Below are 56,756 nucleotides of genomic sequence, written 5' to 3' on the forward strand. Positions count from 1 at the left end.
CGGAGCGGCGACGGGCCGTCACCTGTTCTGCCTGTAGCTGTGGTTTGCGTTCGCGGACATAGGCACTGACTCGCTGATACGACACGTCTCTCATGCCGTGCTCCTCGAGCAAACGGTGATAGATCCGGGTCGCCGTGTGACGTTGCCTACGAGGCACATCCAGATCGGCGCGCAGAACATCGTCGATGAACGGCTTGTAGGGATCCAGCTTCTGTGGACGCGGCGGATACCCCTTACGGGGCTCGGGCCACACCGACTCCGTCGCGTTGGCCACCGTCCGCCACCCCACCTTGTGCTTGCGCTCGATGGCACGCATGGACAGGCCGGCACGAAGATCCTGGCGGATAGCCGCGTACAGCTCAACTTTCGACATGTCGGACATCGGCAGACTCCCCTCCCGCAACCCGATAATTACACTATAACCGCTGGTGCCGCCTAAATCCGTGACTCCGCAACGCGCCCGTTAAGATTCGTGAGCAACCGCCGTCACGGTTGATGAACAGGGTACGGGCCCGAGGTAGACCTCGATACCGTCCCGAGTAGTGGCAGATCGTGTTCGACCGGGCAGGTCGATGCGTTGCTGCTGCGGCAGCGACGTGGTGAGTCACCACGTGCCGGCTATGCGCAACAGTGGGAACGCCCGGGGCACGCGCGGGCGTGGATGCTCGGCTCGACCCATGCGCCGCCGGTGGCAGCCTCGATGCGTTTGCTCGGTGGATCGGCGTTAGGGGCATGAAGTCGAACCCTCTTCCAGTAGTGGGTCTTCCCGTTCTGACGACTACGGCCGCAAATGCGTGGCACGTAGTACGGTGCCGTGTACGTCCTGGCAAAGCAACGCGGAGACCAATCAAATTGCGAGCGGCGTCAAGCCTGTGACGGTTCGTTCCACCTTGACGACCTTCGGCATGGTCGTACAGTCCTACGTCGACCAGGGCGCTTTGCCGCGCAACGTAATCGTGCTGGTGAAGCGCCCCCACCGATGACATCAGCGAAGACGACGACGAGCAAGCCAAGTCGTGGAAGTCGAGCAGTTCCGGGAAGCGGTGCGCACGGAATGTGCTCTATGTCTGCTGGCTGTTGCGTTACTACGGGGCACGGCGGTCGGAGGTGCTCGGCGTGCGGTAGACGCAGTTCGTCGCATCCGCGCTGAAGGTACGCGGGGGCGTGTCGCGCGCTCCCCGAGTATCGGCCCGTCTTGGCAAGCTCTAGGCACGCTCAGAATCGCCAGCACAAGGCAGCAGATTACCGGAACCTCGACAGCGGCTCTCGACCTTCTCGTTGGCTGCGACAAGCCCGCACGCATATCGGCGGTACTGACGGTTGATCGGCGCATAGGCTGCGCCGACTCTGATCGCCGCGCGCGACGCGATCACTGACCGAACGACCCATCGGCACCGAACTGTCAGGATGACCTCCGCCGGTCCGGGACATGTGACCATCCCATCCGGATCGGTTAGCACGCGGCGGCGACGGCGAGTTCGGAGCGGGCCGCGGTGACCAGCGCGGCGACCATAATGTTGCCCCGGCGCGGGTTGCCTTCGTAGGTGCGCAGTTGCTCGACCGCGATGGTCTCGAAGCGGATCGCGGTGACCGGACGGCTCACGCCCGGACCTGGCCAGTGGCTGGGAGTTTCGCGCACCTCGCGCGATGGGGGTATGCCCGCGGGTGGGTGTCGGTCCCGGATCATCCCCGCATGCGCGGGGAGCACACGTTCGGTTGCCAGATGAGGGGTTGATTCGAGCGTGCCTAGAACGTGCCAAGACGGGCCGATACAGCACGGATAGGGCAGCACCAGCCGGACGTTGAAAAGCCTCTGACCTGGACGGGAGGGTGCCAGCCGGACCCCCGGGACGAAATCCAGTTCCCTGGGGGTCAAGTGGTCGCAGGTTCTAATCCTGTCGGCAAAGAAACCCCTTCCGACCTCTTGGGTTCTAGCAGTCGTCGCAACACCCAGTTCAGCGGAGGGTCGCGATGGACTTCAGGGTTCGGGAAGATCGGAAACCGCAGAGGCCCAGGAAGTTGCGGGCCGAGCGGGTGTGTCAACGTCGGTCTTCGGGTGGGTAGCGATGGACCAACCGGTATCTCCCACAGGTAGGCATGCGGTAGGTTGCGCCGATTGCGAGACCCAATGACCCAGTGGTTAAGCCGGGACCGCGGGGCTATGCGTGAGTAAGATCGACTCCGGGAGAATCAACAGGCGGGCTTCGGCTTGAGGAGTCAGCCCCGGAACTTCTCGAGCGGTTGGAGCGCTCGCGTGTACGTGCACATGAACGCCGCGTAGCGGCGCGTAAGCGGGAACGCGCGATCGCCGATGCAGTGAAGCGTTACGTCGATGATTGGCAGGCGATCACCGCGTGCGAAACCAAACGTGACAGCGAGATCGAGGGACTGCGAGAGCAAATCCGCGCGATCGAATCACGTACAGCTGAGGAAGTCGCGTGGCACCGCGGCGGCCAGGCCGCAGCCGCTGCGGCAATCCGTGACCAATGGCGAGACCGGCGGCGGCGCCGCCGAGCTATTGGTAATCAGTACCCGGGAAGCTCGGCAACTCATCAACGCCGGCCGCGCACAACGCAGCGCATCTCAGGCGGTGCCCACGGTCGCGTCTACTTCGCGGCACGAGGATGCTCGTCGGGTCTCGGTGAATATTGATCGGGCGAGGCGTTTTGGCTCGGAGAGCGCGCCAGACGACTCAGTCGGACGTTATGTACCTGTCAGTGTCGAGGACACAGGGCAGGACGGGAGCTCCTGACGCGATACCAGCATCGAGGTGTCGCTTGCCACGGGCGAGCAACACCTCCGCCGTTGACGATGCTGGTCCCGAATGCCGTTCGGGCGCATGGAGATCGAGAAACCTTCGACATCGTGCCAACCACGCCGTGGAGCAGTTCGTTCATCAAGGTCGGTGACACCGGTTGCCAGCGGGGGGTGCCCCGCTTTTCGCGTAGGTGGATCAGGCATTGGGCGGGATCGAGGTCCTCGGGTCGCAACGACAGCGCGCCTTTCACCCGGCACGCGGTTTCGATGTGGAGGCGGATGATCAGACTGTCGAGCTCGGGATCGTTGCCGGTCGTGTCCGCGGCCTCGATGATCCACCGCAGCAACTGATCCGGCAGCGCTCGGTGCGAGGAGGGCACCGCACCGGGCTTGGTCAGTTTCGTGGCCGGGTCGTCGTCGCGACGGATGTAGCCATCATCGACCGCCCGTCGATACAGAAACCGCAGAACTGCGACTGCATGCAACACCACCCCGCGCCCGCCCTTGTCGTTGCTGCGGATCTGCCGGTTGGTCCGGAAATGTTCGATCATCGTTTTGAACTCGGTGACCGTTGGCTCATCCAGACGCCGCTCGGCCCACCTGGTCCGGTCTGTGGATGATCGCGGCCATCGAGTTCAGAGGCTGTTTTACTCACAGCGACCACCTCGCTACTAGAAATCCGCAGGTCAGGGCCCTGGTTGGGAAATTACGTGTCAGAGGTGGTGATCTGGCACAGGACAGAGGGGGAGCTCGCGCCATGAGTGAGATCGAATTCGTCTATAACGTCGTAGTCGTCACACACCTGCTCGGCCTGGCTGCAGTGGTCGGGGGCTATGCGGCCGGACAGCCGAACGTGTCCACGGTAATGGTGTGGGGCGAACGTCTGCAGATCATCACCGGTCTCGTGCTCGTCGGTATGGCCGAGTCGATCGACTCGCTCGGCAAGGACCTCGATATGGCGAAGGTCGGTACCAAGCTGATCATCGCGGTGCTGGTCGCGGCATTCGCCGAGATGGGGCATGCGGATGCCAAACGAGGGAAGAACGTGCCATGGCTGACGCACGCTGCGGGCGGACTGGCGATCGTGAACGTGTTCGTCGCTGTGCTGTGGACCTGAGGCACAAATCGAAACCGAGTCGCGAGAGTCCGATGCCGGCGTTGCCGAACGCGGGCATCGGACCAGTCGTCACGACTCGAACAGCGATTGCCCGAGGTATCCGCCTGGTGACCGCACCCCGGGTGGGATGACGAACACCGCCGACCCGATCGGTGTCGTCCATACATTGAGGGCGTCGAATTCGGCGAGACGCTGCTGCACCGGCAGATATTGGGTATCCACATCACGCTGGAACGCCGCGAACAGCAGCCCGGAGTTGGAGGTTTGACCGGGCGGCGGCGCGTCGTCGTAGTTGTAGCCGCGGCGCAGGAACCGCTCGCCGTCGTGGGCGTGATGGGCGCGGGCGATATGTGCGGACGGTGGGATGACCGGAATACCGTGTGCGTCGACGGCCGCGAAGTTCGGCTCGTCGAATTCCCTGCTCCCGGTCAGTGGCGCGCCATCGGCCAGCTTGCGGCCGACGCTGAGTTCCCTGCCCTCCGGATCGATTTCGTCCCAGGTGTCGAGCTTCATCGCGATGCGGCGCAGCACCAGCGACGTACCGCCGGCCAGCCAGGGCTGCGCGCTGCCGTCGTCCCAGACCAGCTGGGCGAAATCAGGTGTGCCCGGCGCGATATTGACGGTGCCGTCGACCTGCCCCATCAGATTGCGCGGGGTCTGCCCTGGCGCGGCGTTGCGGAAACCACGTTGCACCCAGCGCACCGAGACGAGTGATGCCACGTTCTTGCACAACACCCGTACCGCGTGCGACACAGCCGTCGCTTCGTCGGCGCAGACCTGCAGCAGGAGATCACCGTCGTTCCAGGCCGGTTCGAGACGATCGATGTCGAACGGCGGCAACGGATGCAGCCACGACGGCCTGCGCTGTTCCAGGCCGGCCACCGTGAACATCCCTGGACCCAGTCCCACGGTGACTGTGAGCCGGGCGGGCCGGTGTGCCAGTTCGGGTTCGGTGTCGGCCAGTGCGGGGCGGCCCTGGGTGAGCCGCGCGGCATCGTCGGTCCAGATCCGCAGGAGCCCGATGATGTCGTCGCGGTCGGTGCCGGGGCGCAGATCGAACCCCACGAAGGTCGCCTGCGCCGGTGGTGCGGTCTCGATGCCTGCCTGGTGTTCGCCGTAGAAGGGCTCTATCGCGGTCGGCGTCTGATCGGTGTCGCCGGTCTGCCGATCGCCGAGCGCGACCGCGCCCCAACCCAGTCCGGCAGCGCCTGCCGCGGCGGCGGCCCCGCCGAACAGGTGTCGGCGAGAGACGCGTCCTGGGCGGGCGGACTCAGCCACCGTGCGCGGGGGTCTGCGGGGTGCCGCCACTCATGTGGTCGCCTTCTGGTGCGTAATTCTCCTGGTTGCCGGGGAAGTCGCGCACCCGGGCGGTGAAGGTGGTGGTCGTCCCGTCGTCGAAGGTGAGCGTGACCGGGGTTTCCGAGCCGGTGCGCAGCGCCGCCTTCAGCCCCATGAACATGATGTGGTCGCCGCCGGGGCGCAGCGCGACACTGCCGTGCGCCGGAATCACGAAGCCACCCCTTTTCGGCTGCATCTTCTTGGTTCCGTCCGCGGCCGCGACGACCTCGTGCAGCTCGACTCGTTCGGAGGCGGGGGTGGTGGCGGAGACGACTGTCACCGACGTGGTGCCGGAGTTGTTCAGATCGCCGAACGCGGCCGACATACCACTCTCGGCGGCCTTGATCCACTGATCCTCGACAGTGATCGAATCCGCTGCCTTGGTGGGTGCGGCGTCCTTGTCGTTGGATGAGCAGCCGACGAGCAGGAGTGGGACCGACGCGAGGGCGGCAGCCGTGCGCAATAGACGGGAGGCGCGGAGTGCGGATGGTCGGGTTGTTGTCAGCATGGGAGGCTCCGATCGGGAAGGGATGGGTTTTCCGCTGCAGGCAGGGCGCGATTGACGACACCGAAACGTTCGATCGACGCTGCGTGGGTCGGTTCGAGGCAGTCGTGCTCGACTCGATGCGACGCGAGACACGAGCCGGGCGAGGGTCGCCGACCGACTCCGGTCGATTAAATGAGTGCCTGCATAGAGTGGGAACGTGCTGAAGCCCGTCGAGTGCGCTGTTGCACAGCGCGCTGGCGCGGTGCGGGCACATCCGCCATTGCTCGATGCGGGTGCGGTCCTGCACTCGGCCGCATGCGCGTATTCACTGTGGTTGGCAACCCATTACCGAGGTCGAGCGAATGTGCCGATGGCGCTGAATGCATGACCGCATCGACTGCCGGCGGGACGGGCCAGCGGGGCGCCGGAGGTCCCCGGGTGCCGATTCCCGAACTGAACAGCAACCGCTTCGGAGTCTGCGCAGCGCTGAACGACACAGCGAGGGCAGGGGTCCTGGGTGCGAGCGGTCCAGTGCCGAGCACGCCGACGGCGCGCACCGCACTCGACGCCGCACCGGTGATGGCGCGTTGTGCGCTGTGGATGAGGAGGCCGCCCACCGGGATGGTGATCAGGTGTGCCATCAGCATGGCCCCACCGGTATGCGTGCTGTGGTGATGGCCCGCCGACATCGATAAGGCGAGATGGCCGACAGTCTGGCCGATCGCGAGCATCGCCATGACTTCGACAACGCCGTGCCGGGTGCGCATCGAGGCAACCACAGCGCCGGTCAGCGTGCAGGCGGCGAGCAGGAGGGCAAGCGCGGATCGGCCGGGGGAGACCGTGCCGCCGGCGAGAGCGTGGGCGGCGATACTCACCGCACCGGATGCTGATCCGACGAAAGCACCGCGCAGCCGCGCCGCTGCCTCCGTCGGTGTTCGCACCCGGGTCATACTACTGCCGGTCGTAGGACGCATACGCGCCGGGATTGAGCGGTTGATCCGGTCTTGGCTCGATGTGCACCGACTGTCGCGGTGCGGCGACTGCCATCGACGCGCCCGTATAGACCGACGGCCGATCTCGAGCCGACACCGTCAGCTCGGTACCGGTAGCAAGGTAGGCCGTTTGGGCTCGATGTCCGTGCCCGACGAGCGTCCACGCAGGCGTCGCACCATCCACGGCAACACATGATCGGCGACCCATCGCACCCCCCGACGACGGTTCGACGGTTCGACGGCAAGGGCTCGCGCCAGGTCTCGTCCGCGCCGGGAACGCCGAGCGTGGCGGCGACGGCACGCGCGACGAGGTCGTGGCCGAGCGGACTCAGATGCAATCGGTCCTCCGCCCATACCTTCGGGTGGGTGGTGGCCGCGACCGGCTCGAAGTCGATCAGCGTGACTCCGTGCTGTCGGGTCAGTCGGCGCATGTCGGCATTGAGTGCACGCACGCGCGCTGAGAGCGGCCGGGCGAACGGCGCAACGGCACCGATATCAGGGAAAGTGAAGGTGACAACGCGAATGTCGAGTGCGGTCAGTGCGGCGAACATCGCGTCGAGGTGGCCCAACAGGGCGTCACGGTCGAAGCGCGGCCGGATGATGTCGTTCATTCCAGCGAGCACGGTCACGAGATCGGGTCGCAGCGCGATGGCGGCGGCGAGCTGCTCGGTGCGGATCTGTGCGGCGCGACGGCCGCGGATGGCCAGATTGGCGTAGTGCAGGCCGGGGTCGGCCGCGCCGAGGCGTTCGGCGAACCGGTCGGCCCAGCCGCGGTGTCCGCCGTCGTCGTCGGGGTCGCCGATGCCTTCGGTCTGGCTGTCTCCGATGGCCACGTAGCGGGTGTAGTGCGATCCGGGTGTCGGGTTCGGCTCCACGTTCTGCTCCTGCGGGTTCGGCCATCGGCGCAGGAATATCGTACGGCCACACAGGAATACGGGCCATCGGTGCTGCGGTCAGAGTGGACGGAAGCCGGTTCCGATGCCGCCGGACTGATCGATGTCGTCGAGCACCATGCCGATTTGACTGGCCACCGCCGGATCGTGGACCGGCACCCCCGTGCCCTGACACATGACGTCGAAGACGGTCACGCCGAGCGCCTTGACCCCGATGTGTCCGACGTTCATCCCGACCAGCTGGTCGCCGATGGTGACGGGACCGCCCGAGTCTCCCGGTTGCGAGCACACGTGATTCTGGAACCACCAGCGGTGGGTGTCCCACACGACGCCGCAGTTGAATCCGGATGTGCGCCCGTTCTTGCAGACGATGTCGCCTTCGCGCGGCGGGGTGCCGATTCGGGCAATGAGCGTCGAGGTCACTTGCCGGATCGGGTGGACTTTGCCGCGATCGAACTTGATCACGGCATAGTCGTCGTGGTGATCGACCGCGGCCACGGTGCCGATGATCCCGGCCTGCGGCATGTGCTCGGATTTGACCGACATGCCGAGTTCCGCGCAATGTCCCGCGGTCAGTCCGACCATCCGATCGGCGCGGTCGAAACCGATCGTGGTGAGGGTGCAGGCCGATTGTCCGCCGAGCACGATGCCCGATCCACCGCCGAGAGCCGCCCGCCGGTCCGCCGCTGTCGCCGACCCTGGGTACCCGTGGGTGGCCAGGAGTGCGACCGCCGCGGCCACGAGCACGCGAATCCCGATCCGTCCCGTAGCAAACATGCTGATAACTGTGCACCGCGGCTCGCCTGCCGGCTGGATCATGTGCCATCCCTTCCGTTGCAGGTCGGACACGGTTTGGTGTAGCCGTGCCCGCTCTGCGGTACCGACGACCGCCCGGCCTGCGGATGGGCAACCGTCCAGCGCGGACGTCGATCACACGTCGACGGAGGCGGTGCTCGGATCGCGCTCGATGATCGACTCCAGGGCGCAGGATCTGTTGTGGCGCTCGGGATTTCCGTTGTGCGTCACAACACGACAGAATGGCGTATCGGGCCACGTGACACCGGCCCTTCATGGTTAGGTTGCTCCGAACGATCCAGACATGCGGATCCTGCATGGGAGGGTGACGATGATGGGTTCCGAGTCGGTACCGGTGGGCATCGACCCCACCAAGCCGAGCATTTCGCGAGTCTACGACGCACTACTCGGCGGGAAAGACTATTACGAGGTCGACCAGCACGTGGTCGACCACCTCGTCGAGACGATGCCGCAGGTCGATGTGCTTGCGAAATTGAATCGCGCGATCCTGGGCCGCGGTGTGCGGTACCTGGCCGATGAAGCCGGGCTGAAGCAGTACCTCGACCTCGGTGCGGGGCTGCCGACCATGGAGAACACCCACCAGGTCGCCCAGTCGTTCCAGCCGGATGCACGGGTGGTGTATGTCGACAACGATCCAATTGTGTTGGCGCACGGGCGCGCTCTGCTGGAACAGGACAAGAGCACTCGGGTGGTGACCGCCGACCTGCGTGAGCCGGACAAGGTCCTGGCACACCCCGACGTGCAGAAGATGATCGATTTCTCCGAGCCGGTCGCGGTCCTGCTCGTCGGCATGTTGCATCACCTGCACGACGGCGAAGACCCCGAAGGTGTGGTGGACGGCTACCTGGACGCGGTACCGCCGGGCAGTCATGTGTTCATCACGCACTTCATCAACGAGGGTCCGGAGGCAGGCCCGGTGGAGCAGTCGTTCCTGGAATATCTGGGGACGGGGCGGTTCCGGACGCGCGCGGAGATTCTGCGGCTGTTCCGTGGTCTCGAACTGGTGGAGCCCGGTTTGGCGTATCTGCCCGAATGGCGGCCGGACCGCATCGTGCGCGACAAGCTCACCCTTGCCGAGCGACTGATGGTCGGCGGGATAGCGCGCAAATAATCGCGGTGCACACGAGCTTCTGATCGGCGCGGATCGCGCGCGGCTCGAGACCGCGAACGTCGCACTGCATGGTCGACGATATTGGCCACCTTTGCCGGCGCCCTCAGCCGTCGCACCGCGGGTATCGGTCGACGAACCCGGCCCGCTCCCTGCTCGTCGTCGCCGCCCTGGTCCCGGCCACCCACATCGGTCTACCTATCGGCAGTCTCTACCCTCCTGGTCGTAGCAAATACCTTGTGCCTGTTGCGCTTCGGCCGCGGGGCCGAACACGAAGGCATCGACAACGAGCCCTGCCCGGTGTCCGCCTGAGAACCTCAGGCGTCGGGCAGCGGCCGGCCGCAGTCCTCGGAGCATCAGCCGATCACGATCTGGCCGGTCGAGCGACTCGGGTCGATCCAGAGTGACTTTCCGAATTCCATCGATCGGCGAACACACGGAATCTCCACATTTGACACCGCTTCTCTCCACAGGCGGTGGCTAGGGTTTCGGAGCATGGAGCAGAGCGCACTGGTCGCGGGGCCGCCGGTATCGCGTCGGATCCTCGTCGTCGACGACGAGGTGACCATCGCCGAGTCCGTCGCGGCACGGCTGCGGGCAGAGGGTTTCACCGTCGAGACAGCGCACGACGGCCCCGCGGCGGTCGCCGCTGTGGAGGCGGGGGAGCCCGATCTTGTAGTCCTCGATGTGATGCTGCCGGGGTTCGATGGGCTCGAGGTGTGTCGGCGCATTCAGGCCGGGCGCGGTGTGCCGGTGCTGATGCTCACTGCTCGCACCGATGAAACCGATCAGTTGATCGGGCTCGGCGTCGGCGCGGACGACTATCTCACCAAACCGTTCTCCATGCGTGTGCTCGCGGCCCGGGTGCATGCACTGCTGCGGCGTATGGACCGCGCGGCCGACCGTGACGATGCCACCATCGTCGTCGGCGACCTGCGCATAGACCTCGATCAGCGTCGTGTCTGGCGCGGTGACGTCGAAGCTCAGCTGACCCCACTCGAATTCGAGCTGCTTGCTCGACTTGCCCGCAGGCCCCGCGTCGTGCTGGCCCGCGAACGTCTACTCGAGGAAGTCTGGGACTGGGCCGACGCCGCAGGCACCCGCGCCGTCGACAGCCACATCAAGGCCTTGCGCCGCAAGCTCGGCGCCGACCTCATCCGCACCGTGCACGGTGTCGGCTACGCGCTGGAGGCACGATGAGCGCCGTGGAGAGGGTCGGTGACTTCGTGGCCGAGGTGTTGCCGCGCCCGCTCGATCCGGTCCGGTCGATCAAGCTCAAGTTGGCGATCCTGATGCTGGTTTCGGGTGGGGTGGCCTTCGGGTTCTTTCGCTTCAAGATCGGCTGGCTGCCGCCGCGGACCACGCTCACCGCCGTCGTCATCGCATTGGTGACCTCGCAGTTCCTGGCGCACGGCATCACCAGGCCGCTGCGTGAGATGACTGCCGCAGCCAAACGGATGGCGCACGGCGACTACACACGGCGAGTTCGTGCGAGTTCGCGCGATGAGGTCGGGCAGTTGGCGGCAGCGTTCAATCAGATGGCCGCCGACCTGGCGGCCGCCGACCAGCAGCGCCGCGATCTCATCGCCAATGTCTCCCATGAGCTCCGCACGCCGATCACCGCGCTCAACGCTGTGCTGGAGAATCTTGTGGACGGAGTGTCCGAGCCCGACCCCACGACGCTGCGTACAGCCCTCGCGCAAACCGAGCGGTTGGGCTTGCTCGTGTCCGAGCTCCTCGATCTGTCCAGCATCGAGGCGGGTGCGCTCCCGCTCGATCGTGAACGCCTCGCCGTCGTCCCGCTGCTTGCCCAGGTCGTCGCCGAGGCCGAGGTGATGGCGGCGGCGCTCGGGCGTGGCGTGCGATTCAGCACCGATGTGCAACCGAGCACGGCCAGCGTGTCGGCAGACCGTGCACGCCTGCATCAAGTGCTGTTGAATCTGCTCGACAACGCCGCCCGCCACGGCCCCGCAGGCGGCCGAGTGCGGATCACCGCCCATGCCCAGAACGGCCAATTGGTCATCGAGGTCCAAGACGAAGGACCCGGCATCCCGCCGGCCGAACGTGCCCGCGTCTTCGACCGCTTCACCCGCGGCGGCCGCACCGACGGCGGCGGCACCGGCCTGGGCCTCGCCATCTCTCGCTGGGTCGTCGACCTACACGGCGGCACCATTGCGGTGGCCGACCCCGGCTCCCGCATCCGCGTAGTCCTGCCCGACCGCTGACGCCCCCGAACCACCTCTGGCCCAACCCAACTCGCCACACCCCGAGCCACTCGACAGGTCCCGGGGCGCTCCCGCACACCCACAGGAGGGAACCTCATGCCCGAACAACCCGTGACGCCAGACGAACCACCGACATCGAATCGACCATCCGGCGACGAGCATCCGCAGCATGGCGAGGCTGTGGCCGAGGGCTCCGCATCACCGAACGACCCGACCCCCAACTCCCGCTCGGCGGTGCCGGATGAACCGGCCACATCGGCAGCGTCGCTGACCCGCGTGACACGGCCGTACCGATGGAGCAGAACAACGCCGCCGACCTCGGCCGGACAAAGTACTGAGGGGCAAAGCGTTGCCGGACAAAGCGCTGAGGGGCAAAACGCTGCCGGACAACTTGCTGCCGGAGATGGCATTGCCCGGCTGGGAACTGCCGGACAGGGCGATCGCGGGCAAGGAGCAGCTGGGCAAGACGCTGCCGGAGAAGGTGCTGCCGGAGACGGTACTCCCCGGCAGGGTGCTGCGGGAGACGGTGCTGCTGGCGATGGCTTCGCCGGACAAAGTGCTGGTGGCCAAAGCGTCGCCGGGGAAGACGCCGTGGGAGACGGTGCCGATGGGCGGGGTTCTGCTGGGGCAGGTTCCGCCGAACAATGCCCCGCCGAACAATGCCCCGCCGGGCAAGGATCCGTCGGACAAGGACCCGTCGGTTCGACGGCATCGGACATCGAACAGTCCTCGGGCTGTGGCGTTTCGACCAGCGCTGCACTTTCCATCGAGGGGGTGATGTCGCGCAAGGGCAAGGCAACCGATGCCGCAGTGGGCGGGCCGAATAGTGCGACAGCCGCAGCGATTGTCGCTGACTCCGCAGCCGCGGGAGTTTCATCTGCATCGACGTCCGTAGAGCCGCACTCCGACGAAACACCGGAGTCGGCAAGTGACGCTATGGCGGGTGAGCCGACGCTGACGGCTCCACACAGTGACGCGGATTCGGACCATGCGGCACCGCCGTGGAGCGCAGGTTGGCGAACGACCTCGTCGGCTCCGACGCAACCTACGCGACTTGTTTCTCCTGTCTGGCAGGAGCCACCCTCGACTGCGCTGGGCAACCGGATGCCGCCTTCTCCGACCGGAGTTCAAGCGCTCCGCGCGCCGGAATTATGGGTACCGCAACCGCCGAGGTGGCGGCGCGTCACCTGTCCATCGGGTGTCCTGCCTGCCGCTGGCATTGCGGGGGTAGGAGCAGCGGTTCTGATCCCGCTGGATCGTCCAGGGGTCGGCTGGGTGCTGGCCGGAGCGGTGGCCTCGGCCGCGGTGTTCTTGGTAGATCGGCGTGCGCGGCGCACCGCGGGAGCTGGTGCCGCGTCCACATCGGACGGTGGGTCTCTAGGTCTGCCCGCGGACGGGAACGCGGTGGTCGGTGTTGCCGAGGTCGCCACGGCGGGGGCCGGGCATTTCCACACATCGCAGTCTGCGGCGAAAGATTCCTCGACGGAACCACCGACCGAGGTGGCATCGTCGGCCGTGCAGGAAACGGTTGCTGCGCAGGCCGAGTCGGCAACGGTCGGAGTCGTGGAGAAGGGATCCGCAGCAGCTGGAACCATGCGAGCCGGGTCGGCCGCGGCTGTAGCAGTGCGGGCCGAGTCGGCAACGATCGGAGCCATGCAGGCGGGGTCTGTGACAGCTGGAGCGTTGCCGACGGTGTTGGCCGCCGCCGGGGCAGTACAGCCCGGGACAGCAAAGGTCGGAGGTGTGCGGGAGGGGTCGACAACGACTGGGGCTGTGCAGTCGGGGTCCGCCACCGCCGGAGCGGCGCACCCCGCCGGAACAGAAATTGGATCGGAGCACACTGCGGGACCGGCGGCGGTGGCTGCGTCGGTCGCGGCCGAGGCGACGACGCCACGGTCGGATCTCGTGGACCGCAACGGCGGCGTCCTGGGGAACCGGGGCCGGATCTGGTGGTCGGCCTCGGCATTGGCCTTGCTTGCGGTGGGTGCGTTCCGCGCCGCCGGATGGCTGTTCGTGTTGTGCGTACTCGCCGCGTGTGTGGCCGGATCGCTGGCTGCCGTCGGGCGGCGATCGGCCAATGGCGTTTGGTACGACGTGATCGCGGTGCCGATCGAGTCGTTCGCGGCGTTGCCGTGGGTGTACGCGGCGATCGGCCGGATGCGCGCGAATGGTCAGGACAGGTCGTGGCGGGTCGCGGCGTCGATGGCGGTGACGGTTGTGCTGTTGGCGGTGTTCGTACCACTCCTCGGTGGGGCGGACGCGACGTTCGCCAACCTGCTTGCGAGCGTGACACCGGAGATCGACGCCGGGGCGATCGTGCAGTGGACTGTCCTGTTCGCTGTCGTCGGGCTGGGCTCACTCGGTGCGATGTATCTGCTGGCCGGACCGCCTGCCACGCCGTTCGACGAGGAAGAAGCCGAGACCGGTCGATCGCTGCGACGACTGGAGTGGGTGTTGCCCGTCGGCGCACTGACCGCGCTGTTCGCGCTCTTCGTCGGTGCACAGTTCGTTGCGCTGTTCGGTGGTGACGACTACGTGCAGCGGACCGCTGGGCTCATCTACGCCGAGTACGCACGCAGCGGTTTCTGGCAGCTGTCGATCGTGACGATGCTGACCCTTGCCGTCATTCTCATCGTCTTGCGTTGGGCGGCAAAGGATTCAGCGGCCGATCGGCTGTGGTTGCGAACGCTGCTGTGTGTGGTGAGTGTGCTCACGTTGGTCATTGTCGCGTCCGCGCTCGGCCGTATGTGGACCTATCAGCAGGCGTATGGATTCACGGTGCTACGACTGTTGGTCGAGGTGTGCGAACTGTGGCTCGGCTTGGTCTACCTGCTGGTGATCGCCGCTGTGCTCCGGCTGGACCGCGCCTGGCTGCCTCGTGCCGCGATCGGCACGGCCACCGCAACGCTGGTCGCCCTTGCCGTACTGAACCCTGAAGGTCTTATCGCCGACAAGAACATCGACCGTTGGCAGCACGGGAGGAACTTCGACGCCGAGTACCTGAGCACCCTCTCGCCGGATATCGTCCCGGCACTGGAGCGTCTGCCGGAACCGCTGCGCGCCGAGGTGTTCGATCAGATTCGCGCGGACATCGACGATGACAGCTGGCAGAGCTGGAATTTGTCACGATCACGCGCACGATGAGTCCGGCCGGTGCGCGCGCTCTCGACGAGCCGCCGCAAAAGCTGGTGCGGAAGGGTGCGCATCGGCCGGGCCGGTGACGAGGCGGTCTGGCAGCCCACCTGCCCTCCCAGAGGCAATACACTTGTATTATCCCTGTTTGTGGGTTATAACTGGCCTGAGTGGGCATTGCTATCACTGAGCGGGATCGATCCCCGCGAGGTGCTACAAGTGCTCACCGGTGTTCGCCGATGGCCTCGGCGGGCGCGCGGTCCCGGCGGGCTGGCGGTCCTGACAGTGTGGGGCCGGACCGACGCAGGCAGGCCGCTCATCGTCGCCGTCCGCCGGACCGAGGACTGGCAGTGGGACATCCTGGGTGCCGTCGAGATGGCAGACACGCAGGTCGCGGAGTTCGAGCGTTGGGAGCACGCCGATGACTGACTATCCGACGAACCCGGAGGACGTCCAGGATTTCCTGGCCGGCCTCGAATTCGGTGACGAGCCCGTGGATCCGGCCGAAGCGCCGCCGGTGCTGCGTGCGGACGCGGTCACCGTTACCACGTCGCTGCGCATCCCGTTCGAGCTGCATCAGCGGGTGAAGAGGGCCGCCGAAGATCGCAACGTCACCATGTCGGCACTGATCCGCGACTGGATCGAACTCGAGCTCGCCGCCCTGGAGAACGACCAGCCGATCTCTCGCGCCGACGCACTCCGCGCTCTCGCCGCCCTGCATCCACTGCGCCAATCGGCCTAGCAGACGGCACCGGTCGGTAGCACACCCGGACGCGCCGATTGTGGTGGCTGCCTGCCGGGGTCGGAATTGCCCGGACACGCAACTGTGGCTGGACGCGCCGATTATCGTGGTTTCGGCCCCCAACCGGTGGGCGGTCGACCCGTTCAAGAGCGAGCACCTCCCGATCACCGCGTTCAACCAGGATCTGGATGCGGCCTGGATCGTGCACCTGGAACAGGACAAGGGCAACGGCGCGAAAACCATTCACAACAAACACGGTTTCCTGTCTGCCGGTCTGAATGCTGCTGTGGCCGAACGGCCTTGTGCGCCACGAGGCGCTGTGATATTGAGCGGAGGTGAGAGACCTTCGCCTTTGAGTTGAGCTGTCGCAGCAGCTTGATGAAGCTGAGGGCAGCCTGATCCGGGTCGATGACGGGGAGGGTGGGAGCAGCCCTGACAAAGCCGGGACGTGTCGGTATTACCAGACGGTGCGGGTTCGGCGAGCAAGGCAGAAAGGTGTACGTGCAGAAACCGGCGAGAAAGTCTCTTCAATTCGCCAACTAGATCCGGAACGGACAGCGAGCGTGAGTAGGCGAGGATGACAGTGGCAATGAGGGGAGGTGCGCTAGCTGGGGCGGTGGGGCGCCTTTGGTGACTGTTAGTGGATCAGGAGGGGCGGGGTGGTGCTCGTCCGCGCGTGGCTCTCGCCTGCGGAGCGGCCTGACCGAGCAGGCATCGAGGTCGCGTTGGTGCACCGGTCCGGCGAATGGGAATGGACATCGCGGCGGACCGGGTATCAGGGACGAGTCCGAAGTTCTGGTCGTCGTCGTGGCCGTCCTCGCCGGGGCAGCGTGGACGTGGATCTCGCTGTGAGTCAGTCCTGCGAGCGATTCTTGTGTCGGATGAGCAGGGCGAGACCGACGAATATTCCGATGAGGGTGAGTGCGGCGACCTCGGCCATGGCTGGTACTCCTCTACGGCGCGGCAGGGCATCCGTCAGGGTGTAGGAATACTCGATTCCGGTCGTGCCTGACGGCAGAGTACCCAATCGCATCGGTTCTCAGCGGAATTTCGTCATCCGGGCCGCCGAGGTGGGTGCCCGGCACTGCGGGGTCGCTGCCTTGTCGTCGATCGGGGACGCTATCTCGGCGCCTGGCTGGCCAAGCTCACGGTGCCCGAGTTGGGCGGGTGCTGCTTTATGGGTTCCGTGACCAGGATTTGGTGCCGCTATGCCACGTCGATGGGTGTTGGCTCGTTCGTTGTCATGGGCCGGAGGTGCGACGGACTACAGCAGGCGTTTGAGCTATACGACCTCGGCTTTTACGGTGGCGTGGGCGATGCCACGGCGTCTTCCGGCTCGGGGGTCCAGCACCAATAGAGCAGCGCGGCGAGGACCAGGGCGGCGGCGGGCGAGGCCAGTGGCTCGCCACGGGGATACGATGGACATTGTGTTGGTGTGTGCGTTCCACCGGCCACTTCGCATCGCGACCGCCGCCCTCGCAGTGACCGGGGTATGTCTGGCCATCACTGGGTTGGCGTTGTCGCTTGCCCATGAGGACCGCGGCCGGGCCGGTGTCTTCGCTGTCGTCGCTGTTGTGCTGATGGTCGCCGCCGCGATGGTGTTGCGCGGCGGTAGATGGGTGAGTTCGGCCGCGGTAATCCTGTTGGGGGGCCAGTGGATTGCCATGGCGGCGACGATCTTCGAACTCGTCCACGGCATCGACTGGGTGAAAACCCAACAGCTGCAACGCCTTGGCGTTGATCCCACTGTCGGGGTCACCATCAATCTGGTCTTCTCCAGCATCGCCGCGTTACTGTTTGCGTGGTTCGCCCTCCGGTATGCCGCAATACGGCGGAATCGGTCATAGCTCACCCCGGCCGGGGCCGAAGTCCAGCGGCTTGTTTACGGGAACCTCTGGAAGTATCGACATCAGCGGAGATACTCCCCTTTCAGTTGCGGGACAGGTGGCTACGTGGGCGCGTGTCGGCCGTAGGAGGTCAGGAGCTGGGTTTGTCGCCGACCGGTTCGAGAAAGGCCGCTGTTGGCCGCTGCGAAGCTGCGGCAATCTTCGATCCACTCGCGAATCGGCTAGAGGGCGATGCGGCTATGTCAGGAAGACTCTCAGCTGCGGAATCGCCTCGACGGGATGTCTTGCCCGGATGCCCTCGCCGATCGACTCGAACTGCCGAACTCCGTTGGAGCGAACCACTTTGCCCATCACCAGGCCGGTATACGACCCGCCGCCGCTGAGATCGTAGCGGGCGATTTCGATACCTGACCCGCCATCGACCACCCGGCAGAACGCATTCTCGATCTGCTCGAAGGTTTGACCCGAGTACGAGGTGACGATGAAGATCACGGTCGTGACCTCGGGCGCCAACCTTGTCAGGTCGACAGCAATTATTTCGTTGTCGCCCTTACCTTCCCCGTTTGTGCTGTCGCCGAGGTGTCGCACCGAGCCGTCGCGTGAGATGAGCTGCTCGTGGTAGACGACCTCCACGATCTGGTCACCGGCGAACAACAGGGCCGCCGCATTAAGATCGATGTCCTCGCTGCGGGGGCCGAACCAGCGGCGCCGACGGACCGGATCCCAGCCCAGAGCCACGGTGAGGTGATCTAGACCCGCCCCACTCGCGTCGCGAAGCGTAACGAACATGGGTTACCCCCTCTGTCAGAGCGACCGCGGTGCCACAAGCCGCCGCTGCGCCAAACTGTCCTAGTTGAATACGAAGTAGCGCAACCACAGATACGGTGCGGCGACAACGATCGTGATTGCAGTGACCACCGCGCCCTTGCGGGTGAACTCCCAGAATGAGATCGGTGACCCGGACCTGGCCGCGATGCCGAGCATGACGACGTTGGCGCTGGCGCCGACTGCGGTCAGGTTGCCACCGAAATCCGAGCCCAAGGTCAGCGACCACCACAGCGCATCCGCGTGTACCCGGTTGTCGATACCGCCGGCGAGATCGGCGACCAGCGGGCTCATTGTGGCCACGTACGGAATGTTGTCGATGATGCCTGACAACAGTGCGGACACCACCAGGATCAGCATCACCGCGAGGAGAGCGTTGCCGCCGGTGGCGTCGGCGGCCCATCGCGCCATCGCCTCTACGACCCCGGTCTTGACCAATGCCCCGACCATGACGAACAGTCCGGCGAAGAACAGCAACGTCTCCCACTCGACACCGGAGAGATAGTCCTCGGGTTCGGTGCCCGAGATGAGCACCAGTACCCCGGCGCCGAGCAGTGCCATGACAGCCGGATCGACATGTAGCACCGAGTGACCGACGAACCCGGTGAACACCGCCAGCAGCACGACACCGCATTTGACAAGTAGCGGCCGGTCGCGGATGGCTTCGCGTTCGTCGACTGCCATTACGTCGGCGATCCGATCGGGGTCGGCGTCGAAGGAGCCGCGGAACAGCCTGGGCAGGATCAGGGTGAACACCGCGAACTCGATCGCGACGATCGGTGTCATGTGGATGAGAAAGTCGTTGAAGGACAACCCACTTCGGCTGGCGACAATGATGTTGGGTGGATCGCCGATCATGGTTGCCGCGCCGCCGATGTTGGATGCCAGCACTTCGGCGATCAGGAACGGTGTGGGCTTGATCCCGAGGCGGTCACATACCAGGAGCGTCACAGGTGCGACCAACAGCACGGTGGTGACGTTGTCCAGGAACGCTGATGCCACCGCGGTGATGAGTACCAGCAGTATCATCACCCGCACCGGGGATCCCTTGGCGCGCTTGGCTGCCCAGATCGCGGTGAATTCGAATACGCCGGTTTGGCGGAGCACCCCGACGATGATCATCATCCCGAACAGCAGCAGGATGACATCCCAGTCGATCCCGGTGTCGTGGGAGAAGAACGCCTCCCCCGAGTCGAGTACACCTGCGGCGAGGACGATCGCGGCGCCACCGAGGGCGGCTTTGGTTTTGTGGATGCGTTCGGTGGCGATCAACAGATACGCCACTACGAACGCGGTGACCGCGATCGCGGTCACCGCCGGTCACCCGCGCGACCGTCCCCGCTCACGTGGCGGCGAGGGCTACCTGCAGCAACCGCGATGCGGTGATGACACCGACCATCTGTGTCCCGTCGACCACCGCGACCAGCGGGCATCGGCACCGCGCCATCAACGCGGCGACTTCGATCACGGTGTCGTCGGCGCGGACCACCGGCATGACCGGTTTCGATGTCGACTTCGGGAGCAGTTCGCCGACGGTCTTGCCGCGCAATGCATCCGCGACCCGATCGGCCACCGACTCCGATAACACCCCCGCCAGCGATGGGTCGTCCTGCACGTATCCCGGCACCAGGAAGCGCACCACCTGCGAGGCAGGCAGTACTGCTCGCGGCACGCGATCGCCGTCGGTTACCACGATGCCAGGTAGTCGATGCTCGGCCAGCAGCTTCGCTGCGGCCAGCGCATCGGAGTCCTTGGTCACCGACGGATAGTCCTCGGCTATCTGACTTGCGTGCACATGTGCACGATACGGCTCGGCCGACCCCTGTCGAGGTACATCTGCCCTTGTCGGCACCAGCCGCTGGATCGGATACTGCCCCGCCGTCGGTAAAGGTAAGCACCAGCAGTCTCCCCATGACCGGACTGCCCGACCCGTGGTCACGGACCGGGTTGCCGACCAGACTTCCCGGCGCACCACCCGTAAAGATGCCGTAAAAGCATGTTTGAGGCAAACCGACAACCGTCTACGATCCACCACCACAACAGATCTGCCCTGTCGGCCTCCGCAGCAATGGCAGTCAGCGCGCACCACAGTCCACCCACCGGTACCGGGTGACGGTGGTAGAGCTGCGACGGACACCTCGCCGAGTCCGTCCTGCTGCTCGACACCACTACGAACTGAGCCGGTTCATCTCCGGTCGTAGGGCTAGAGGGGCGACGGTTCGAGGGCGCCGCCCGCCGTGGCGTCGGCACCCTCGAGCTGTTCAGGAGTTGAGGTCGCGCTGGTTGAACCAGGCCAGGCCCGCGGTTGACAGGACCGCTGAGATAGCCAAAAGGGTTGCGGCGTCGGCCCATTGCATTCCATTCCGCAACGGCTCGCCGCCGATGTAGTAGTGGAACGGTGACAGGTATTTCAGCCAGTCGGCGCCGAGGACACTGGCGAGGCTGTAGGCGGCGTAGGTGAGTACCCCGATTCCTGCGGCACCGGCGAGGACGGGTCCGCGACGTCCGATGGCGGCGCCGAGGCCGATTGCCAGTGCACCGAAGGTGATTGCCAGCAGGGCCAGGTTGAGGCATTGGGCCGCAAACTCGCCGACGCTGATCGAGTCGAGATCAGCAGCGGATCGGATCGTCAGCATGCCGAGAAAGACCAGCATCCCGATCGCGACAGCGCCGGTGACCAGAGCGGTGAAGCGTTGCAGCGCGAGCCGGGTTCGGCTGACCGGGTACGCGAGCAACAGGTCCAGGTATCCGGATTCCTCGTCGCCCGCGATGGCGCGGGCACCGAAGGTGACACCAAAGATCATCGCCAGCAGCGGCAGCAGGAGCCCGAACACGCTGGAGCCGAGATAGCCTGCGGCCGAGGACATGTCGTCCAGGCGCAGCGCTTCACGCATCGCATCGGGGTAGTTCTGCACCGCGTCGGCCATTCCGCCGCTCGCCACTTGTGGGTAGAACCCGGCGTACATCAGACCGACTGCGGCGATGCCGGCCGACCACGCGACCAGCGAGCGGCGATTGTCGGTAATTGTCTGGGTGTAGATGTCAGGCAGCATCGGATTCTCCGGTGTAGTAGCCGTGGAACAGGTCTTCGAGCGCGGGTTCGGTCACCGACAAAGCGACGACCTGGTGTGCCACGAGAGTCCGCAGCAAAGCGTCCGGGCTGCCGCTTACCTGACAACGCAGGGTGGTGCCCTCCACTTCGATGCTGGTCACATTCGGGATTGTCGTGAACTCGGCGAGGGTGACCGGTTCGGTGAAGGTGACCTCAATATTGCGAACGGCGTTGGCGCGCAGCCCTGTCACCGTGTTCAGCGCCACCAGGCTCCCTTCACGGATGATGGCGACCCGGTCGGCGACCGCCTCGACTTCACTCATGATGTGGCTCGACATGAACACCGTCTGACCGTTGGCCGCCGCTTCGGCGGTCATCTCCAGGAAGGTTTGCTGACCGAGAGGGTCTAGACCCGAGGTCGGCTCGTCCAGGATCAGCAGCTCCGGGGAATGCATGAACGCCTGCACCAGCCCGAGCTTCTGCCGGTTGCCCTTGGAGAGGGTTTTGACCAGTGCGCCCTGATCCAATTCGAGCCGTTTACACAGCGAGTCGATCCGTTGCGCATCGACGCCGCCGCGTAGAGCGGCCAGGAATCGCAGCGTCGCACCAACGCGCTGGCGGCCCGGTACGACGAAGTCTCCAGCGAGGTACCCGATCCTCGCGTGTAACGCCACTGCGTCCGCCCGTGGGTCAAGGCCCAGAACCCGGGCGGAGCCGCCGGTTGGGCGGATCAAGTCGAGTAGCAGCCGGATGGTTGTCGATTTGCCTGCTCCGTTCGGGCCCAGGTAACCGAACACCTCGCCGCTGCGGACTTCCAGGGATAACTCGACCAGACCTCGGACCGAACCGTAGGTCTTGCTGAGCCCTTGAAGCTCAATCACGTTCACCATCATTCAATCGTACTGAAGTTTCAGAGATCTGTAAATATTCGGAACAGTTGGAGGTTTGCTACGTTTGAACACGTGGGAACCAACGAGCGATTGCGGGCAGCCGCGGAGAAGCTGGCCTTGATATTGTCCGACGGCGGCGGCATGCAGCGATCCACCGCTCGGGTGATGACAGCCCTGCTCTACACCGAGCAGGACACGATGACCGCCGCCGATCTGTGCGAGGAACTCTCGATCAGCTCCGGCGCGGTCTCGACCGCGATCAAACATCTCATCCCGGTCGGGTTGATCGAACGCGTGCCGGCCCCGGGCAGCCGCCGCGACCACTATCGCTTCCGCAGAGGCGCGTGGGCGGCATTGATGTCGCAGCAGAACACGATGCTGGCCACCATGCGCACCGCGGCCCAGGAAGGCATCGACGCGACCAGTGAGGACACCGTCACCGCACACCGCCTATATGAAATGCAGGACTTCTACGCCTACATGACCAACGAGCTGGTCCCGCTGATCGACCGCTGGCGCGAGCAGTACGCGGCTGAACACGACTGACAGCGTCGTGCCCGCCCTCCTGGACGGGTTCAGCGAGAACCGGGTCCCTCACCGGCTGCGGTCGGAGATGCTGTTGGACTGCCGACCCCGCGATGGCACCAAAGCCGCGTCGAAGTGTGATGCTGCGGCGTTGCGGATCGTGCCGATGTTCACCGGATTGCGTGGGGTGGGCGGTCTGTGGTGTCAAAGTGTCTCTGGTGGGCGTCCGGTGGGGTTGGGTTTGGGGTCGGTGAAGATGGCGGTGATGTGTGGGCTTGTTTCGGAGTCGGGGAGTATGACGAGGACTTCGTCGTCGGCGTGCAGGGTGGTGTCGGCTGCTCCGGCGACGAGTCGGCCGTCGCGGATGATGAGGCTGATCCAGATGTCGTCGGAGGGGAGGTCGGCGAGGGTGCTGCCGTCGGCGAGTGAGCCGGGGGTGATGGTGTAGCGGTGTAGTGCGTGTGGTTCGTGCCGGAAGCGCACTCCGATGCCCCATGGTTCGGGGTCGACGGTGCGCAGGGGCACGCCGAGTCGCCGGGCGAGGGTTGGGACGAGGCCTCCTTGGACGATGACGGAGAACGCGACGACGATGAAGATGATTTCGTAGGCGCGATGGCTGTCGGTGATGCCCGCGTGCACGATGAAGGTGCCGAGCAGGATTGGTACTGCGCCTTTGAGTCCGGTCCACAGCACGAATACCCGCTCGCCGCGGGCGAGGTCCACCTTCCATAGCAGCGCGCCGACGAGCAGTGGTCGTATCACCAGGGTCAGTAGAACGGCGAGCACGAGGCCGATCAGCCAGGCGCCGCCTTGGCTGATTCCGTCGGGGCCGGTGAGTTGGATTGTGAGCCCGAGCATGACGAATACGACGATCTCGGCGAGGTTTGCCAGTGCGGAGTGGAACCGTGCGATTTCGGCTTTGTAGGGTGCGCGTTGATCTCCGATGACGATGCCTGCGACGAGGACGGCGAGGAATCCGGATCCGTGGGCGAGGGTGGCCGCGCCGTAGATCGCCAAGGCACACATCAGAACTCGCAGGGAGTAGAGCCCGGCGGCGGGCAGGGGTATGCGACGCATGAACAACAGCAGGCCCAACCCTCCCGTGACACCGACGGTGGCACCGACGACCATTTGCAGCCCGAACTCGCCGGTGGCGTGCGCGATGGCTTGGGTGTCGAATGTTGTGGCACCCAGTAGCGCGATCAGTAGGGCGATGCCGACCGGGTCGTTGGCGCCGGACTCGCCTTGCAGCAGCACGCCGCTGCGGCCGGAGATTTCGCGGTTGCCCAGTACCGAGAACACCACTGCCGGATCGGTCGGTGCGAGTGCGGTGCCGAGCAGTAGCGCTATCCGCCAGTCGAAGCCGAAGAGCAGGTGTGCGGCGGCGGCGAGGGCCGCTGCTGTCACGAAGGTTCCGGCCACGCCGATCCAGACGATCGCGCCCGCGGCGGATCGGAAGCGTTTCCATCCGATTTGCATGCCGCCGTCGAACAGGATGATCGCCAGGGCGACCGTCGCCACATGCTCGACGGCGCTGATCGGTATTCGCCCCAGTTGTGGCCAGACGTCGGAGGCCACGGCGGCACCGACCAGAAACAGAGCCGGTGTCGGCACAGGTAGCCACGCGCCGAGTCGGTTCGACAGCACCGCGGCGATGCCTACCAGGGCGGTGATCAGCACTACGAGGGCGAAGGGTTCGACGGTGCTCACCGGCGTCGCCTACCAACGATCGTCGCCTGTGAGCGATGTCGGGGTCGGCCGTGTCGGCACTGCCGAGTAGACACGGGATGTCCTTTCGCGAGGTCACACGACGAAGCACCGCCGACCAGACTTCCCGGCACACCCGCTTCTTACCTTAACGTTGTTTTTACCGCTGCCACTACGCCTTTTCCGACGGGTATGTGGGTGAACAAGCACCGCGATCTGCCGTTATTCGCGTTGACCGAGGCTCGGCGCGGTCTGTGATTTCTCCACCACTGCGGCGGCAATCGCCGACTTCACCGTGCTTGGGAGCGCTCGCCACGCAGACAGTCCGGTCACGTTGGTTGAGTTCACCACAGCGGCGCCGCAGTCACTGGTGACTATCGCGGACCATGTCGTGGTCAGGTACGGAAGGTCGCTGGTACCGCAACATCCAGGCCGATCCGCACTGCCGTCGTAGCCGAGCGGCAAACCCGGTCGCCAACACCACGACCACCCTCCTCGTCCACTCATTGTCGACGGCGGAGGCGGGCCGAAGCCGGTCGGTTACCCTGCAACGGAAACCCCGGCCGGCGTTTACACGCCCATCTCCCTGTCCTCCGCACGCCCCACCCGGGGCCGAACCCGAGGTCGACTGTTCGCTGCCGATCTTGTGTGCACTGCAGCGCAAGCTCGAGGTCGATGTGTTCTCCCTATACACCGACAGCGAAACCTGGGCTGGGCATGCATTCGCATCAGGCATTGCAGCAGTATCGATGCGAGATCAACCCGGATACGAAGTTGGTGGTGGTCGGCATGACAGCCACCAACTTCACCATTGCGGACCCGTCTGACGCCGGAATGGTCGATGTCGCCGGGTTCGACTCCGCTGTGCCTTCACTATTGGCGGACTTCGCTCGCGGTGTCTGATATCCGGGCTGAGCCAACGAGGGAAAGCCGCACAGTCAGGAATCCGAACGCCGAGTGGAGGCGGCCTCGATCGCTCCGCTGTGAGCCCTGTCCTGAATTGGTTCCGTGGTGTGTCTGTCTGTCGGTCGCTCGATCAGCCGGCCGGGTCGAGCGCCCGGCGGACTGCGTCGGCCGGGTCGGTAGCGACTTGTCCTGCGTCGATGGGGTTTCCACCCGCGTCGCGGAGTTGCCAGCCGCCGAGACAGACCACGGGGATGTCTCCGCGGTGGTGGGCGAGGGCGAGTTCGGAGAGTGTGCCCCATGATCCGCCGATGACGATCACCGCGTCGGCGGAGCGCACAAGAATCGCATTCCTCGCCTCACCCATGTTCGTATAGAGCACGGCTGACAGTCCCGCGCAGACCGCGCTGCGGTCGGTGTCGGGGCGGACACCGATGACGAGTCCGCCTGTGCGAGAGGCGCCTTCGGCGACAGCGGCCATCACCCCGACGCCGCCACCGCACAGCACCGTCACCCCCGCTTCGGCAAGAAGCAGACCGACTTCGGCGGCATGTATCGCGTCCGCGTGGGTGCAGTCACGTGGTCCGCAGACAGCGACTTGTCGTGGTGCACCGCACGGTGCGGTCATGCGGTGGCCCCGGCCCGGCTGGTCAGCAAGTCCGCCAGTTGCGCGGCGAACTCGTCGGCGGCGAAAATGTAGCCGACGTGATTGCCCGCGAACTCCGCCACGTCCAGCCCGAGCTGTTCGGCGAGAACGGCATTCGGCTCGGCGGTGAATGTGTCCGCCGAATCGTGACCGGTGGCGAGCACCAGTTTGCCGGCCGCGGCCTGCAAACTCGTGAAGTCCGGTGTGTAGCGGGGGTATTGGCGAAGTTCGTGTTCCATCCAGAATTTCAGATTCTGCTGGATCCGTGCGGACATCGCCGCTGCCTCGGGTGACCGATCCTCGGCCGGCGGGCGCCCGCCCATCTGTAGGCCGATACCCGCGCCGAAGGCCGCCATTGCCGCGGGAGTGCCTTCGCTGTGGCTCTTTTCGTGGATGCCGTCCAGGAATGCCAGCCACTTGTCGGCATCCGGCAACAGACCGGCCAGCGGCGGTTCGTGTGCGACCACCGTGTCGATCAGCTCGGGGTGTTTGCTGAGCAGTTCCAGCGCGACGACCGCACCGGAGCTGCTGCCGAGCACATAGGCGGGCTGATCGGTCAAGTGGTCGAGCAATGCTGCGGCATCGGCGCCGTCGGCCGTCACCCGGTCTTCCGGAGGTCCGGCGAGCGGGCTGCGCGAGAATCCGCGCCGATCGTAGGAGACCACCGTGTAACGGTCGGCCATCCGCTCGGCGAGCGCGTTGAAGGTGCCCGCCTCACCGTTGCCGCCGGGGATCAGCAGCAGAAGTGGACCTGCGCCGCGGATTTCGTAGTGCAAACTCGCGCCGGGAACAGTGAGGGTGTGGTTGGTCGGAATGTCCATCGGAAAGGCTCCTGGAAGTAACGAAAGTTGCTGCAACGCTTCCCGGATGATGGGCAGCGCCGCAACGGGTGGGTCGGAGTCGACCCACCGGTTGATAGCCACATGCAGTGCGGCGGAGATGGCGCCCGCCATGATCCGCGGGAACATGTCGGCGTCGGGATCCCGATCGGTCCGCTCGGCGATGGCTTCGGCGAGCGCTTCCTGGATCACGGCCTGTGCCTTGAGGTATTCGCCTTGCAGCGCGGGCGCGCGAGTGATCAGCCGCACGCCCTTCGTCCAGGCCGGATCGGGGATTTCGGCGTCACGGAACTCGGTCAGCACCGCGTGGATGACGGCGGGCCACAGTGCCTCCGTGCCCGGCCGCTCACGTAGCCCGTCCGCGATCCGCCGCGACCGATCCACCGCGAGCGCGCAGATGGCCTCGTACTTGCTGGTGAAATAGTTGTTGAACGTACGCGTCGAAACGCCTGCCGCAGCAGCTATGTCCTCGACGAGAACATCATCGAGCCCTCGTTCCACTGCCAGCCGTAGTGCGGCGAATCCCAGCGCTTCACGGGTCGCCAGCTTCTTACGTTCCCGCAATCCGAGCACGAATGCCATGCTTCCGACAATATCCAATCTTGCGTGATACGCAAGATTGCGTGATCAGAATGTTTCATCCGACAGTCGGATCCTCGGATCGGCAATCGGCACTACCTGGGGTCACTCCCGCTCGAATACCTTCTGCACAGCCCGCGACCGATGCCGTGCGCAACGGGGCATAGTCGATGGCGACGATCAGCCGAGCAGCGGGGCGGAGACGGCAATGCCTATGGCGGCCAAGGTTGCCGACGCGAGCGGCCCGATAATGACCAGTGCGACAACAACTCCCAGGGCGAGGTGGGCGCGAACTCCCGGCCGCGGTTCGATCGGTGGGATCAGCCGCTCGACGCGCGCGGGGAGGTCGACCCCGTTCATGCCGAGCACCGCAGAGGCGGCTTCGGGGATGCCGGAAAGGGTGAGCAGGGCGCGCAATACGGCCGTTCGGCCGTGCACGCGCGCGGCCGCGTCATCTGCGCACATCTCCAGGAGTCGGGCGACTTCGCCCGCGCCGAGGGTGAACAGCTCGATCCGGGAGAGATTGGCCGCGAGCCCTCGCGTCAGTGCGAGCCACAAATGGTGCCGACCGGCGAGGTGGGCACGCTCGTGCTCCAATACGGCACGCAACTGGTGCTGGTCGAGAGCGGCGATCGCGCCGCGCGTGACGACGACGGTGTGTGGCTTGCCCGCCACGCTGTAGGCGGCCGGTTGGGCGACCTCGAGCACTATGGCATCCAATCCGGCATCGTGCCGCCCGGCTATTCGAACCATACGCGCGTGCTCGTGGGTGGTGCTGCGGGCCAGGAGAAACCACCGTCCGACGCGGACGAGCAGCACCACTCCTGCGCACATGGCGAACCCCGTCAGTGCGATGAACCCGCCTTGCACCAGGACTCCGTAGTGACCGGTGGCGGCGTCGTGCAGTTGGGTGTAGCAGCTGTCGAGGACCGGGCGGCCCGGCTCGGCCAAATCAACGATCACGTAGGCGATGACGATCACCGGGACCACGGTCCATGAGACGATTACCGACCCGATCGCGCTCAGCCACGCGACCAGCTCGAACTGTGGCGCAATGCCGCGGTGGGTGAGTCGCGCGAGGGGGCGTGGAGCCAGCACGGCGACGGCGAAGCTGGAGAGGATCAGGCAGACCGCCTCGCTCATCCGGCGGCCCGCTGTGCGACAGGTCGTCGGATCCGGGCGCATAGCTCGGTGCTGCGCTGTTTCGAAGTCTTGAATGCGTGAAAACGCATCAAGGCGTTCCTCCTGTCGATCGGCGTCGAGCCGTGCGGCGCACCGCGAATGCACTTAACCTAGCGGACACCTACTATCTACATACGTAATATCTGCTTGTCCAGGAAGTGGGGTGCGTCCAGGAATCCCGGTCGGGTCGGCTGTGAAAGGTGTTGTGTCGGAAAGCTGTTGAACCGGACCTGTCATTGCGTGCGGCGGCGGCTGTCCGGTGTGTACGGCAGCGGGCGTAGTGTGAGTCGCATTGCCATGTGTGGCAAGCCCCCCGAGTCCTCCGACACCCTTCGATGTCGCCGGCCGCGTTCACTGTTGCTGGGACAGGCTTCCCGCCGACCTCGGCTGCGGCAGATCTCGCCGAAGTCGCAGCGCAGCACGCAGTCCCGCTGATTCCTCGGCATCGATCTGCTCGACGAAATAGGCCAGCACGAGATCTGATCGGCCACCGCCATGGAGGGCCTCGTGCATCAGACTTGCGCTGTACTGCTCACGGGTCAGCGTGGGTTGATACCAGTATGCCTTGCCGACGCGTTCCCGCTCGAGGCAGCCTTTGCGGTGCAAATTGTCCATGGTCGACATCACCGTGGTGTACGCGATCTCGCGTTCGGCGCTGATCTCGTCGAGAATCCCACGGACAGTAGTCGGTTCGTCGCGATCCCACACTCGGTCCATGATGACCGCTTCGAGCTCGCCGAATCTCCGTACGCGCATAGTTCACCTCCAGTAGTGGCGGTGGTGGGACCGGCATCCCGTCGCACACTACTTTCTGCGTACGTACATAGTACTTTCAGGCGCCATGATCCGCGCGCCAACGCAGCGGACGACCCTCAGGGTTTGCGCGCAATCCCGCCGACCATCAGCCGTTGGGTGATGGTCAGCTCGCCGGGGTCTCCATCGGCGGGCCGCCACTCGGGCAGGTACACGAGACCGGGCTCGACCAGTTCCAGACCCCGGAAAAGGTCGAGTACCTCCTCGTGCGTTCGGAACCGGCCGGTGCCGAGGAATTCCAGGAACGACTTCTCCAGCGCGCGTGCCTCCGGGCCCGAGTCGCAGAAGTGGGTGATGAACAGGTGGCTGCCTGAGGGCACGGCACTGAGATAGCTGTCGACGATGGCCGCTGGATCCTCATCGTCGCGGAGGTGATGCAAGATCCCGACGAGCATGACAGCGACCGGGCTGGTGAAGTCGATCGTCTGCCCAACCGCGGGATCGTCGAGAACTTCGGTGGAGGTGCGCAGGTCCGCGGCCACGACCACCGTCCCTTCGTTGTTCTCCACCAACGCGCGACCATGTGCCAACGCGACCGGATCGATGTCGACATAGGCGACTTTCGCGCCCGATTGCAACGCCTGCGCGACCTGGTGAGTGTTCTCCATGGTGGGCAGCCCGGCGCCGAGATCGAGGAACTGTGTGATGCCTGCCGTGCCCGCGAGGTACCGGACGCCGCGACCGAGCATGGCCCGATTCACCTGGGCGACTTCACTGATCTCCGGCAGCGTCTCGGCAAGATGCTCGACGACCGCAATATCGGCGGGATAGTTGTCCGTCCCGCCCAGTAGCGCGTCGTAGACGCGCGCGATGCTCGGTTTGGTCGTGTCGAAGCCCACCGACTCAGAACCCGTCATCGTCCATTCTCCTGCACAACCTTGTCACACCCATTCCGAACCAGATGAACCTAACCACGGCGGCTTCGTTCGTGCGGCTCAATCGAGCATTCGTGGCAGCGCTGAAGTCCCGAGCGGCACAGGGGATCTCGCTCGGCGCGCACACCATGGCCGGATCAGGCCCGCTCGAGTGCCCGTCGACCGTCGACGGGCGCGTGTACGCCTGTCACCACCATCATGGCCCGGCGGAGAAGGGGCCGGCCATTCACAGTGGTGGCGCGCGAGCTGTCGTTTGCCGGTCTCGCTCATGTTGTGTTCGATCAGCGTGACCATCCCGGACAGGGTTGGCGAGCAATGCGTCCGGTTGACACGCCGACTCGGTCTCGAGCTGTCGGACATCGACCTGTGCTTCGCCGACGACGGCGAATCGACTGCTTCGAGGTCGATCCGAGCCCGGCATATATCGTCTACGAGGACGCGACGGCCAGCCGATCTCCGCTGGGCCGGGGTGGCATTTGCAGGCGCGGTAGACAAGCGTCGGCGTCGGCGACCGCACGATACGCAGGGATCGGGTCGTGACAGACCCGGCGGACAACCACATCTCAGAATCTGTCCAACCCATGGACAGTGTTCGCTCGTTTATATAGGGTTTCGTGGATCCAGCGAAGGCACGGCAAACTATTGTCGTCGCGTCGGGTAGCCGACGCGGTGCACATCCGAACACGGGACTCGATGTCACTTGGCTGAAAGCGGGGGCAAGACATGGCGACGGCGCTCGATCACACCGAAGAGCGGGCCTGGCGGGCGATGGTGACGCTGACGACACGCCTGCCGGGTGTCCTGGATGGCTTGCTGCAACGCGAATTCGGGGTCACCCATTTCGAATACCGTGTGCTGGAGCTGCTGTCGGAAGAGTGCGATCATCGGATGCGCATGACCGAACTGGCCGGCGCGGCGAACGCCTCGACACCGCGGTTGTCCCATGCCGTGTCGAAGCTGGAGCGCAGGGGTTGGGCGGTGCGCAGCGCCGCAGCGGGACTGCGCGGGGTGTACGCCGTCATCACCGCGGATGGCTGTCGGAAGGTGGACCAAGCGACTCCGGAATACCTGAACACGGTGCGGAGCCTGGTTTTCGACGCCCTCGACTCCGACCGCAAGGACCAGCTGGCCGCCATGTGCGAGATGCTGTCGGACCATCTTGCCGGTGCACTGAGCGAGGCGGGCACCGTGCCCAGCGGAGTCGAGAACCGGTCGGTCGTCGCGGTAGTGGCGGGCTGAGGACACCCGAGTTGGCCTTTATGCACTCGCCGGACCGGCAAAGTGGCTACGGGCGGGTTAATGGTCCGCCGGTTTTGTCCGGACCTTACTGTTTTGCCAGGGTCCCATGGTGCGGCCGAGGGCCGCTGCGACGGATGGGGAGCGCTACACGATGGTGACGATCGCACAGTTGCGGGCCGTGCTGGCGATTCTGCACATAGATCCTGTGGAGATCGGCGAGCCGGACAGCACGGGTCTTCGCGGGCCCGATTCGGAGCGGTCGTTGTTGGTGGGGTTGCTGTATCACGCGCTGGGTGGCGAAATGCGCCAGGTGCTCGCCACGGCGACGACCTCGGACGAGGTCGCTCGCGCTGCCGCGATGAGCGCCCGGCAGGCGCCCTATGCGAATGCTTGCGTGCAAGCAGGTGTAGACGCACGCCGGCTGCGCGACCGTATCGAGGCGTTGGCCGCCGAGACGACGGTCGATCCCGCGCCGATTCTGCTCGATGCCGCGGCGCGGTCGGCCGATGCCACCGAGACGTTGCTGGCGCTGAGCCGCAATCCCGGCGACGGTGACGCCGAATCCCGATGGCGGCAGGCCCTCGACGATCTGGGGCAGGCCTACCACCTGATCAACGACGAATACGTGGAGCGTACGAACGCGACGACGGCTCCGCTGCCCTGAACGGCCGGCGGGGGCGGTCTCAGCGGACGGGGAAGTCGAAGTAGGTCTGTGGGAAGGGTTCTTCCCTCAGGGTGAAATGCCACCATTCCTCGGCGAGGTTCTTGAACCCGTGCTCGTCCATCAGGTTCGTCAGCAGCGTGCGCACTGCCCGCTGGGTGCCGCCGACGGCCGGGTTCGCGGTGTGCGCCGCGGGATCGAAGCAGTCGTATCCGGTGCCGAAATCGAGCATGTCGTCACGGAATCGCTGATCCGCGGGCCGGAAACACTCACGCAGCGGATCGCCCTCGTGATACTGCTCGGCCTCGGGCGCGGGCAGCGCCACAATGGCGAGGTCCAGCGTGCTGCCCCGACTATGGCCCGACTTCTCGGCAATGTAGCCGTCTCGGAACAGATTCGCTTTGTCCACCGCAGGGTAGAACTCGGCCTTCATCTTCACATCGGCGAGATCGCGGGCCCAAGCAACGAAGTGGTCGACGGCGCGCTGCGGGCGGTAGCAGTCGTAGGTCTTCAGTGTGAGATTCATCGGCCGCAACTCCAGCTGCACCTGGGCGAGGGCCGATGCCGCCTGCTTGGTCAACAGGCACTTGGGCGCCTCATATCCGGCCACGCGGGTACCGAGGAAATTGTGCTGCCCGAAATAGCGAGCATCGACGAGGATCGTCGGATCCACCTCGGTGACGGAGACGAACGCTTCTTCGCCGGCCGGTGGTGCTTCGGAACGGCTGTCCTCGCATGCCGCGATCGTCACCGTCATCACGTATGCCAGCGCCAGCGTGCCGAGACGCCGCAGCAACAACCGGGAGCTCATGTTTCCTCCTCGCGATTCCGGCTCGGGCACAACCACTTTCATGAGTGCTCGGTCTTCGACGGACACCGTACGTCACCACCGACGTGATATGCGGGCGCTTTTGCCGACATTATGGATTGTCGATGCCCGCTCGACCGCACGGTCTGCTCAGCGTTCGCCCGTATGCAGAAAATCTCCGGTGCCACTGCGGGTGACGTCGTAGCCGAGCAGGCGTTCGGCCTCCTCGATGCCACCCTGCAGGTCGCCGACGGCGTTCATCTTCGACAGGTCCAACCCGATCGTCACCAACGTCAACGCAATCTCCGAGGACAGGCCGGTGATGATCACGCTCGCGCCCATCAGCCCGGATGCTTCGACCGTCTGGACGAGGTGGTTGGCGACGGTGGAGTCGATCGTCGGCACACCGGTGATGTCGATGACGACGACCTTGGCGCGATTGTGTCGAATGGCGCTCAGCAGCTGTTCGGTGAGCTGACGGGCCCGCTGCCCGTCGAGCACACCGATGATCGGCAGGATCAGCAGCTGCTCACGCACCTGCAGCACGGGAGTCGACAACTCCCGGATCGCTTCCTGCTGTTGGCGGATGATGCGCTCGCGTTCCTGGACAAAGGAGACGCCCACGGTGTTGGCGATGCGGTTGGCGGCCGGTTCGTAGGCGTCGAGTACCTGGTTGAGCAGATCGAAGTCGCCCTGGTATTTCTCGAACAACGAGCGCGCGAGCACATCGCGCAGCAACAGCACGATACCGAGGACCTCATCGGTTTCCACACCACGCGGAATGATGCGTTCGGAGAGATCGCGTGCGTAGGCCTGCAGCGCTTCCACGGAACCGGTCTCCAGCACCGCGACATAGTTGTCGTACACCGATGTCGCCTCGGAGAACATCTCATCGGGTGTCATCGCGGTGAGTAGCTGTGCTTCAGTGATGCGGCGCGCCCATTCCTCGCGCAGGATCGTCCGGTTCTGCCGCAGGTGCTCCACCAGTTCGGAGAGCAGGCCTTCGCTGGATCCGGTGGAGATCGTCGCGATGCTTCCGTCGAGCGACACCTCGAGCAACACCATCTCCGATCCCTATTCGGGCGGCCTGCACCCGATTGCCGCCAGCGCACCCACGGGCGTCCGTGGACCTCTGCCGACTGGCAGACGAAAGCCTATACCCAGGACCGGCGAATCGCCGGTCTCTGGCATCTCCGAAAAGTTCGGACAGTCCGGTGCTCGAGCCACCGATCGGGACAGGGACCCCGCGACGGCCGGGGACCCTGTCCGAATCAGCCGGGAAACTATGCCGTCGTCACGACCTCGTCGTAGTCGAGCCGAGGCGAACGCGGGAACCAGGCGTTCGGTCCCGGCTTGCCGATGTTGACCACGACGAGCGAGCTGTGGTTTCCGTCGGGGAAGAACTCCTTGTCGACGCCCGCGGCGTCGAAGCCATTCATCGGGCCTGCCGCCAGCCCGGCGGCGCGGATGCCGAGAATGAAGTAGCCGACCTGGATCAGGGCATTGAAGCGTGCTGATTCCGTGCGGTAGGCGACGTCGGCGAAGTAGTCCTTGGCATCCGGTGCGTGCGGGAACACCTTGGGCAGCTGATCGTGGAAGTTCAAGTCGGCGGCCAGAATTGCGGTCAGCGGCGCGCCGGCGGTCTTGGGCTTGTTGTTGTCGATCATGTGAGTGACGAGGCGGGCGCGCGCCTGCGGGCTACGCACGAGCACAACGCGAAGCGGCTGCTGATTCATCGAGGTCGGCCCGTACTTGACGAGTTCGTAGATGTCACGGATCTGCTCGTCGTCGACCGGATGGTCGGCGAAGGTGTTGGCGGTGCGCGCCTCGCGGAACAGCAGATTCTGGGCGTCGGCGGCCAGTGTGAGGTAGGTGGTGGGCTGAGCGGTGTTCACGGATATCTCCTCAGTTGCCGACGGGCTGGGTGTTTCGCCCGCGCGCTCCGCGGGCGAACTGGTAGCTGGCACGGACCAACCGCCAAGTGATCTTCAATTCGTCGGTGTCGCGCGGCCCGTAGACCATCACCACCGTCGCGGGCAGGAATCGTTGTCGCGCCATCGGATGCAGCTCCGCCCAGCCGCGGGTGATCGCCTCCGCAACGACCTCGGTCGGCAGGCACATGTGCAGGCTGCCGTCGGCGGACCCGTGCAGGTGCGCGAATTCGGTGCCCGCCAGAAAGGCCTCGGCGGGACCGCCGGCGTCGGCCGGTCGCAGATGCAGTGCGCGGGTGTCGGCAAGGGATACGCTGCTGCGGCCGACGATGACGCCATCGAGGGTGGCCATGCGCGCCCACAGGGTCTCTTGCAGGATCGTCGGCGCGGTCTGATCGAGTTGCTGGTGTGGATTGTGCGCTCGCGTGAGAGGCGGGTTCCCGGATCGCGTAGGTAGTCCCGGCCGGTTGTGCACTGTCGTCGACATTGCTGTGCTCCCTTGGGTTTTCGCTCACTCATGCGGTGTGTGCGGCTGCTGGGATTCACAGTACTTTCCAAAGTATAGTAGTTACCAAGAGGAAAGCGGCTCGACTGGAGGATCGATGACCACTGTGCCCCGCGCGGCGGTGACCGCAACTGTGGATCCGTGCCCGATCACGCCGGTGATCGACCTCGTCTTCGGGCGATGGTCGACGCAGGTGCTGTGGGTGCTGACCCATGACGGCCGACTGCGCTTCACCGAATTGCAGCAGCGAATCCCCGGCCTGACACCGAAGGTGTTGACCCAGCGCCTGCGTCAGCTCGAACGTGACGGCTTGGTTGCCCGCACCTACTACGCCGAGGTGCCGCCGCGCGTGGAGTATGCCGCGACCCCGCTGGCCGCGACGCTGGCCCCCGTGTTCGGCAGCATCGTGGACTGGTCGGGCGAGCACCTGGCCGAGGTGCTCGCCGCCCGCGCCGCCTACGACGCGAGCGTGTGAGTGCATCGGAGGTTGCCGTCGCGGGTCAGCTCTCGACCCGCGCCGGTGCGAGTTCGAGGAGATGGCCTGCCAGTTCGCGCGGCATGGTGATCATGCAGTCGTGCCCGGTCGGTAGCACATGGATGCGCGCGGCGGGGAAGTCGGCGGGCGGAAAGGTGCGTGGCAGGCCCGCCGCGCGCATCTGTTTGAAGTCCTCGCCGCCCTCGCTGCAGTGCACGTGGGTCACCGGTATCGCCGCGAGGTCGTCCGGGTTGCGCAGCCGCAACGGCTGTTGAAATGTCGCGAGCGACTGCGCCGTCTGCATCGAGGCCACCCAGCTGAGGTCGGGTTCGTCCGTCACGCCGTAGAGGCCACCGTCGCCCATCGGTGTGGTTTGCGGCGGAACCCGCCAGCCGTCGCCTGCGGTCGCCGCCGCCGCGATGAACGCCTCGACCATGCCGGGCATGATGTCGGCGACAGATTCGCCGTCGCGGGGGACGAAGGTGTCGACATAGACCAGTTCGGCGATCCGGTCCGGCACCGCGTCCGCGACCGCGGTGATGACGATGCCCGCGTAACTGTGTCCGACCAGGACGATGTCGGTGAGGTCTGCGGACACAATGAGTTCGACCAGGTCTTGCACATGGGTGTCGAGGCCGACCTCCGACGTCAGCAACTCGGCCCGGTCGCCGAGCCCGACGAGCGAGGGCGCGTGGACGGTGTGACCCTCGGCCGTGAGTAGCGGCGTCACCCGCTGCCAGCACCAGCCGCCGTGGAAGGCTCCATGGATGAGCAGATAGGTCGACACTAGTGGTTCTCCCTGAGCTTTGTTGGGGCAGTGGGTGTTTCAATGTGCGCCGCTATCGGCGGCACATGTTCGGATCGCAGACCGAGCCCGATGACCCTGGCAACGACGTGTGGTAGACCGGGAACCTGCCGCAGCAGCCGGACCAGCAGTGGCTTGTCCGTGCCGGGCCGCCCGGCGTTCGGGTAGAGATCCGACAGCAGTCGCAGCTGTGCGAATTGCACCACCCGCATGGGCAATTGACGTCGGTGCTGGATCTCGCGGAGTTCGGCGACGGTGGGGCGTCGGCCCGCGGCAAGCGGCGGCGCCAGGATGCGGGCGGCGGCGATCGCGTCCTGGACGGCGAGATTGATGCCCACCCCGCCCGCCGGCGACATCGCGTGCGCGGCATCGCCGATGGCGACCAGCCCCGGCCGATACCAGCGGCGCAGCCTGTCGACCCGGACGTCGAGCGGTTTCACATCGTCCCAACTGCGGATCTCCGCATCGAGATGCCCGGTGAGACTCGGATAGATCGCGGCGACGTCGGCTCGGAATGCGGTGAGCCCAGCGGCCTTGATCGTGTCGAAGCCGCCTTTCGGAATCATGTACGCGACTTGGAGATAGTCGCCGCGATCGATGCAGACGATGAAGAAGCCCTTGCCGCTGCGCACCGTCGGCAGCCGGTCACCATCGGGCTTACGTACCCGGAACCACAGCACATCCATCGGGGCCACGCTTGCCGCGACCTCGAGCAGGCCACAGCCGCGCGCGAGTGAGTTGCGTCCGTCGGCGGCGATGACCAGCTTGCTGCTGACCTCGAAAGGGCCGTCCGCGGTGCGCGCGCGCACGCCGACGACGGTGCCGTCCTGCTGGACCAGCTCGGTCACCTCGGCCTCTTGCAGCAGCCGGAAGCCCGGGTATCGGCGACCCGCATCGGCGAGGAAGTTCAACACGTCCCACTGCGGCATGAACGCGACGAACGGGAAACGTCCCGGCAGTTTGCGGAAGTCGGCGAATATCACCGGCCCCATGGCGGTGGCCATCGGCAGTTGCGGCAGCTCGACGTGCGGCAGCGCGAGGAACTCGTCGGCCAGTCCCAGCGCGTCCATCACCCGCAGGGTCGAGGGATGCACGGTGTCGCCTCGGAAGTCGCGCAGGAAGTCCGGATGTTTCTCCAGCACGAGCACATCCACACCGGACCTGGCCAGCAGCAGTCCTGCCATCAGGCCGGCGGGTCCGCCGCCGACGACGCAGACGTCGACCGAATCGCTGGTCACCTCCGGCATATCGGCGCCCCTCCGTCCCAGCAGGCTTTGTCACCGGTGAGCACGCGGTGGCGGGTCATCCGATACCGCCGAATGCGCTGGTATCCATAGCTTTTGCTCCCTCCGCAGGAAGATCGTGGTGTTGCGGCGATGCTGGGAATCAAGCATGGTGAGTGGTGCTCCAGCACTGCTCCAGCCGTCTATTCGAGGTGTTCTCGAGTGGGTGCGCGCAGGCTGTGGGAAACAGATTTCACCGCGCCGTGCTCGAACGAATGCCTCGACGCCGAGAGGTGGACGTCGAGGCATTCTTTTTCCGGAGAAGTGCGGGAAATGCGCTCCGGGTATTCGTGTCGACATGAACGCGCGAAGTGGATATTCGCTTGGAATAAGCGCAAGCCCGGCCGGATTCGGCAACAGTGGGCGAATGATCGGCTACGGGAAAGGCTTTCCTGATCGAGGTCTTCGACTCGCGCATGTGGGATCTGCACTCTGCACGACTTGGTTCATGGAAGTGCCGTTGCGTGAGGAATATTGCTAGGCGGGAGTAGCGGATGCCGCAGGGTCGCCGGGTGGATAGAAGCCGATCAGATAGCCGGCGTGCTTGCGCTCGAGCATCATGCCGACGCGTTCGTCCGAGGCAGCGAGGATGTCTTGGTGCAGCTTCTGCAGCTTCATGCACGGGTCGAGCCCGAGCTCATGCTGCATCGCTTTGCAGAACTGCTGGTATGAGCTGAGCGCGAGATGCCGCTGACCCGAACGGCTCAGCGCGAACATGTAGTACGCCTGCATGCGCTCGTCCAGCGGATGCTGCATGGTCAATCGGGCCAGGTCGGGGCATGCTTCGCGATAGCGGCCCAGTCGGAGTTCGGCTTCGATGCGCAGCTCGACGTTGGCCAGCAGCAGATGATCCAGGTGCGAGATCTCTGCGGCAAGCGGCATGCCCGCCTCCACGTCCACCAACGCGGGGCCGGTCCAGCAGGCCTCTGCCGCATGGAACAGATCGACGGCGCGGTGATCGTCGCCTGCCTTGGCGGCGATCCTGGCGGCATCCGACAACGAGCGGTAATTGCGCAGGTCGAATACGCAATCCTGTACCTCGAACGAATAGCCCTTGCTGCGCGTGCGGAGATATCGCTCCGCGACCTCGCCCTGCCCGATATCGAGTTGCTCCGCCATCTTCTTGCGAATTCCAAGTACGTATGTCTGGATTACGGCGACCGCGCTGCGCGGCGGGTCCTCGCTCCACAGCTCTTCGATCAGTGTCGAGACCGGAACTACTGTCGAATGCCTGACCAGTAGTAATGCCAAGAGTTGTCGCTGTTTCTGGGCTGTGGGCGTTGCGTTGCGATTGTTAAGAGCAAGCGTCAACGGACCTAACACGCGAGCGCACACTGGATACTTCACGAGCTCTCCCTACGGGCGTATTCCCCCCGACCGATGTGAGGTCTTCGAAAATCCCACCTCGCTGTAGGTAGGGTCAACACTATCGAGGATGCTGTATCGCGTCGATGAAACCTGAGTAATATCCGAGTAAACTCGACGCACGTCTGTGCTGAATTTCCCTACGGGACAAGGAGATTGAGTACAGGACGAATGGGTGGGCTCGCGATCATTCGCCATGCGGTTCCGCGGCGGGCTGCGGCGGGGACGGGCGGCGCGCAACCATGCCGAGGATGGGCTCGACCACGCGTGCGGCGATCGGACCGATCACCGCCATGATCAGCACGTACGTCGTTGCCATCGCGGCGAACTCGCTGGGGACCGCGCCAGCGGCGACGGCCAGTCCCGCGATCACGATGGAGAACTCGCCATGCGCCACCAGTGCGGTGCCCGCGCGGGCCCGGCCGAAACGGGAGGCGCCTGCCTGCTGGGCGGCCCACCAGCCGGTCGCCAGCTTGGTTGCGGTGGTAACCACTGCTAGTAGGCAGGCCCACCCCAATACCGGAGGGATGCTGGCCGGATCGGTGGTCAGGCCGAAGAGGACGAAGAACATCGCAGCGAACAGGTCGCGCAGCGGCTCGAGGATCTTGGTGGCGTTGTGCGCGGTCGAATCGGAGATCGCGATACCGAGCAGGAACGCGCCGACAGCCGCGGAAACCTGTACTGCGGAGGCGAACCCGGCAACCAGCAATGCGGCGCCGAGCAGTTTGAGCAGGAAGATCTCGCGGTCCTCGCTGGCCACGATCGCGGAGACGTACTTGCCGTAGCGCAGCGCGACCACCAGCACCACGGTGACGGCGATCAGCGCGATGGATAGTGTCTTCAGTCCGGCGAGGAATCCGGCACCGGCGAGCACGGCGGTCAACACCGGCAGATAGCCGGCCATGACGAGATCCTCGAACACCAGGATCGACAGGATGACCGGCGTCTCGCGGTTACCGAGTCGACCGAGGTCGTTCAAGACTTTCGCGACGATTCCCGAGGAGGAGATATAGGTGACCCCCGCCATCGCGATCGCTCCGGTGAGACCCCACCCCAGGCCGAGAGCGACCACGACGCCGGGCGTCGCGTTGAGCGCGATGTCGAGCAGTCCGGCCTGCCAGGATCTTCGCATTCCGGTAACCAGTTCCGGCGCACTGTATTCCAGGCCGAGCAACAGCAACAGCAGCACCACGCCGATCTCGCTGGCGAGGTGAATGAACTCGTCGACATTGCTCAGCGCGATGAACCCGCCGTTGCCGAAGACCAGTCCGCCGATGAGATACAGGGGGATCGGCGACATTCCGATGCGTGCGGCGAGGCGGCCGAGCAGACCGAGGCCAAAAAATACCGCGCCCAGCTGGATCAGCGAGAGCGCGGTTCCTTCGAACACCATGGGTCAGCCGTGGCTTAGGATCTCGGCGGCGGCCTCGAGGCCCTCCGCGGTACCGACAATGACGAGTTGATCGCCCGAGGCGAACGTGAAATCGGGGCCGGGTGAGGCGATGACCTGGCCTGCCCGCATTACCGCAACGATGGAAGCTTTTGTCCGCGTGCGCATCTCGGTTTCACCGAGCATTCGCGCGTCATAGGGTGAGCCGCGCAGGATCGGGAACTGCCGCGTGTTGACACCGTCCAACTCCCGATGCTCGGCACGCAGCCGCGCCACCAATTGCGGTGCGCCCAACAGGTTCGCCAATGCCGCTGCTTCGTTCGCCGACAAATGGAGCTGGTCGGTGACATCCGGGTTGTCTGCTCGGCTCAGAATCAGGTCGATCGTGCCGTCCTTGCGGTCGATGACGCCGATCCTGCGGTGCCCACTCTTGATCGGAAAGTCCTTGCGTACACCGATTCCCGGCAATGGCGTCACCTCTACGTTCACCCTTCGAGCCTAGCTTCGCCCCCATCGACCACGCGCACCGGATGGGCGATTTGTCCGTTTAGCCTACCTGGGTCGGTCTCGTAGCAGGCGAAACGCTGTGTGGAATTGCCACTCGGGCACACGCCTGTCCCACCGCCGGATCTGGGCAGGTGTGAACGGCGGCGGCATCACCATGGATGCGGACAGCGCGATCTGGACCTCCGACATCGCCGAGGATCAACCCATCGTCCAGTGTGTCCGCGAAGGCGGCGAGGTGCTCGACCATTCTGCCGGCGGCTCTTCATCTGCCATGCCTGTCGCCGGGGACCTCGGTGTCGGCGGGGTCGAAGGCGTGGGGTGCCGGCGTCGAGGATCAGGCTTCGGGCAGTGGAATCAGTTCGAAATGTTCGGAGGCCACCGATTTCTTGCCGGTACCGGCAACCAGATGCACGCCACCGCGGTGTGCGACCAGCCACTTGCCGCACACGCAGCGTAGATAGCGAACCGAGCGGTGCGACGACACATGCATTGGCGCGGACCAGGAGCAGGACGGGCAGGTGGCGGACATAGGCGGTAAGCCTGGATAGCGACCGGGGGGATGGCAACGACCACGGCGGCGTGGCGGCCGATCTTTTTCGAATGGCCGCCTACCGCGCATGGCTACGGGAGTCGTTGGTAGCGGATCGCGTGCGCCAACAGGTTCGCAGCCGTGGTCGCCTGCTATCTTGAACGTCGTTCAAGTTGATAGCGAAGGATGTCGTCGTGGCAGGTGTCGAGAGCCCTCGGAAGTCGAGGGTCGGTATGTCCGCGCGGGACATGGCGCAGATCGCCGTGTTCGCGGCGTTGATCGCAGCGTTGGGCCTGCCGGGCGCCATCACGGTCGGATTCAGCGGTGTGCCGATCACGGTGCAGACCCTCGGTGTCATTCTGGCCGGTGCGGTGCTCGGGGCGCGCAAGGGCACGGCCGCGGTCGTGGTCTTCCTCGCGCTGACGATGATCGGGTTGCCGCTGCTGTCCGGCGGCCGTACCGGATTGACGGCGCTGGCTGGTCCGAGTGTCGGTTACCTCATCGGCTGGATTCCAGCGGCGCTGTTCATCGGCTTGTGCACCGCCCGGATCCTGCCGAAGTACCCGATCGTGCTCGGTCTGGTCGTCAACGCGGTCGGCGGGATTCTGATCCTCTATGTCCTCGGCACAGTTGGTCTGCTGCTGCGCACCGATCTGGATTTCCGGCACGCCATCACCACCAACTTCGCGTTCATTCCGGGTGACCTGCTCAAGGTTGTCGTGGCGACGGTCGTCGCCAAGGGGGTGCACCGCGCATACCCCGGTCTGATCCGTGCGTAGTCCCGAACTCGGGGGCGCGGGTGACATGCCCGCTCTCGACATCGACGGCCGCACCTACACCTATGCGCAGCTCGACGCCGCGATCGAGCGGTGGATCGATCGGCACGGGCCGCGGGAGCCGGTCTACGACGCGTCGATGCTCACGATTGCGGACGCGTTGATCTGTATCTGTGCCGCAGCACGCCGAGGCATCCCGGTGATCGTCGAGAACCCCGACGCCCGCCCGCACCGCCCGAGTATTCCGCCGTCGGCATTTCTGCTGGTGACCACTTCGGGCTCCACCGGAAGGCCACGGGCACTGGCGCGGACCGCCGCATCCTGGTTCGACACTTTCCCCGCGTTCACCACGATCACCGGCATCCTGGCCACCGATCGCGTATTGATCACCGGCCCGCTGCACGCGACGATGCACCTGTTCGGCGCGCTGCATGCATTGTGGCGAGGCGGGTGCGTCACCGACGATCCGTCGCAGGCCACGGTCGTGCACGCGGTCCCTGCCGTGCTGCGGGAGGTGGTGCGCACCGCTGCGCGGTTGCGCACGGCAATCGTCGCGGGCATCGCCCTGGACGACGGCGCCGCGGCAGCGGCCGAGGGTATTGCGCTCATCGAGTACTACGGGTCCGCAGAAGTTTCCCTCGTCGCGGCGCGCCGGGTCCCCGAGCCGCTTCGACTGATCGACGGCGTCGACGCCGAGGTGCGCGGGGGACTGCTCTACATCCGTTCTCCCTATAGCGTGCTCGGCGCCCCCGAATGGTTCGGTGTCGGCGACCTCGCCGAGCTGGGTGATAACCGCGAGCTCACGGTTCGTGGCCGTGGCGAGTTCGCGATCAACGTCGGTGGCACCACCGTGGTCGCCGAAGATGTCGAGCGCATCCTCGAAACGATCGATGGTGTCACCGCCGCGGCCGTCATCGGATCGCCGCACGCTGTATTCGGTGAAACCGTCACCGCTGCAGTGCAACTCGACGGCGCGAGCATCGAGGAGATCCGCTCGCGCGCCCGCGGAGTGCTGACGAAGGAGGCCATGCCGCGTCGCTGGGTGGCACTGCAGGCGCTGCCGCGGACCGGCGGCGGCAAGGTCGCTCGTGGTCGGCTGAAAGAGTTGCTGACATGAATCACATCCCCGTTCTGGTGGCGCCGCGTCGAACGCCGATCGGCAACGCCGGGCACGGGTTCGCCGATCTGACCGTTACCGATCTGGCCACCCCGGTGCTGCGCGAAGTGCTGACCACGGTGCGTGGCGCGGGCATCGACGCCGAGGTGGACGATGTCATCCTGGGCAACTGCCTCGGGCCGGGTGGCGACCCCGCGCGGATCGTGGCACTGCACGCCGGTGCGGGCGTACACGTTCCCGGCGTCACGGTCGATCGCCAGTGCGGCTCCGGCCTGGATGCTGTCATGCAGGCGGCGTTGCGGGTGCGCAGCGGCGCGGACGAACTCATTCTGGCCGGCGGCGTCGAGTCCGCGAGCACAGCGCCGTGGCGCTTCTGGCCGCCGATCGCGGACGCTGATCCCGTGCGCTACACCCGCGCCCCCTTTGCGCCACCAGGCTTTCCCGATCCCGACATGGGTGCGGCCGCCGACGACCTCGCGCGCGTGCGCGGCATCAGCAGACAACGGCAGGATGCCTATGCCGCGCGTTCGCACGCCCTCGCTGCCGCAGCCGACTTCTCCGCGGAGATCGTGCCCATCGGTGACGTGCACCGCGACGAACGCATCCGCGCAGGGATGACCGAAGCCAGGCTGGCGCGACTGCGCCCCAGTTTCGGCGTCGAGGGCACGGCGACCGCGGGTAACTCGTGCGGTATCTCCGACGGCGCCGCAATGTTGGCGGTCACCAGTGAGTCGCTGGCCGCTGGACAGCCAGCGTTGCGGATACTCGGGTCGGCGGTGGCCGGCTCCGATCCGGCGTTTCCCGGTCTCGGACCGGTGACCGCCATTCGGAAACTGCTGCGGCGCACCGGTGTCGATACCAAGGATCTCGGTGTCATCGAGATCACCGAAGCCTTCGCCTCGGTGGTGCTTGCGGTGTCCGATGAACTGGGTTTGGACGAATCCACGATCTGTCCGCAGGGCGGCGCCATCGCGATGGGTCATCCGTGGGGTGCGTCCGGAGCTATCTTGCTGGTGCGGTTGGCAAGTCAGATGCTGCGCGAGGGTGGCCCCACGCTCGGGCTCGCGGCGTGTGCCATCGGCGGCGGGCAAGGCATCGCGATGCTCGTGGAGCGAGTGTCGTGAGTGAGTACAGCGAACGAGCCGGGTTGCTGTGCATCCGGCGCACGAGCGGTAGTGAGGCGCAGTCGTGAGTGACATTGTTTTCGACTCGGTCGGCCACCACTTCGGTGATCGAAAAGTGTTGCGCAACATCGATTTGCGCATCTGCGAGCGTCGCGTCGGCATTATCGGATCCAACGGCTCCGGCAAGTCGACCTTGGCGCGCATGATCAACGGGTTGTTGCGACCGACCTCCGGCACTGTCACCGTCGATGGGGTCGACGCGGCAAGGCAGGGCGCACAGGTGCGCCGCAAGGTCGGGTTCGTATTCACCGACCCCGACACCCAGATCGTGATGCCCACCGTCTCGGAGGATCTCGCATTCTCGCTGCGACGGACGGGGCTGAGCAAGCAGGAGGTCGCGGCGCGCGTCGAGGAGTTGCTGGTCCGGTTCGGGCTGGCGGAGCACGCCGAGCATCCCTCGCACCTGTTGTCCGGCGGTCAGAAGCAGTTGCTGGCCATCGGCGCGGTTCTCATCCGCCGACCGGAGGTGATCATCGCCGATGAGCCGACCACCCTGCTGGATCTGCGCAACGCCCGTGTGGTCGCCGCCGCGCTCGACTCCGTGGACCAGCAGGTGATCGTGGTGACCCACCAGCTGTCGCTGCTGGAGAGCTTCGAACGCGTCATCGTCATCGATGACGGTGCTGTGGCGTTCGACGGAATCCCCAGTGAAGCTGTCCCCGCATATCGGGCATCGGTCGGATGATCGGTGTGTATCTTCCCGGTGACTCGCTGCTGCACCGGATGCCTGCCGGATCGAAACTGGTGCTGCTGATCACCTCGATCGTGACGGCCACGGTGTTCGTGCGTGGCCCGGTGGCCGTCGCAGTGGTGGGGGTGCTGGTGGCGGGATTGTTCGCGATGGCCGGTGTTCCATGGAAAGTCGTTGTGGCCCAACTGCGTCCGATGGTGTGGATGCTGCTGATCATCGCCACGTTCCAGGTGCTGATCACCTCGCCCGCGCGTGCGGTTGTCGTGTGCGGTGTGTTGCTGATCTCGGTGGCGCTCGCGGCGCTGGTCACGCTCACCACGCGGGTCACCGACATGCTCGACGCCGTGACGCGTGCGCTCGGACCGCTGCGCAAGGTGGGGGTCGACCCTGAGCGGATCGGGCTGCTGCTGGCGCTGGCCATCCGGTGTGTTCCGCTGCTGACCGAGATCGTGCACGACGTCGCCGAGGCCAGGCGTGCTCGCGGGTTGCAGTGGTCGATGACGGCGCTGGTCACACCGGTGCTGGTACGAGCGCTGCGCACCGCGGACGCGATGGGTGACGCGCTCGCCGCCAGGGGTGTCGACGATGACTGAACTGTTGGCCGAGCGCATCGTGCGGCGAGTCGGCGAGCATCCGGAATCGACGGCGATCGTCGCCGCTCGCGCGAGCATCGACTACCGGGAGTTCTGGTCGCGGGTTACCCGCACCGCCGCCGGGCTCGACGGTATGGACAGGGTCGCGGTGCTGCCCACCTCGGATATCGAATCGCTCGTCGCGGTGGCGGCGGCCATGCACGCGGGTGTCAGCGTTGTGCTGCTGCACCGGCACCTGCTGGCGAATCAACTGGCCCGAGTGCTCGAGCTCGCGAAGCCCAGCGCCGTCGTCGCCGCGCCGCGCCAACACCGGCGGTTGCGCCGCCTGGGCTTCGAGGAGGATGTGCAGACGGCGTCGGCACTGGAATCCAACGGCCCGGTCGGCCGCGCGCACCCCGAGAACGAACTGCTGGTCGGCATCACCTCCGGCATCACCGGCGAACCGAAGTTGTTCGTGCGTAACCAACATTCGTGGGCCACCACCCTCGATCGCTCCGACAACACCTTCGATATCGGCCGCGGCGATCGCGTCGCGGTGCCCGGTGTCCTCGACCACACGCATTTTCTCTACGGTGCCCTGCATGCCCTCACCCGTGGCGCGACAGTGGACCTGCGGCCGGTGGCGCAGTCGCTGCCCGATGGGGCGACACACCTGTATTCGGTGCCGACGATCGCCTGGGATGTGGTGCGGTCGGGCATCGATCCGGTCGAGACCGTCCGTGAGGTGCTGTCCTCGGCGGCCCGGTGGCCGCGCCCGGGACGCCTTGCGTTGCAGGAGATCGTTCCGAACGCGTCGCTCGTGCATTTCTACGGCGCGTCCGAATTGAGCTTCGTGTCCTTCGATCGGGGACTCGGGGCCGTCGAGGAGACGTCCGCGGGCCGACTGTTCGACGGCGTCGAGGCGCAGATCCGTGACGAGTTGGTGTTCGTGCGCAGCGACATGCTGTTCGACGGCTACCTCACCGACGACGGTGTGGTGAACGGACCGGTCGACGGCTGGATGTCGGTGGGCGACCGAGGCCGCGTGGTCGGCAACCACCTACACCTGTTCGGCCGCAGCAGCGACATGCTGATCCGCGCGGGCCTCAATGTAGAACCCGCAGCCATCGAAGCCGCGCTCACCGCGCTACCTGGCATCGCCGAGGCCGCCTGCCTCGCAGTGCCCGACGCCCGAATGGGTGAAGCGCCCGCCGCCGCGATCGTGGTGCACGACGGTGCGCCGAGCACCGGCGAAATCTGGCGACACCTGCGCGCGACCCTCCCGAGCCCGAGCATGCCGATCCAGCTCGTGGTTCTCGACAGCCTGCCACGCACTGCGCGCGGAAAACTCGACCGTCAGGCGCTGTCTGCGATTCTCGCTACTCATCGCGGAGTCGAAGCCCGAACTGCTTAGTGCCCTACGCCTTGTGCTGGGCCGAGGAGCGGGCCGGGTTGGCCTGTTTCACGGCCTTCGGGTCGAGCTCGTCCTGTTTGGCTTGCACGCCCGTCTCGATGCGGTCGCCCAGATTCTTGTCGACACTGCGCCAGTACTGGAATGCCCTGGACAGCACGGGTGCAGAGACACCGTTGAGCAGATGCCCGACGATATTGTCGACCAGCCGCTCGCGGGCGGCGTCGTCGAGAATATCGCGGACCAGTGTGCCTGCTTGGCCCCAATCGTCGTCGTCGCGGCGCAATGTGTATGCGGTGCGGACCATTTCGCCGTCACTGTGCCACCCGATGGATGGGCCGGAGACCGCGGGATCGGCGTGCGGGCCGCCCTTGGAGTTGGGCACGTAGACGGGGTCGCTCACGTTCGTGTAGCGCATCGCCCCATCTTTCGAGTACGACCGCGCTGTCGTCGCGTGCGGTGAATTGACCGGCAGCAGTTTGTAATTGGCGCCGATGCGGTGGCGATGCGCGTCCGGGTAGGAGAACCAACGGCCGAGCAGCATCTTGTCCGGGCTCGGCCCGGTGCCCGGCACCGCGCTGCTCGGTTCGAAAGCGGCCTGCTCGATCTCGGTGTGGTAGTCGACCGGATTGCGATGCAAGGTCATCGTGCCGACCTCGATCAGCGGATAGTCGGCGTGCGGCCAGACCTTGGTGAGGTCGAAGGGGTTGAACCGGTAGGTTTTCGCCTCCTCGAACGGCATGATCTGCATGTGCAGCGTCCAGCTGGGATAATTGCCGCCCTCGATCGCCTCCCACAGGTCACGGATGTGATAGTCGGTGTCCATCGAGGCCATCTGATCACCCTCGTCCTGGGTGAAGAACTCGATGCCCTGATCGGTCTTGAAGTGGTATTTGACCCAGAACCGTTCACCCGCGGCGTTGGCCCACAGATAGGAGTGGCTGGAGTAGCCGTTCATATGCCGCCAGGTGCGCGGGATGCCGCGGTCGCCCATCAGCCAGGTCACCTGGTGCGCGGATTCCGGCGACAGCGTCCAGAAGTCCCACTGCATATCGTGGTCGCGCAGGTTGTTGTCGGCGCGGCGTTTCTGCGAGCGGATGAAGTCCTGGAACTTCATCGGATCCTTGACAAAGAAAACCGGCGTGTTGTTGCCGACCATGTCGAAATTGCCCTGTTCGGTATAGAACTTGAGGGCGAACCCGCGCGGGTCACGCCAGGTGTCGGGGCTGCCGCGCTCACCCGCGACGGTGGAGAACCGGGCCAGCATCTCCGTCTTCTTACCCGGCTGGAACACATCCGCCTTGGTGTAGGCGCTGACATCGTGGGTGACTTCGAACGTGCCGAAAGCGCCGCCGCCCTTGGCGTGTGGCTGCCGTTCCGGCACGCGTTCGCGGTTGAAGGCGGCCATCTTCTCGATGAGATAAGCGTCGTTCAGCAGGATCGGACCGTCCGGGCCGACGGTCAGGGAATGCTCGTCGCTCGGCTGCGGGATACCGGCGTCGTCGGTGGTGTAGTTCTGCTCGGACATCTCACTCCTCTAGGTAGCAGGCAGGTCGTCGGCAGATCGGGTGGTGCTGGTTGCATGCAGTCCTGGTCTCGGACCGGGCTGCTGGTTCGGTTGCCTCGAAACACCGCGGCAAAACCCCAGGGGTGCCGACGTCGAGCACATCGTCGATCCCCGAGGACCACACGTGACCGAGTCGTCTGCCAACGAGATCGGAGACGGTCGCGGCGGTGCGGTGAGCGTGTTCGGCGAGGACTGCTACCTGTAGCGCGGAGAACTGTCATTGCACGCCGCGACGATTGCACGGTGTGTGGTGACAAGTCCGCGGTGATCGCTATGGCGAAACCCTTCCTTAGGTTCTACCGACCGTCTTCCCAGGTGTCGCACCACCAAACGTAACGCGAACTCGTGCGGTTGGCGGCAGAAAGTCGCAGGTGGCAGCGCGTCGCTTCATGGCGCATCCAGGAACGGGTCCTATCCGTCCGGACTCGCCGCAGGCCGCCGATCCGATTCGCACCGATCGTTTGGGTTGCCACGACTCGGGTAGGCCGAAGGTATCTGAACCGCGAGGAGGTTACCCATGTCAGGCCGACTGACCGAGGCACGCGTGCTGTTCATTACCTCGAACATCGGTGTCGAACGGGACGAACTGCTGGTGCCCCTCGGCTGGTTGCGAGAACGCGGAGCTACTGCGGTGCATGCGGCGCCGAAACTCGATGACATCCAGACGTTCCGGCACGATGTCGACAAGGACGTGGTCGTTCATCCCGATGCGACGCTCGACAATGTCGACGCCGACGATTTCGACGTCCTCGTTGTCCCGGGTGGCACCGTCAACGTCGACAAATTGCGGGTCGCCGACGGTGCGGTCGAGCTGGCCAAACAGTTCGCCGCCGAAGGTAAACCCATCGCAGCCATTTGCCACGGCCCGTGGCTGCTCGTCGAGGCCGATCTGCTCCAGGGAAAGTCTCTGACGTCGTATCACTCACTGCGCACCGATGTGATCAACGCCGATGGTCTGTGGACCGATCGGTCGGTGGTCCGGTCGCCGGAGTACGGCTGGACCTTGATCACCTCTCGCAACCCGGGCGATATTCCGGCCTTCTGCGATGCGATCGCCACCGAACTGCTGGCAGCGTTCTAGCCGATGTGAGAGGTCGGCATGTAGGTCGAACGGACGCGTTTCGTCCACTGGCGGTCAGGACAGCCGTGACAAAACGATGTCGTCGACGATCTCGGTGATCATGTGTTCCGGGATGGGTGCTCCCTCGATCGTGTTCGTCGCCCTAGGGGATGAGGGCGAGCTGGCGGGACTGAGCGACGAGGGAGCCTGTGCTGTCCCAGATTTCGAAGTCTTCCTCGTGGAAGCCGTCGATGAGGTAATTGGTGTGGACCCGGCAGGCCAGCCAGCCCGGGGCCGGACGGTGGCGGATGTGCACGGTGAGTTCGATAGTCGAGGAGCCGGGAACGCCTAGTTCGAACACCACCGGCATGGCGGCGTCGACGAGGAGCGCGAGGGCGATGGGGTCGGCGTCGCGGCCGTCGGCGAAGCGCATCCAGAATTCGGCGGCGGTGGTTCCGCCGGGCTTGCCGGTCCAGAATCCGGCGAGTTGCGGCATCCGGAACTCGACTCGTTCGGCGATGGTGGCCCCGGCCGGGGTGACACCGCGCAGGGGATCGAGGCATTGCTCCGGGGCGGGCAGTGTGGGAGGCGCGTTGCGCACGAGCGTCGGGCCCTGTGCCACGGCCAGGTCGGTGAAGGTGGCCAGGACGCGGATGATTTCGCGGTCGTCGCGGGTGAGGATGGCCTGGCCGGTGCCCGTCCTGCGGCCGATGCGCGCGATCTCGGTGTGGACGAGGGCGGGGCCGGGGGTGCCGGGGCGCAGGAAGTGCGCGGAAGCGGACAGCAGATCGGGTTGGGGGAGTTCGTCGCGCAGCGCCTGCAGTGCGGTGGCCAGCAGGTAGCCACCGTTGAGGGTGCCGCCGAGTGTCGACCAGCGGTCGGACAGTTCGAGACCGTATTCGTGGTCGCCGATGCGGGTGCCGGCGGTATCGGTGTCGAATGTGTAGTGCGTGGTTGCGGTCATCGGTCGGGTGTCCCTTCGATCCGTCACAACGATCGCCTGCCGACGCTACCCGCGTCGATTACCCGAGAGGTAATGGCCGGCTGGACGGTGAGTTCGTAGGATTCGGGAGGTGACTACCCAGACCGCCGGTGACCTGTTGCGACATTGGCGCCTCGAGCGCAGGCTCAGTCAGCTGGAACTGGCGGGGCGTGCCGAGACCTCCACCCGGCACCTCAGTTTCATCGAAACCGGTCGCGCCACCCCCAGCCGCACCATGCTCGTGCACCTGTGTGAACAGCTGGAGGTTCCGCTGCGCGAACGTAATCGCCTGCTACTGGCGGCGGGATACGCTCCGGTGTACGCCGAACCTGCCCTCGACACCCCCGCGATGGCGCCGGTGCGCGAGGCGATGCGTCAGATGCTGGCAGGACTCGAGCCGTTTCCGGCGCTGGCGATCGACCAGAACTGGAACATGGTCGATGCCAACGCCGGTATCGCGCTGATGCTCGAAGGCATCGACCCGGCGTTGCTCACCGCGCAGCCCAACGCACTGCGCCTGAGTCTGCACCCCGATGGCATGGCAAGCCGCATCGTCAATCTCGCCGAATGGCGCGGCCACCTGTTCGAGCGATTGACGCGCCGGATCGAGGTCACCGGCGCGCCGGAACTGATCGAACTGCTCGAGGAATTGCGCGGATACCCCGGCGGTGAGATCGAACTGTCGTTGCCGGAGCCGGACCAGGTGGTGGTTCCGCTGCGGCTGCGCCACGACAACCGCGAGCTGTCGTTCATCAGCGCGACAACCGTCTTCGGCACGCCGATGAACGTCACCGTCGCCGAGCTGGCCATCGAGTCGTTCTATCCGGCCGACCCGGACACGAAGAAGTTGCTGACGACGGCGCACTCGTGAGTGTCGCCGCGGATCTGAGTGAGCTGCTCGGTGTTGCGGTCCAGGCGACGACCGACCTCGGGGCGAGCCATTCCTGGACGTTGCATCGCGCGATGCTGACCGACGGCCGCGACGTTTTCGCGAAGGTCGCCGCTGATCGGGCGCGGATACTCGGTGCCGAAGCGGAGGGTCTGCGCTGGCTCGGTGTCGGGGCGCCAGGACTCGTGCCGGAGGTGCTGGCCGTCGATGACCGCATGCTGGTGTTGCCGTGGTTGCCGGAAGCACCAGCCACCGCCGTCGCCGCCGAACGATTCGGCCGCGAACTCGCCGCGCTGCACGCGCATGCACCGGGATCGTTCGGAGCGCCGTGGTCCGGTTGGATCGCTGATCTCCCACTGGACAACACGACGAGCAACGGCCCGTGGTCCCACTGGTATGCCGAGCGCCGCCTCGCCCCCTACCTCCCGCGTGCTGCCGCGCACCTGGGTCCCGACGGGACCCGCATGCTCGAACGCGTCATCGAGAACATCGACACCCTCGCAGGCCCGCAGGAAACACCCAGCCGCATCCACGGTGACCTCTGGTCTGGCAACATTCGCTGGACCACCGACCGGGCGATCCTCATCGACCCCGCCGCCCACGGCGGTCATCGCGAAACCGACCTGGCGATGCTGGCTCTGTTCGGCGCTCCGCACCTGGACCGAATCCACGCCGCCTACCGGGAAACCCATCCGCTCGCCGACGGCTGGCGCACCCGAATCCCGTTGCACCAACTGCATCCACTGCTCGTGCACGTGGTGCTGTTCGGTGCAGGGTACCGAGACCGAACCATCGCCGCCGCTACCGCGATACTCGCGATATGAGTGCACCGGACGCGTTGTGGCATCCGGTGCACGTTGCTGCTCGTTGCCCCGACGTCCTGTGGCCTATCGAATCCTCATGACGGGTACCCCGCGGTGATGACCCGGGCCGAACGAACGCCGTGGGCGCCAGGTGAAGGCCGTTGCGGCACCGTCGATCTGATCGGATCGTCGTCGGAGCGGCTCACCGGGCCGACGCAAGATAGGACTGCGCATGCACTGCCGCATTGCAGCATGTGCCGTGTAACGAGCGTTCGCTGGTGGTCGGATCTACTGGAGGGAGGGCGGAATACACCGCGGGCCCGCCGGCTCATGACGATGTACTCCACGCCCTCGGTGAACAGGTACGCGACCTGGCCGTAGTGGGCGAGCTCCTGCTCGAACTCGGCTCTGCCGAATTTCCCACCGAGTGTTCCGTCCGTTCGCTCGCGCCGCTCACCGGTTGGTTCGCGCGATCACCTTCTCCGCGAACCGGGACAGGTTGGCGATCTTGGTGTCCAGCGGCTCGGTGTCGACCTCGGTCGTATACGGGTAGCGGAAGCCGACGATGACATCGGTGACGCCCTTGTCCTCCAGGCGTTTCACGCCGTCGACAGTGAACCCGTCCAGCGAAATGACATGCACCTCGAAGTCCTCGCGGGTGCCGTATTCGGCGCGCAGCACGGTCAAGCGATCCAGCAGACGATCCAGTTCCGCGGGGTCGCCGCCGGCGTGCATCCAGCCGTCACCGCGTTGGGCCGCACGCCGCAGCGCTGGTTCGCTGTGCCCGCCGATGAGGATGGGCAGTGGCGCGCTCGGCACCGGATTGATCTTGATCGGCGCGATGTCGTAGAACTTGCCGTGGAACTCGAAGTAGCCGCCCGCGGTGAGCCCGCGCACGATGTCGATGCACTCGTCCATGCGGGCGCCCCGATGCTCGAACGGCACCCCCATCATGTCGAAATCGTCGGGCCACGGGCTGATTCCGACGCCGAGCCCGAGGCGGTCACCACTGAGCGCGGCGATGGAGGCGGCTTGTTTTGCGACGAGCACGGGTGGCCGGATAGGCAGCTTCAGCACGAATGGCGTGAACCGCAGCGTCGTTGTCACCGCGGCCATGGCGGCGGTCACCACGAACGCCTCGACGAACGGCTTGTTCTCCAGGAACTCCCGACTCCCGTCGGGAGTGTAGGGGTACTTCGCGTCGGAATCCTTCGGGTACGCGACGCTGTCGGCGACGACCATCGTCGTATACCCGGCCTCCTCGGCCGCGCGGGCCAGCGGCACGTAATAGGTGGGGTCGACCATCGTCTCGGCGTAGGTGAATCGCATATCAGGCGTCCTTCGGTGCGGAGGTGTGCGGTGTGTCGTGCTCTGTCGTGGCTGCGGTGCGCGCGGCGTGAACGCCCACGCGGCGGCCGAAATAGGAACCTTCCCCAGACAGGTGCCACTGGAATAGCCCGAGCATCGTCGTCTAGGTCCACGGGTTCGAATACCCTTCGGGGATCAGGTAATCGAACATCGCGCGCATGTCCGCCGACAGCCGCATCAGCTCGACGTGGGAACCGAACGCGCCGCCGTCGAGGTAGGCGAACTCCATCCCGACCCCCTCGAATGCGCCCCTGGCCAGGATGCCGGACCCGCAGGCCGTCGCCTCGGCCAGTGCGGCGTCGAAGTCCTCGGGAACCCACGCGAGGTGATGCAGACCGGGCCCGACGCGGTCGAGATGCTCGGAGTACAGGCTCATGCCGCTCCTCGGCTCGATCAGCTCCAACTGCTGCCCGCCCGCATAGCCCAACGCCACGGTGACCGTGTAATCGGCGGGCGCGCCACGCAATTCGGTGGTTTCCGGCCCGAAGTGCACGTCCGGGATGGTGAGCCACCGCGCCACCCCATAGCGTTCGGTGAACTCCCGCTGCGCGCCCGCCATGTCCCGGACCACCCAGCACAGCTGGAATATCGGTCCGTGCGCGATCCGGCCCTCTGGACTTCCCACACCATCAATTAATCACTGATGCTTAATATCGTCAATACTCGCGTTTAGTACAGTTCGGGTATGCACATCGACGATTCGCGCGCGGCACTGCTCGCCGCCGGGGAACGACTCATCGCCGAACGTGGCGTCGAGGTCCCGCTGCGCGACATCGCCGCGGCGGCGGGCCAACGCAACAACTCGGCGGTCCACTACTACTTCGACTCACGCACCGGCCTCATCGAAGCCATCGTCGAGCGCAGGATGAACTGGCTCGAAGACCGCAGGATGCGCCTGCTGGCCGAACACGAAGCCGACGGCACCGCGCACGAAGTCCGCACCCTGGTCGCCATGCTCGCCGCACCGATCCTCGAATTGGTCGGGACCGCCGGCGTCACCCATTACGGCCGCTTCCTCGAAGTCGTCCGCGCCCACCCCGTGATCACCGACGCCCGCCGCCTCGCAGGCGCAGACCGTGCCGCGGTCAGCATCATCGCCGCCCGCCTGGACGCCGCGCTCCCACAACTGCCACCCCGCCGACGCCGCCAACGCCTGGAAACGATGGCAACGGTCATGTTCGCCCTCTTCGCCGACTACGAACGCGCACTGGAGTCCGGCGTCCGCACCGCGAACCCGGAGCAGGACGCCGCCGAAATCATCGACATGATCGTCGCCATACTCACCGTCCCCGTCCCCGTCCCTCTTCGCGATCCGCCTCCCGCCGGCCGCAACCGATCTCGCTGACCCCGCACAAGCACGTCGGCGGCAGTGCTTGGCGTGTCACCTCCAACCCGCTCGAACGCGCTGCGATGCCGTCGCGGAGTCCCGCGAACCCGTCTGCGGTGAGGCAGCCACTCGGCGGCGTCGGCTTGGGAGTGCGCTGCGTCGACGATGCAATCCAGACCGAAGCGCGACCGGCGCCACGATCGGCACACCGCTTCCCGGGCGGGAACTTCAAGTCGTCGAGTGCCAGACCATCGACGGTTTCTGCACTTTTGCAGACGATACCTGCGCATTTCTCTATTGCCTGCACACAAAGTGGACACCAATACTGACCAAGCCTGTGTGTGGTGCGTCACATGCGTACGGGCGGCGTGTGGAAAGAAGAGGAACAACTGGATGACGTCCACGATAGAAGAAGCCATCTCCGAAAAGGGCCTTGCGCGGGTTGCGCAGTCGCTCGCCAGATGGACGGAGAAGTGGTTCCCTGATGCCTACGTCGTCGCGCTGGCAGGCGTATTCATCGTGGCCGTCGCTGCGCTGGCCAACGGCTCGTCACCGCGAACAGTCGCGAACGCGTTCGGCGATGGTTTTTGGGATCTGACCGCTTTTACTCTTCAGATGGCAATGGTGGTTCTCACCGGATACGTCATCGCCACGTCCCCGCCTGTCGCCCGGCTGATCGACCGGCTGGCCACCCTGCCGCAAACTGCTAGCAGTGCGGTGAGTTTCGTTGCGTTCCTCTCCATGTCGATATCATTTCTGAACTGGGGACTCAGTCTGGTTTTCGGCGGTCTACTGGCCCGGGCGATCGCCCGTCGGACCGATCTACGCGTGGACTATCGCGCGCTCGGCGCGGCGGCGTTCATGGGGTTGGGCGCCGTGTGGGCGCTGGGAATATCCTCCTCGGCCGCGCAGCTACAGGCCACCGCCACCTCGTTGCCTCCGGCACTGCTGAGAATCACCGGTGTCCTCGACTTCGGACACACGATCTTCACGTGGCAGTCCCTGCTCATGTGCGCCATCGTCATGGCGCTCACCGTGGTGATCGCTCACTTCTCGGCGCCGAAGGACGCAGCAATCAAGACCGCCCAAGAGTTGGACGTCGATCTGGATGACCAGCCCGCGGAGGTGGCTCCACGTTCCCGTCCAGGGGAATGGCTCGAGTACAGCCGCATCCTGCCAATCCTGGCTGGCCTGATGACGGCGGGCTGGTTGACCTCCCAG

Annotated in this window: 58 protein-coding genes and 1 pseudogene (2 of these 59 running past the window's edge); 26 read left to right on the forward strand and 33 right to left on the reverse strand. The window is 65.5% G+C overall.

Features of this window, described 5'->3' with window-relative positions:
- The 3 genes from istB to OHQ90_RS23110 form a co-directional block, all read right to left on the reverse strand.
- Window positions 1-175, reverse strand: partial view of an IS21-like element helper ATPase IstB gene (gene istB, locus OHQ90_RS23100; protein ID WP_442941487.1) — the 5' portion only. The gene continues 590 nt to the left of window position 1, outside the view; only the first 175 of its 765 coding nucleotides appear in the window; the start codon lies at window positions 173-175; its stop codon lies off the left edge, out of view.
- A gap of 1,278 nt (window positions 176-1,453) precedes the next feature.
- On the reverse strand, window positions 1,454-1,603 hold the full coding sequence (locus OHQ90_RS23105) for a hypothetical protein (RefSeq protein ID WP_328400716.1): 150 nt from the start codon (window positions 1,601-1,603) through the stop codon (window positions 1,454-1,456).
- 1,111 nt (window positions 1,604-2,714) lie between these two features.
- Window positions 2,715-3,308: a hypothetical protein gene (locus OHQ90_RS23110; RefSeq protein WP_328400718.1), complete on the reverse strand. Its 594-nt coding sequence runs from the start codon at window positions 3,306-3,308 to the stop codon at window positions 2,715-2,717.
- Window positions 3,309-3,514: 206 nt separating this feature from the next.
- Here OHQ90_RS23110 and OHQ90_RS23115 point away from each other — a divergent pair, with 206 nt between their 5' ends.
- Window positions 3,515-3,874, forward strand: a complete 360-nt coding sequence (locus OHQ90_RS23115; protein WP_442941160.1) for a hypothetical protein — start codon at window positions 3,515-3,517, stop codon at window positions 3,872-3,874.
- Between the two features lie 69 nt (window positions 3,875-3,943).
- Here the strand turns inward: OHQ90_RS23115 and OHQ90_RS23120 are convergent, their stop codons facing one another.
- The 5 genes from OHQ90_RS23120 to OHQ90_RS23140 form a co-directional block, all read right to left on the reverse strand.
- Window positions 3,944-5,152, reverse strand: a complete 1,209-nt coding sequence (locus tag OHQ90_RS23120; RefSeq protein ID WP_328400720.1) for a Dyp-type peroxidase — start codon at window positions 5,150-5,152, stop codon at window positions 3,944-3,946.
- Entirely contained in the window at window positions 5,145-5,720 is a 576-nt protein-coding gene (locus tag OHQ90_RS23125) for a copper chaperone PCu(A)C (protein ID WP_328400722.1), read from the reverse strand. Before OHQ90_RS23125 ends, OHQ90_RS23120 begins: the two co-directional genes overlap by 8 nt.
- A gap of 167 nt (window positions 5,721-5,887) precedes the next feature.
- A complete protein-coding gene (locus tag OHQ90_RS23130) occupies window positions 5,888-6,640 on the reverse strand; it encodes a hypothetical protein (protein WP_328400724.1) in 753 nt (250 codons plus the stop codon).
- A 5-nt stretch (window positions 6,641-6,645) separates the two neighbouring features.
- Window positions 6,646-7,566, reverse strand: a complete 921-nt coding sequence (locus OHQ90_RS23135) for an SGNH/GDSL hydrolase family protein (protein ID WP_328400726.1) — start codon at window positions 7,564-7,566, stop codon at window positions 6,646-6,648.
- A gap of 78 nt (window positions 7,567-7,644) precedes the next feature.
- On the reverse strand, window positions 7,645-8,361 hold the full coding sequence (locus tag OHQ90_RS23140) for a hypothetical protein (RefSeq protein ID WP_328400728.1): 717 nt from the start codon (window positions 8,359-8,361) through the stop codon (window positions 7,645-7,647).
- A 349-nt stretch (window positions 8,362-8,710) separates the two neighbouring features.
- Between OHQ90_RS23140 and OHQ90_RS23145 the strand changes: the two genes are divergently transcribed.
- From OHQ90_RS23145 to OHQ90_RS23175, 7 genes are all read left to right on the forward strand, one after another.
- Window positions 8,711-9,511 (forward strand): SAM-dependent methyltransferase, encoded by an 801-nt coding sequence (locus OHQ90_RS23145; RefSeq protein ID WP_328400730.1) that lies wholly within the window; start codon window positions 8,711-8,713, stop codon window positions 9,509-9,511.
- A gap of 492 nt (window positions 9,512-10,003) precedes the next feature.
- Window positions 10,004-10,708, forward strand: a complete 705-nt coding sequence (locus OHQ90_RS23150) for a response regulator transcription factor (RefSeq protein WP_328400732.1) — start codon at window positions 10,004-10,006, stop codon at window positions 10,706-10,708.
- Window positions 10,705-11,733 carry a HAMP domain-containing sensor histidine kinase gene (locus tag OHQ90_RS23155; RefSeq protein WP_328400734.1) on the forward strand — a complete coding sequence of 343 codons (1,029 nt, stop codon included), beginning with the start codon at window positions 10,705-10,707 and terminating at the stop codon, window positions 11,731-11,733. Before OHQ90_RS23150 ends, OHQ90_RS23155 begins: the two co-directional genes overlap by 4 nt.
- Before the next feature lie 349 nt (window positions 11,734-12,082).
- Window positions 12,083-12,511: a hypothetical protein gene (locus tag OHQ90_RS23160; RefSeq protein WP_328400736.1), complete on the forward strand. Its 429-nt coding sequence runs from the start codon at window positions 12,083-12,085 to the stop codon at window positions 12,509-12,511.
- A 1,079-nt stretch (window positions 12,512-13,590) separates the two neighbouring features.
- Complete coding sequence (locus OHQ90_RS23165) at window positions 13,591-14,877, forward strand: DUF4153 domain-containing protein (RefSeq protein ID WP_328400738.1); 1,287 nt, start codon at window positions 13,591-13,593, stop codon at window positions 14,875-14,877.
- 207 nt (window positions 14,878-15,084) lie between these two features.
- A complete protein-coding gene (locus tag OHQ90_RS23170; RefSeq protein WP_328400740.1) occupies window positions 15,085-15,294 on the forward strand; it encodes a hypothetical protein in 210 nt (69 codons plus the stop codon).
- Entirely contained in the window at window positions 15,287-15,607 is a 321-nt protein-coding gene (locus tag OHQ90_RS23175) for a CopG family transcriptional regulator (protein ID WP_328400742.1), read from the forward strand. Before OHQ90_RS23170 ends, OHQ90_RS23175 begins: the two co-directional genes overlap by 8 nt.
- Window positions 15,608-16,460: 853 nt before the next feature.
- On the opposite strand, the gene OHQ90_RS23180 is transcribed toward OHQ90_RS23175, so the two are convergent.
- Entirely contained in the window at window positions 16,461-16,640 is a 180-nt protein-coding gene (locus OHQ90_RS23180; RefSeq protein WP_328400744.1) for a hypothetical protein, read from the reverse strand.
- Between the two features lie 385 nt (window positions 16,641-17,025).
- Between OHQ90_RS23180 and OHQ90_RS23185 the strand changes: the two genes are divergently transcribed.
- A complete protein-coding gene (locus OHQ90_RS23185) occupies window positions 17,026-17,454 on the forward strand; it encodes a hypothetical protein (protein WP_328400746.1) in 429 nt (142 codons plus the stop codon).
- A 237-nt stretch (window positions 17,455-17,691) separates the two neighbouring features.
- On the opposite strand, the gene OHQ90_RS23190 is transcribed toward OHQ90_RS23185, so the two are convergent.
- The 5 genes from OHQ90_RS23190 to OHQ90_RS23210 form a co-directional block, all read right to left on the reverse strand.
- The gene (locus OHQ90_RS23190; protein WP_328400748.1) at window positions 17,692-18,243 is read right to left on the reverse strand and encodes a TerD family protein; all 552 of its coding nucleotides are present in this window, start codon (window positions 18,241-18,243) and stop codon (window positions 17,692-17,694) included.
- Between the two features lie 60 nt (window positions 18,244-18,303).
- Window positions 18,304-19,593 (reverse strand): ArsB/NhaD family transporter, encoded by a 1,290-nt coding sequence (locus tag OHQ90_RS23195; RefSeq protein WP_328400750.1) that lies wholly within the window; start codon window positions 19,591-19,593, stop codon window positions 18,304-18,306.
- A 28-nt stretch (window positions 19,594-19,621) separates the two neighbouring features.
- A complete protein-coding gene (locus OHQ90_RS23200; RefSeq protein ID WP_328400752.1) occupies window positions 19,622-20,074 on the reverse strand; it encodes a CBS domain-containing protein in 453 nt (150 codons plus the stop codon).
- 466 nt (window positions 20,075-20,540) lie between these two features.
- On the reverse strand, window positions 20,541-21,332 hold the full coding sequence (locus tag OHQ90_RS23205; RefSeq protein WP_328400754.1) for an ABC transporter permease subunit: 792 nt from the start codon (window positions 21,330-21,332) through the stop codon (window positions 20,541-20,543).
- On the reverse strand, window positions 21,322-22,212 hold the full coding sequence (locus OHQ90_RS23210) for an ABC transporter ATP-binding protein (protein WP_328400756.1): 891 nt from the start codon (window positions 22,210-22,212) through the stop codon (window positions 21,322-21,324). Before OHQ90_RS23210 ends, OHQ90_RS23205 begins: the two co-directional genes overlap by 11 nt.
- A 150-nt stretch (window positions 22,213-22,362) precedes the next feature.
- On the opposite strand from OHQ90_RS23210, the gene OHQ90_RS23215 reads away from it, so the two are divergent.
- On the forward strand, window positions 22,363-22,767 hold the full coding sequence (locus tag OHQ90_RS23215) for a GbsR/MarR family transcriptional regulator (protein ID WP_442941488.1): 405 nt from the start codon (window positions 22,363-22,365) through the stop codon (window positions 22,765-22,767).
- Between the two features lie 183 nt (window positions 22,768-22,950).
- Here OHQ90_RS23215 and OHQ90_RS23220 read toward each other — a convergent pair whose 3' ends face one another.
- Window positions 22,951-24,456, reverse strand: a complete 1,506-nt coding sequence (locus tag OHQ90_RS23220; protein WP_328400758.1) for a cation:proton antiporter domain-containing protein — start codon at window positions 24,454-24,456, stop codon at window positions 22,951-22,953.
- A 383-nt stretch (window positions 24,457-24,839) separates the two neighbouring features.
- Between OHQ90_RS23220 and OHQ90_RS39480 the strand changes: the two are divergent.
- Window positions 24,840-25,356 (forward strand): annotated as a pseudogene (locus OHQ90_RS39480) (hypothetical protein).
- A gap of 133 nt (window positions 25,357-25,489) precedes the next feature.
- On the opposite strand, the gene OHQ90_RS23225 reads toward OHQ90_RS39480, so the two are convergent.
- The 5 genes from OHQ90_RS23225 to OHQ90_RS23245 all read right to left on the reverse strand — a co-directional run bounded on the left by OHQ90_RS23225 (window position 25,490) and on the right by OHQ90_RS23245 (window position 30,272).
- Window positions 25,490-25,984 carry an LOG family protein gene (locus OHQ90_RS23225; RefSeq protein WP_328400760.1) on the reverse strand — a complete coding sequence of 165 codons (495 nt, stop codon included), beginning with the start codon at window positions 25,982-25,984 and terminating at the stop codon, window positions 25,490-25,492.
- On the reverse strand, window positions 25,981-27,423 hold the full coding sequence (locus OHQ90_RS23230) for an alpha/beta fold hydrolase (RefSeq protein WP_328400762.1): 1,443 nt from the start codon (window positions 27,421-27,423) through the stop codon (window positions 25,981-25,983). Before OHQ90_RS23230 ends, OHQ90_RS23225 begins: the two co-directional genes overlap by 4 nt.
- Window positions 27,424-27,600: 177 nt before the next feature.
- A complete protein-coding gene (locus OHQ90_RS23235) occupies window positions 27,601-28,563 on the reverse strand; it encodes a M56 family metallopeptidase (protein ID WP_328400764.1) in 963 nt (320 codons plus the stop codon).
- Window positions 28,564-28,953: 390 nt separating this feature from the next.
- Window positions 28,954-29,358, reverse strand: a complete 405-nt coding sequence (locus OHQ90_RS23240) for a BlaI/MecI/CopY family transcriptional regulator (RefSeq protein WP_328400766.1) — start codon at window positions 29,356-29,358, stop codon at window positions 28,954-28,956.
- Between the two features lie 116 nt (window positions 29,359-29,474).
- On the reverse strand, window positions 29,475-30,272 hold the full coding sequence (locus tag OHQ90_RS23245; RefSeq protein ID WP_328400768.1) for an SAM-dependent methyltransferase: 798 nt from the start codon (window positions 30,270-30,272) through the stop codon (window positions 29,475-29,477).
- Between the two features lie 741 nt (window positions 30,273-31,013).
- Here OHQ90_RS23245 and OHQ90_RS23250 point away from each other — a divergent pair.
- Together OHQ90_RS23250 and OHQ90_RS23255 are read left to right on the forward strand one after the other, a co-directional pair.
- Window positions 31,014-31,529, forward strand: coding sequence for a MarR family winged helix-turn-helix transcriptional regulator (locus tag OHQ90_RS23250; protein ID WP_328400770.1), 516 nt, complete (start codon window positions 31,014-31,016; stop codon window positions 31,527-31,529).
- Window positions 31,530-31,680: 151 nt separating this feature from the next.
- Window positions 31,681-32,193 (forward strand): hypothetical protein, encoded by a 513-nt coding sequence (locus OHQ90_RS23255; RefSeq protein WP_328400772.1) that lies wholly within the window; start codon window positions 31,681-31,683, stop codon window positions 32,191-32,193.
- 19 nt (window positions 32,194-32,212) lie between these two features.
- Here OHQ90_RS23255 and OHQ90_RS23260 read toward each other — a convergent pair whose 3' ends face one another.
- The 4 genes from OHQ90_RS23260 to OHQ90_RS23275 all read right to left on the reverse strand — a co-directional run bounded on the left by OHQ90_RS23260 (window position 32,213) and on the right by OHQ90_RS23275 (window position 35,416).
- Window positions 32,213-33,001: a M15 family metallopeptidase gene (locus OHQ90_RS23260; RefSeq protein ID WP_328400774.1), complete on the reverse strand. Its 789-nt coding sequence runs from the start codon at window positions 32,999-33,001 to the stop codon at window positions 32,213-32,215.
- 147 nt (window positions 33,002-33,148) lie between these two features.
- Entirely contained in the window at window positions 33,149-34,063 is a 915-nt protein-coding gene (locus OHQ90_RS23265) for an STAS domain-containing protein (protein ID WP_328400776.1), read from the reverse strand.
- 218 nt (window positions 34,064-34,281) lie between these two features.
- Window positions 34,282-34,893, reverse strand: a complete 612-nt coding sequence (locus OHQ90_RS23270; protein ID WP_328400778.1) for a malonic semialdehyde reductase — start codon at window positions 34,891-34,893, stop codon at window positions 34,282-34,284.
- A gap of 10 nt (window positions 34,894-34,903) precedes the next feature.
- Window positions 34,904-35,416 (reverse strand): luciferase domain-containing protein, encoded by a 513-nt coding sequence (locus OHQ90_RS23275; protein WP_328400780.1) that lies wholly within the window; start codon window positions 35,414-35,416, stop codon window positions 34,904-34,906.
- A gap of 115 nt (window positions 35,417-35,531) precedes the next feature.
- On the opposite strand from OHQ90_RS23275, the gene OHQ90_RS23280 reads away from it, so the two are divergent.
- Entirely contained in the window at window positions 35,532-35,909 is a 378-nt protein-coding gene (locus OHQ90_RS23280) for a winged helix-turn-helix transcriptional regulator (RefSeq protein ID WP_328400782.1), read from the forward strand.
- Window positions 35,910-35,934: 25 nt separating this feature from the next.
- Here the strand turns inward: OHQ90_RS23280 and OHQ90_RS23285 are convergent, their stop codons facing one another.
- The 5 genes from OHQ90_RS23285 to OHQ90_RS23305 form a co-directional block, all read right to left on the reverse strand.
- Window positions 35,935-36,696: an alpha/beta fold hydrolase gene (locus OHQ90_RS23285; protein ID WP_328400784.1), complete on the reverse strand. Its 762-nt coding sequence runs from the start codon at window positions 36,694-36,696 to the stop codon at window positions 35,935-35,937.
- Window positions 36,696-37,961, reverse strand: coding sequence for an FAD-dependent oxidoreductase (locus OHQ90_RS23290; protein ID WP_328400786.1), 1,266 nt, complete (start codon window positions 37,959-37,961; stop codon window positions 36,696-36,698). Before OHQ90_RS23290 ends, OHQ90_RS23285 begins: the two co-directional genes overlap by 1 nt.
- A gap of 513 nt (window positions 37,962-38,474) precedes the next feature.
- On the reverse strand, window positions 38,475-39,344 hold the full coding sequence (locus tag OHQ90_RS23295; RefSeq protein ID WP_328400788.1) for an AfsR/SARP family transcriptional regulator: 870 nt from the start codon (window positions 39,342-39,344) through the stop codon (window positions 38,475-38,477).
- Between the two features lie 205 nt (window positions 39,345-39,549).
- Window positions 39,550-40,755 carry a cation:proton antiporter gene (locus OHQ90_RS23300; RefSeq protein WP_328400790.1) on the reverse strand — a complete coding sequence of 402 codons (1,206 nt, stop codon included), beginning with the start codon at window positions 40,753-40,755 and terminating at the stop codon, window positions 39,550-39,552.
- A gap of 3 nt (window positions 40,756-40,758) precedes the next feature.
- Entirely contained in the window at window positions 40,759-41,241 is a 483-nt protein-coding gene (locus OHQ90_RS23305) for a cation:proton antiporter regulatory subunit (protein WP_328400793.1), read from the reverse strand.
- Window positions 41,242-41,392: 151 nt separating this feature from the next.
- Here OHQ90_RS23305 and OHQ90_RS23310 point away from each other — a divergent pair, with 151 nt between their 5' ends.
- The 7 genes from OHQ90_RS23310 to OHQ90_RS23340 all read left to right on the forward strand — a co-directional run bounded on the left by OHQ90_RS23310 (window position 41,393) and on the right by OHQ90_RS23340 (window position 47,542).
- Window positions 41,393-41,716, forward strand: a complete 324-nt coding sequence (locus OHQ90_RS23310) for a hypothetical protein (RefSeq protein WP_328400795.1) — start codon at window positions 41,393-41,395, stop codon at window positions 41,714-41,716.
- Between the two features lie 266 nt (window positions 41,717-41,982).
- On the forward strand, window positions 41,983-42,567 hold the full coding sequence (locus OHQ90_RS23315; protein WP_328400797.1) for a biotin transporter BioY: 585 nt from the start codon (window positions 41,983-41,985) through the stop codon (window positions 42,565-42,567).
- Between the two features lie 25 nt (window positions 42,568-42,592).
- Window positions 42,593-43,681, forward strand: a complete 1,089-nt coding sequence (locus OHQ90_RS23320) for an AMP-binding enzyme (protein ID WP_328413055.1) — start codon at window positions 42,593-42,595, stop codon at window positions 43,679-43,681.
- Complete coding sequence (locus tag OHQ90_RS23325; RefSeq protein ID WP_328400799.1) at window positions 43,678-44,805, forward strand: thiolase family protein; 1,128 nt, start codon at window positions 43,678-43,680, stop codon at window positions 44,803-44,805. Before OHQ90_RS23320 ends, OHQ90_RS23325 begins: the two co-directional genes overlap by 4 nt.
- Window positions 44,806-44,869: 64 nt before the next feature.
- On the forward strand, window positions 44,870-45,550 hold the full coding sequence (locus tag OHQ90_RS23330; RefSeq protein WP_328400801.1) for an energy-coupling factor ABC transporter ATP-binding protein: 681 nt from the start codon (window positions 44,870-44,872) through the stop codon (window positions 45,548-45,550).
- Entirely contained in the window at window positions 45,547-46,149 is a 603-nt protein-coding gene (locus OHQ90_RS23335; protein WP_328400803.1) for an energy-coupling factor transporter transmembrane component T family protein, read from the forward strand. Before OHQ90_RS23330 ends, OHQ90_RS23335 begins: the two co-directional genes overlap by 4 nt.
- Entirely contained in the window at window positions 46,142-47,542 is a 1,401-nt protein-coding gene (locus OHQ90_RS23340; protein WP_328400805.1) for an AMP-binding protein, read from the forward strand. The genes OHQ90_RS23335 and OHQ90_RS23340 overlap by 8 nt, the downstream gene beginning before the upstream one ends.
- A gap of 4 nt (window positions 47,543-47,546) precedes the next feature.
- Here OHQ90_RS23340 and OHQ90_RS23345 read toward each other — a convergent pair whose 3' ends face one another.
- On the reverse strand, window positions 47,547-49,067 hold the full coding sequence (locus tag OHQ90_RS23345; protein WP_328400807.1) for a catalase: 1,521 nt from the start codon (window positions 49,065-49,067) through the stop codon (window positions 47,547-47,549).
- A 556-nt stretch (window positions 49,068-49,623) separates the two neighbouring features.
- On the opposite strand from OHQ90_RS23345, the gene OHQ90_RS23350 reads away from it, so the two are divergent.
- Window positions 49,624-50,187, forward strand: coding sequence for a type 1 glutamine amidotransferase domain-containing protein (locus tag OHQ90_RS23350; protein ID WP_328400809.1), 564 nt, complete (start codon window positions 49,624-49,626; stop codon window positions 50,185-50,187).
- A 142-nt stretch (window positions 50,188-50,329) separates the two neighbouring features.
- On the opposite strand, the gene OHQ90_RS23355 is transcribed toward OHQ90_RS23350, so the two are convergent.
- A complete protein-coding gene (locus OHQ90_RS23355; RefSeq protein WP_328400811.1) occupies window positions 50,330-51,130 on the reverse strand; it encodes a thioesterase family protein in 801 nt (266 codons plus the stop codon).
- Window positions 51,131-51,230: 100 nt separating this feature from the next.
- Here OHQ90_RS23355 and OHQ90_RS23360 point away from each other — a divergent pair, with 100 nt between their 5' ends.
- Both OHQ90_RS23360 and OHQ90_RS23365 read left to right on the forward strand, forming a co-directional pair.
- A complete protein-coding gene (locus OHQ90_RS23360) occupies window positions 51,231-52,019 on the forward strand; it encodes a helix-turn-helix domain-containing protein (protein WP_442941489.1) in 789 nt (262 codons plus the stop codon).
- A complete protein-coding gene (locus OHQ90_RS23365) occupies window positions 52,016-52,861 on the forward strand; it encodes a fructosamine kinase family protein (RefSeq protein ID WP_328400815.1) in 846 nt (281 codons plus the stop codon). The genes OHQ90_RS23360 and OHQ90_RS23365 overlap by 4 nt, the downstream gene beginning before the upstream one ends.
- Window positions 52,862-53,293: 432 nt before the next feature.
- Here OHQ90_RS23365 and OHQ90_RS23370 read toward each other — a convergent pair whose 3' ends face one another.
- Entirely contained in the window at window positions 53,294-54,169 is an 876-nt protein-coding gene (locus tag OHQ90_RS23370; RefSeq protein ID WP_328400817.1) for a TIGR03619 family F420-dependent LLM class oxidoreductase, read from the reverse strand.
- A gap of 142 nt (window positions 54,170-54,311) precedes the next feature.
- Window positions 54,312-54,833, reverse strand: coding sequence for a VOC family protein (locus OHQ90_RS23375; RefSeq protein WP_328400819.1), 522 nt, complete (start codon window positions 54,831-54,833; stop codon window positions 54,312-54,314).
- Between the two features lie 60 nt (window positions 54,834-54,893).
- Here OHQ90_RS23375 and OHQ90_RS23380 point away from each other — a divergent pair, with 60 nt between their 5' ends.
- A complete protein-coding gene (locus OHQ90_RS23380) occupies window positions 54,894-55,553 on the forward strand; it encodes a TetR family transcriptional regulator (protein WP_328400821.1) in 660 nt (219 codons plus the stop codon).
- A gap of 375 nt (window positions 55,554-55,928) precedes the next feature.
- A protein-coding gene (locus OHQ90_RS23385) for a short-chain fatty acid transporter (protein WP_328400823.1) crosses the window boundary here: on the forward strand, window positions 55,929-56,756 show its 5' portion. Its footprint extends 612 nt past the window's final position; the window shows 828 of its 1,440 coding nt (coding positions 1-828); the start codon lies at window positions 55,929-55,931; its stop codon lies off the right edge, out of view.

The organism is Nocardia sp. NBC_00403 (genome assembly GCF_036046055.1).
In the GTDB taxonomy this organism is placed as follows: domain Bacteria; phylum Actinomycetota; class Actinomycetes; order Mycobacteriales; family Mycobacteriaceae; genus Nocardia.

Bases quoted from the DNA above. Each gene is read 5' to 3' on its own strand.
- OHQ90_RS23110 (WP_328400718.1), bottom strand. From the start codon at position 3,308: ATGATCGAACATTTCCGGACCAACCGGCAGATCCGCAGCAACGACAAG.
- OHQ90_RS23115 (WP_442941160.1), top strand. From the start codon at position 3,515: ATGAGTGAGATCGAATTCGTCTATAACGTCGTAGTCGTCACACACCTG.
- OHQ90_RS23125 (WP_328400722.1), bottom strand. From the start codon at position 5,720: ATGCTGACAACAACCCGACCATCCGCACTCCGCGCCTCCCGTCTATTG.
- OHQ90_RS23140 (WP_328400728.1), bottom strand. From the start codon at position 8,361: ATGTTTGCTACGGGACGGATCGGGATTCGCGTGCTCGTGGCCGCGGCG.
- OHQ90_RS23145 (WP_328400730.1), top strand. From the start codon at position 8,711: ATGATGGGTTCCGAGTCGGTACCGGTGGGCATCGACCCCACCAAGCCG.
- OHQ90_RS23150 (WP_328400732.1), top strand. From the start codon at position 10,004: ATGGAGCAGAGCGCACTGGTCGCGGGGCCGCCGGTATCGCGTCGGATC.
- OHQ90_RS23155 (WP_328400734.1), top strand. From the start codon at position 10,705: ATGAGCGCCGTGGAGAGGGTCGGTGACTTCGTGGCCGAGGTGTTGCCG.
- OHQ90_RS23175 (WP_328400742.1), top strand. From the start codon at position 15,287: ATGACTGACTATCCGACGAACCCGGAGGACGTCCAGGATTTCCTGGCC.
- OHQ90_RS23180 (WP_328400744.1), bottom strand. From the start codon at position 16,640: ATGCGATTGGGTACTCTGCCGTCAGGCACGACCGGAATCGAGTATTCC.
- OHQ90_RS23185 (WP_328400746.1), top strand. From the start codon at position 17,026: ATGGACATTGTGTTGGTGTGTGCGTTCCACCGGCCACTTCGCATCGCG.
- OHQ90_RS23190 (WP_328400748.1), bottom strand. From the start codon at position 18,243: ATGTTCGTTACGCTTCGCGACGCGAGTGGGGCGGGTCTAGATCACCTC.
- OHQ90_RS23205 (WP_328400754.1), bottom strand. From the start codon at position 21,332: ATGCTGCCTGACATCTACACCCAGACAATTACCGACAATCGCCGCTCG.
- OHQ90_RS23215 (WP_442941488.1), top strand. From the start codon at position 22,363: ATGCAGCGATCCACCGCTCGGGTGATGACAGCCCTGCTCTACACCGAG.
- OHQ90_RS23225 (WP_328400760.1), bottom strand. From the start codon at position 25,984: ATGACCGCACCGTGCGGTGCACCACGACAAGTCGCTGTCTGCGGACCA.
- OHQ90_RS23230 (WP_328400762.1), bottom strand. From the start codon at position 27,423: ATGGCATTCGTGCTCGGATTGCGGGAACGTAAGAAGCTGGCGACCCGT.
- OHQ90_RS23235 (WP_328400764.1), bottom strand. From the start codon at position 28,563: ATGAGCGAGGCGGTCTGCCTGATCCTCTCCAGCTTCGCCGTCGCCGTG.
- OHQ90_RS23240 (WP_328400766.1), bottom strand. From the start codon at position 29,358: ATGCGCGTACGGAGATTCGGCGAGCTCGAAGCGGTCATCATGGACCGA.
- OHQ90_RS23245 (WP_328400768.1), bottom strand. From the start codon at position 30,272: ATGACGGGTTCTGAGTCGGTGGGCTTCGACACGACCAAACCGAGCATC.
- OHQ90_RS23250 (WP_328400770.1), top strand. From the start codon at position 31,014: ATGGCGACGGCGCTCGATCACACCGAAGAGCGGGCCTGGCGGGCGATG.
- OHQ90_RS23255 (WP_328400772.1), top strand. From the start codon at position 31,681: ATGGTGACGATCGCACAGTTGCGGGCCGTGCTGGCGATTCTGCACATA.
- OHQ90_RS23260 (WP_328400774.1), bottom strand. From the start codon at position 33,001: ATGAGCTCCCGGTTGTTGCTGCGGCGTCTCGGCACGCTGGCGCTGGCA.
- OHQ90_RS23265 (WP_328400776.1), bottom strand. From the start codon at position 34,063: ATGGTGTTGCTCGAGGTGTCGCTCGACGGAAGCATCGCGACGATCTCC.
- OHQ90_RS23275 (WP_328400780.1), bottom strand. From the start codon at position 35,416: ATGTCGACGACAGTGCACAACCGGCCGGGACTACCTACGCGATCCGGG.
- OHQ90_RS23280 (WP_328400782.1), top strand. From the start codon at position 35,532: ATGACCACTGTGCCCCGCGCGGCGGTGACCGCAACTGTGGATCCGTGC.
- OHQ90_RS23290 (WP_328400786.1), bottom strand. From the start codon at position 37,961: ATGCCGGAGGTGACCAGCGATTCGGTCGACGTCTGCGTCGTCGGCGGC.
- OHQ90_RS23300 (WP_328400790.1), bottom strand. From the start codon at position 40,755: ATGGTGTTCGAAGGAACCGCGCTCTCGCTGATCCAGCTGGGCGCGGTA.
- OHQ90_RS23320 (WP_328413055.1), top strand. From the start codon at position 42,593: ATGCCCGCTCTCGACATCGACGGCCGCACCTACACCTATGCGCAGCTC.
- OHQ90_RS23325 (WP_328400799.1), top strand. From the start codon at position 43,678: ATGAATCACATCCCCGTTCTGGTGGCGCCGCGTCGAACGCCGATCGGC.
- OHQ90_RS23335 (WP_328400803.1), top strand. From the start codon at position 45,547: ATGATCGGTGTGTATCTTCCCGGTGACTCGCTGCTGCACCGGATGCCT.
- OHQ90_RS23340 (WP_328400805.1), top strand. From the start codon at position 46,142: ATGACTGAACTGTTGGCCGAGCGCATCGTGCGGCGAGTCGGCGAGCAT.
- OHQ90_RS23345 (WP_328400807.1), bottom strand. From the start codon at position 49,067: ATGTCCGAGCAGAACTACACCACCGACGACGCCGGTATCCCGCAGCCG.
- OHQ90_RS23350 (WP_328400809.1), top strand. From the start codon at position 49,624: ATGTCAGGCCGACTGACCGAGGCACGCGTGCTGTTCATTACCTCGAAC.
- OHQ90_RS23355 (WP_328400811.1), bottom strand. From the start codon at position 51,130: ATGACCGCAACCACGCACTACACATTCGACACCGATACCGCCGGCACC.
- OHQ90_RS23370 (WP_328400817.1), bottom strand. From the start codon at position 54,169: ATGCGATTCACCTACGCCGAGACGATGGTCGACCCCACCTATTACGTG.
- OHQ90_RS23380 (WP_328400821.1), top strand. From the start codon at position 54,894: ATGCACATCGACGATTCGCGCGCGGCACTGCTCGCCGCCGGGGAACGA.